Below are 57,671 nucleotides of genomic sequence, written 5' to 3'. Positions count from 1 at the left end.
CAAACTTTTGCAGTTGCTGTCCCTGAAATAAATTCGACCTGCAGCAGTGTGGATACGCTTACAATACGCAGATTGCTGAATCTGATCAGTTTGAAGCTTAAAACGGACAGTATTTATGTCAGCGTAGAATCAAAATATCTGGATCAGTTCATATATGACTGGATTTTTGGAGGAATACGTACCAACAGAGATTTTCAAATGAGAACAAGATTATACGGTTATACTCTGCCGGATAATCTTAAATATAGAGTTGCAATTGTAAAGAACAACAATGAACAGGAAAGCTTTTACAACGATAAGAGTTTACTGTCACGCTTCAGAATTTATGAAGCAGCTATTGGAACAAAAACCTGGCTGACTATTTATGAAGGTAAAATTGTTGTGATAATTTCTTATAATCCAAAAGGTGAGCTGAGGGAACCGGAAATATTAAAGAACATCACTGCTACTTTATGCAGAGTTTCAAACAATGAAAAATTTTCGCTATGCATCAGCGATGATGTCTGCAATCCCTTGAACATACCAAAAGCGTTTGAAGAAGCAAAAAATATCTATTCCTCAAGCTGTATAAGCGGATGTTCCGAAGAAATAATCACCTGGGACAAGCTGGGGATATACTCCATACTGACATTATTGAAGCCCGGCACCAATATAAAAAAATTTTTATGCAGGAATATCGGTCCACTGATCAGGCATGACAGGGAACACAACACTCAACTGCTTGAAACACTGGAAACCTATTTCCGGTCGGGTAATAGCATTAAAGACACAGCAGCCAACATGTTCCTGCATTACAATACGATTTTATACAGGATGGAGAAGATTAAAAAGCTTTTGAATATTAAACTGGAAAAAAATGAGGAGCTTTTGGAATTAAATCTTGCGGTAAAGCTTAATAGCATTCATATATGTAATTTTGAAGAAGAAATTTAACACCTGAAGAAAACATGCGGTTTGAGGAAAGGAGAAAATTTTATGAAAATGGTTAAGGCAATTGTCAGGCCTGAAAAGGCGACAGAAATACTTGATGAATTAAGCAATGCCGGAATTTCTTCGGCTACCAGAATCAGTATTCTTGGCAGAGGAAAGCAGAAGGGCCTCAAAGTAGGTGACGTATATTACGACGAAATCCCAAAAGAGATGATTATGCTGGTAATCTCCGAGGATGAAGTGGAGAAGGTAAAAAGTATTATCCTGGGAATAGCACGTACCGGTAAAAAAGGTTCCTTTGGAGATGGAAAGATATTTATCATTCCTGTAGAAAGCAGTATAACGATCAGCTCCGGTCTTGAAGAAAACTAATGGGGAGGTGATTCAGATGAAGCAAGTCATAACAATAATTCGTCCCAGAATGTACTATAAGACAAAGGATGCGCTTGTTGAGAACGGCTTCTATTCCATGATTGTAAAGGATGTTATCGGTAGAGGTAAAAAACCTGCGGATTTCAGTCTTGCAACAGGCGGAAAGGCAGACGGCAACACAGGTCATCCCTTTGTATCAAAGAAAATGATAGAAATTTTCTGTCAGGATGAGGATCTAAAGCTATTGGTAGAAATAATAAAAAAAGTAAACAAAACCGGAAAGGCCGGGGATGGAAAAATTTTTATAATCAATATCGATGACGGTGTCAGAATCAGAACGGGAGAAAAAGGAAACAATTCTCTGGTCTAACTAAATATCTAACTAATATAACAATGAGGAGTGACATTTATGAAAAAAACAAAAAAGGTGGTTTCATTACTATTGACTATTATTATGTTAACTAGTTTTGTTACCGGCTGCGGCAGCAGTGAAAGTAAATCAAATACATCCGACTCGGCAGTTTCAGCAATAACATACAAGCTTGGTATTTCAGCATATCCTGCTTTTTATACCTGGTATATACCTCAAGCAGAAAAATTCTTTGAAAAGAATGGCGTAAATGTTGAACTGGTATACTTCCCGGTTTACAGCGACAGCGTACAGGCTTTTAACAGCGGAAAAGTCGACATGATAAGCTTGGCCATACCGGATGCAATAGCACCTTACATCAGCGGTATAGAATACGAGACAGTATTGGTTCTGGACAATTCAAACGGTGCTGACGGTCTTGTGGGCAAAAAAGGCATAAACAGCATCAGTGACCTGAAGGGAAAGTCTGTTGCGACAGAATACGGTACGATAGAGCATTTCTTTTTGCTCCAGGCGTTACAGACGGCGGAAATGACAGAAAAGGATGTAAATTTTGTAAATCTGTCGATTTCTGATTCCGCCCCGGCTTTTATTGCAGGAACAGTTGATGCGGCCTGTTTGTGGGAACCGTCGCTAAGCAAGGCTCAGACCCTTGAAGGAAGTAAGCTTCTGTACAGCTCTGAAAATACTCCGGGTCTTATACCTGATGTATTACTGGTCAGCGGTGATATGGCAAGGAACAGTCCTGACGATATAGAGGCAGTTATCAATTCTTACTTTGATGGAATGGATTTTTACGTAGCAAATGAAAAACAGGCAATAGCAGATATGGCAAAGGGTGCGGAAATCACTGAAGATGAGATGAAGGTGGCAATGAGCGGTTCCAGGCTGTTTACGGTACAGGAATGTATAGATGCAATGGATCAAGAATCGGAATCCTATAGCTATCTGCCATATACAACTAATAGGATTGCAGAGTTTCTTCACAGTGTAAAAATGATAGATTCGGTGCCTGATGACACTAAGAAAATGTTCAACAGTACATATTTGAAAAAAGTACTTGAAAAAAGAGGGTCAAAACCTGTACCTGACACAAAAAAATAATCCGGCCCGGTGAAGGAAGTGAAAAACTATGAATAATTTGTTTAGAATCAGAAAGAGTATTGACCCGAAACTATATTTTAAAATAACCCTATCATCATTTATTATACTGATTATAATATGGCAGGCTTTATGCAGTTTCAAAATTGTAAATGGTATTTTCCTTTCTTCACCGTTTGAGGTATTAAAGTTCCTGGTAAATGATATCACTACCGGCAGCATATGGGAAAATCTTTATATCAGTTGCTACAGAATTTTTATGGGCTTCCTGTATGCTGCCGTAATAGGTGTACCGATAGGTATTCTGGTTGGCTCCTTCAATGTTTTTGAAGCATATATCCAGCCAGTGATGGAGTTTATGAGATACTTGCCGGTTCCGGCTTTTATTCCATTAATTATGATCTGGGTGGGTATTGGTGAAGGTGCCAAAATAGCGGTTATTTTTCTGGGGACCCTGTTCCAGCTTATTCCGATGGTGGCAGATGATGTGAGAAGTGTACCCGAAGATTATATAAACGCGGCATATACACTTGGAGCCAAAAGAATCGGCGTACTGTTCAAGGTTATGATACCAGCCATGCTTCCGCGAATGATGGATTCATTAAGAATGATGATGGGATGGGCATGGACTTATCTGGTGGTCGCTGAGCTTGTGGCAGCAAATTCGGGTCTTGGCTATACCATCTTGAAAGCGCAGAGATACCTGAAGACACCTGCTATATTTTCGGGAATCCTGGTAATCGGACTTCTGGGGCTTATCATTGACAGATCTTTTGGTTTGATCAGCAAACGCTTATTTCCATGGGCAGAAGGGGGGATAAAATGATGCTTTTCAAAAAGAAACAGGAAACCATTACGGATGATAAGGCCGGAAACAGGCTTGAAGCAAGAGTTTCCAGGAGCAAGATATATGGTAAGGGCGTAACCAGGATATATAAATCCAAAAAACACGATATTCTTGCCATAGACAATGTGGATTTCGAAATTCTTGATAACGAATTTGTGAGTATCGTTGGTCCTTCGGGCTGTGGAAAATCAACTCTTATAAGAATGATAGGAGGATTGGATGATATCACATCAGGTTCTATCATTCTAAACGACAGAATATTGGACGGGCCCGGAGCAGACAGGGGAATGGTTTTTCAGACCTATACCCTGTTTCCCTGGATGACGGTTGAAGAGAATATCCGGTTTGGCCTGAAAATAAAGAAGATGCCTGTAAAAGAGGCTGACAAAATTGTAGACAAATATCTTGAACTGATCGGGCTGACTCAATTCAGAAAATCCCTGCCAAACCAGCTGTCGGGTGGAATGAAGCAAAGGGTTGCAATTGCAAGGTCTTTGGCAAATAATCCTGAAGTACTTCTTATGGATGAGCCCTTCGGAGCGCTGGATCCTCAGACAAAAGCCAATATGCAGCTTTGTCTGAGACAAATATGGCAGGTGGAAAAGCCTACAATTATATTTATAACCCATGATATAGAAGAAGCCGTATTTTTATCGCAAAGAGTTTATGTAATGAGCTCCAGACCAGGCAGAATTATTGCGGATATACCGGTTTATCTTGATCATAAGCGGACCTTGGATATTAAGGATACGCCGGAATTCATACGCATAAGGAAAAATATCAACACTATACTACACAGCGGATTGGATGAAGACGAACTGTAATTCATTACAAATGAAGGAGGAACAAGCAGTATGTTCAGGAAAGTTTTAATTGCAAATCGCGGCGCTATTGCGGTACGAATAGAAAAAACCTTGAAGAGGATGAATATAAAGTCAGTTGCTGTTTATTCAAAAGCGGATCAGGACAGTCTGCATGCAGACAGAGCTGATGAGGCGATAAATATCGGTGATGGCTCGGTTAAGGAGAACTATTTAAATGCAGATTTATTGATAAAGATAGCAAAAGAGACAAAGGCCGAAGCAATTCACCCCGGTTACGGTTTTTTAAGCGAAAACAGTGATTTTGCCAGAAAATGTGCCGAGAATGGCATAGTATTTATCGGACCAACTCCAGAGCAAATGGAAATTTTCGGCCTCAAGCATTCGGCAAGGGAAATTGCGTTGAAAGCAGGTGTCCCGATGCTGGAGGGGACAGGTCTCCTGAAAGATGTTGAAGAGGCGGCTGCTGTTGGGAAGGAATTGGGTTACCCTGTAATACTCAAGAGTACGGCAGGAGGTGGAGGCATAGGAATGCGTGTCTGCGATGATGAGAAAGCTTTACGGGCTGCCTATGATTCCTGCAGGTATTTAGCAGAAAATAATTTTAAGAATGATGGCTTGTTTTTGGAAAAATATCTTAAAAAAGCCCGTCATATAGAAGTACAGATTTTCGGAAATGAGTACGGAGAAGTGGTTGCTCTTGCAGAAAGGGACTGTTCGGTGCAAAGGAGAAACCAAAAAGTCATAGAAGAATGTCCTGCCCCGGGAATATCGGAGGAAACGAGAAAACTGATGATGGAAGCCGCAAGAAATCTGGCTCTGGAAGTTGGCTACAGAAGTGCGGGCACTGTTGAATTCTTATATGATACCGAAAGCAGCAAATTTTATTTTCTTGAAGTAAATACCAGATTGCAGGTTGAACACGGAGTAACCGAAGAAGTACTGGGGATCGACCTGGTTGAATGGATGATAAAAGAAGCGGCAGGTAAACTTAAAAACCTGGCTTCACTTTTTGGTAAGCCCTCAGGCCATAGCATTCAGGCAAGGATTTACGCCGAAGATGCCCTGAGAAATTTTGCTCCCAGTGGAGGTAAAATCGACAAAGTATTTTTTTCGGAACTTTCAAGGGTTGAAACCTGGATACAGGATAATACGGTTGTTTCTCCATTCTATGATCCATTGCTGGCCAAGATCATAGTAGGAGCAGATAACAGAAAAGACGCCATAGAAAAGCTGAACAGCGTTATCAATGAGACAGGGATCTATGGTGTGACCACCGGTCTGGACTATATAAAAGAAGTTATTAACACTGAAACATACTCATCAGGTGATTTATATACACATATGCTTGATCAGTTCAATTATAGGGAACAAAAGCTTGAAGTTCTGGAAGGTGGAATTCAGACAACAGTTCAGGACTATCCTGCCAGATTGGGTTACTGGGATATAGGAGTCCCGCCAAGCGGGCCGATGGACAATTTTGCCTTCCGGATCGGTAACAGGATATTGGGCAATAAGGCTGATGCAAGCGGAATTGAATTTACACTTAAGGGAGGTAAATATAAATTCAGGGATTTTGCAGTCATATGCCTGACCGGTGCAAATATGAATCCAAGGCTGGACGGTAACCCCATTTCAATGTATGAACCGGTGAAGGTTGAAGCAGGTCAGATCCTTGAGCTTGGAGAGGCTGTAAACGGTATGAGGTCATATTTATTGGTAAAAGGAGGGTTCAATGTTCCAAAAATAATGGGAAGTGCAGCAACTTTTACCCTTGGCGGCTTTGGAGGCCACAGCGGAAGAACCTTGCGCACCGGAGATTTGATACATATTAATAAAGCCGGGAATGATAAATGCCATTCTTTTGATAAGGAAACCCTCCCTCAATACGGTGAGGTATGGGAGATCGGAGTAATACCGGGACCACACTGTACCGGGGAATTTTTAAAGCTGGAATATCTTGAACAGCTGACCTCTGCGGAGTGGAAGGTGCATTTCAACAGTGACAGGACGGGTGTAAGGCTGTTAGGCCCAACTCCTTTATGGAAGAGGGAGGATGGCGGAGAGGCAGGCCTTCACCCCTCCAATATCCATGACACAGCCTATGCAGTCGGAACAATCGACCTGACAGGTGATATGCCGATTATTCTCGGGCCGGACGGACCGAGTCTAGGAGGGTTTGTATGTCCTTGCACCATTCCCTCGGCAGAGCTTTGGAAGACCGGGCAGTTAAGACCGGGAAATACTGTAAGATTTAGATTGATTTCATTAGAAACTGCCGAGAGCCTTAGAAACAGTCAGGAGGTATTCCTTGAAGGAATTACTGCTGGAAAAAGAAGCAGTCTGCCGGTATTAAAACATGAAAGCGGGCTTGACAATACTTATCCGGTTTTGGTTAATCTGAGGGATAACAGGCAGGATGCCTTGGTTATCAGGTGCGCCGGTGACGAGTATATGCTTGTTGAATATGGTGAAATGGAAATTGAATTAAGACTCAGAATAAGGGTACATGCATTGATGGAGTTGATCAAGGCCGACAGCGGTATACCGCTGACTGACGTAACCCCCGGCATCCGTTCACTGCAGATTCATATAGACTCAAGAAAAATGTCGGTCAGAAAGCTGGCAGACAAAGTAGTGGAATTGGACAGCCGCATCAAAAATCTTGACAGCTTTAAAGTGAAATCAAGAATCATAAGGATGCCTCTGTCCTGGAACGATGCCAGCGCACAGCTTGCAGTCGAGAGATATTATCAGAATGTAAGACCAAATGCACCATGGTGTCCAAGTAATATTGAATTTATCAGAAGAATAAACGGATTGGAGAGTACCGAAAAGGTCAGGGAAATACTCTACTCTGCTACATATATAGTTATGGGCCTTGGTGATGTCTACCTGGGAGCGCCGGTATGCATACCTCTTGATCCCAGACAAAGGCTTGTAACTACAAAATACAATCCGGCCAGGACCTGGACTCCTGAAAATGCCGTGGGCATTGGCGGTGCGTATATGGGCATTTACGGCATGGAGGGGCCAGGAGGATACCAACTGGTGGGAAGAACCATTCAGACATGGAATCCGGTACGGTCAACCAAAAACTTTGAAAAGGGAAAACCATGGCTGCTGAACTTCTTTGACCAGATACGCTTCTATCCGGTAACCTCCGAAGAACTGCTGAAAATCAGAGAAGATTTCCTGAGAGGGCGTTATGAAGTCCAGGTTGAAGAAACGGAATTCGATTATGGAGAGTATTTGAAATATCTCAAATCAATTGAAACCGAGACAAGGGTATTCAAAAAGCAGCAGATATCAGCCTTTAATGCAGAAAAGATCATGTGGAAGGAAAATGGACTTGACGAATTTGTTTCCTCACATGGAGAGACTGAAGCAAAAGCAATAGATATTCCTGAAGGTGCAACGGCGGTAAATTCAAATATGCCGGCCAGTGTGTGGAAGATATTGGTCAAACCCGGTGATAAAGTAGAAAAGGGAGATGTGCTTATTGTTGAAGAGAGCATGAAAATGGAATTTGAACAGGTTACACCCTGCGATGGAGTTGTCTTGAATATTTATGTTAAAGAGACTGAGGAAGTAGTCGGCGGGCAATTACTGGTGACTATTGGATAGGAGGAATTGTATGCAAAAAAAAGATATAAGCAAAAAACTTACAATTTCTTATTTAAAAGATGGCTATAAGAGAGGTATTTTCAGCCCTGTGGATGTCTGCAGTGAGATTATAAAAAGAGTGGAAAACACGGTAGAAATGAATATTTGGATTAAAAAGCCCTCCATGGATGAAATAAAGCCATATTTAGATAAGCTGAAGAAAATGGATAAAAATCTTGTACCACTATGGGGAATACCCTTTGCCATTAAAGATAATATCGATCTCGAGGGAATTCCTACCACGGCCGGCTGTGAGGAGTATAAATATACGCCGGGGGAGAGTTCGGACGTAGTGAGGCTGCTGCTTGAGGCGGGCGCTATACCTCTGGGAAAAACAAATCTGGATCAGTTCGCAACAGGGCTTGTGGGGACCAGAAGCCTGTTCGGTGAGACCCACAATTCCCTGAAGGGTGAGCTTATAAGCGGAGGTTCAAGTTCAGGTTCTGCAGTAAGCGTTGCAATGGGACTGGCGGCTTTTTCACTTGGAACCGACACTGCAGGCTCGGGCAGAGTGCCTGCCGCTCTCAATAATCTTGTGGGGCTGAAGTCCAGTATGGGCGCATGGTCTACCAGGGGAGTGGTACCTGCCTGTGCTTCATTGGATTGTGTGACGGTATTCACACACAATCTTGAAGATGCCATAGCTGTGGACAGAGTAGTGCGGGTGTTTGACAGCGAAAACCCATGGTCAAGGCCTTCAAAACCCATATACAAAACTATTCCCGAAAAGATTTGTATACCCGCCGGAGACCTTGAGTTTTTCGGTCCATATGAAAAAGGCTACAGAAAAAAGTGGAGGACCGTAATTGATAAAATCAAACTGCTTAACATTCCTGTTGAATTCATTGATTACTCACTTTTTTCCGAAGCTGCCTCAATCCTGTATGATGGCCCATGGATAGCCGAAAGATGGGCATCCTTAGGAAGTTTCATTGAAAAGAACAAGGGTGAGGGTATGGTCAAGGTGACAGAAGCCATACTAAAGAGCGGAGCTAAAAATGACCTCAGGGCTGATTCGGTATTTAAGGCAATGCACAGGTTAGGCCAAATTAAGGTTATGGTAAAAAAATTACTGCATAATGCAGTGCTTGTTCTTCCCACAGTTGGAGGAACCTATACAAGGGAGCAGGTTAACAGGGATCCCATAAAAACAAACAGCAACCTGGGACTATATACAAATCATTGTAATCTTTTGGGTTTAACTGCTCTGGATTTTCAGGCAGGATGGGTTGAAGAAGGTGTTCCCTTTGGTGTGACAAGCTTTGCTCTTGATAATTGTGAGGGCTTTAATTTTGGTATTGCCAGCCTGTATCAGTTGAACGATTCCGAGGAGGAAATCACCAATATAGCTGTTTGTGGTCTACACATGAGAGGTTTCCAGCTTGAGCCCCAATTAACCACCCTAAATGCACATTTTGTAAAAGAAGCAAAAACCGCACCGGTATACAAACTGCTCAAGCTGCCGACAACTCCTTCAAAACCGGGCCTTGTAAAAGTTCCATCCAATGGCGGAAGCATTGATGTGGAATTATGGAGTATACCTACCAAAAATCTTGGTTACTTTCTGAACTGCATAAAAGCACCGTTGGGTCTGGGGCTGGTACAACTGGAGGATGGACAGGAGGTTATAGGCTTTATTTGTGAAGGCTATATGGAAAAATTAAGTGAGGACATAACAAAATACGCAGGCTGGAGAAATGCGGCAGCGATAAATTAATGGAGGTGGCAATATGAAACAGATTTGGAATAAGAAGCTGCTACCCGGGGAAAAATGGTCGGGCAATATAGGAAGAGGAAAGTATATTCACTTTAAAGCACTTGGGCCTGATGCCAATGTTTCAATGCTTTTGTATAATATGAGGGATACCTCGGAACGTTATAATATGCCCGATACACTGAAGGCACAATATACGGCTCATCTCAAAAGGGGAAATATTCTGATGAGCGATAACGGAAGAGTCCTGGCCAGCATAGTTGAAGACCGCCTTGGCTGGCATGATACCCTGTGCGGTTATACCTCCCGTAGACTCACCGATGAAAGATACGGATCGACAAATTACCAGAACTGCAGAAACGAATGGCTGAAAAGCGGTGAAGAAAACTTTTTGGTTGAGCTGGTTAGAAACGGAATGGGAGCCCGGGATCTGGTACCTTGTATCAATGTCTTTTCAAAGGTCTATTGTGAGGACGATGGCAGCATGCATTATGAAACAGGCCATTGCAAGGAAGGTTCAACCTTTACTCTCAGAACGGAAATGGAAATAATTATTATCCTGTCAAATACACCAAATCCGCTTGATAAGAGAAAAACCTACCCATCCGTACCTGTTATGCTGGAGGTTTATGATGCACCGGCCGCTGATCTGCAGGATGAGTGTGTCAATTTCAGGCCGGAAAACTACCGTGCTTTTCAAAATACCTGGGATTATTATAATCTTATGGGTTTATGAACACGGTACAAAAAGGAGGATGGAAAAATGAACGGATTTGTAAGAAAAGAAAGCATATTGGAACTTGAAGATGCCATATATGATTATATATTACCGGCCGGAGAGGGCTGGATGCATGAACTGAAGCCCGGACAAATCTTCCGAATAATCGATCTGGAGGGAAATCAGGCAGTTGACACCACCTTTTATGACATGACGAATCCTGAAGATCACTACGGAGCAATTGCAACAATCACCGCACAGGAGAACATTTATCTGACAACCGGAAGCATATTGAGAGCAGAATCCGGAAAACCTCTGCTTGAGATTGTTGCGGATCTTACCGGCAGACATGATACCATAGGAGGTGCCTGTTCATCCCAAAGCAATACTGTCAGATATGCAAGAGAAAAAATTTATATGCACAACTGCAGGGACAGCTTCATGCTGCAGCTGGCTAAAAAACCTGCAGGACTTGCTAAAAGAGATCTGGCACCCAACATAAACTTTTTTATGAATGTTCCTGTTACAAAAGATGGAGGTTTTAAATTTGACGACGGAATATCAGCACCGGGCAATTATGTGGAGGTGAAAGCCCTGGAAAATACCATGGTACTTATTAGTAATTGTCCTCAGCTGAATAATCCCTGTAATGCATATAATCCTACTCCGGTAAGATTAATAATCTGGGATTAATTAATTCTATGTGTTATATAATATATGATCAATAAAGCAGCTTTTCAACTTTTTGGCTGTAAGAAAACCCGGAGGAAGCAGCGGGCCAAAAAACGCAGCGGCATTCGTATGCCGCTGCGTTTTTTGTTATATAGCAATATAAAATAACTGAATTTTTTGTAGAATAAAAGATTTCCATTTTAATAATTATGTAATATAATATTAAAAGATTGTATTAATTTGGCATAGCTGCGTTCCTTCATTCTAACTAGCAATAGATCTGGACTATACGGCGAATGATAATTGGAGTATGGAGTAATTTGCTTTAAGGAAGTGCGTTTAACTTATTTATCTTGATGTGATTTTCTTAGTTAATGTTACAGTTGAAAAAATAAGTTAGAAAAATATTCTAAATCACGAACTAATAGAATACATATTACATTAGATAAATCAAAAGAGAGACACAACAGCAAAAGAGAGGAGTGGAGGGAAAATGGTCGGGAATGTAATAGAAAACAACGTAGTGACCATTTCAGGAAAAGTTGTATCAGAGGTTGAATATAGCCACGAGGTATATGGTGAGGGCTTTTATTCTTTTTATTTAGAGGTACCCAGGCTAAGCGACAGCAGTGATAAAATATCTGTTACATTTTCAGAACGTCTTGTGCCAAAGAACAAACTGCAAATTGGTGTTTCATTGGAAATAGAAGGTCAGTTCAGATCCTATAACAGTTACAAAAGTGATTCAAATAAGCTCGTTCTGACGGTATTTGCCAGAGAAGTGATTTTTACAGATGAGGAAAAACGGATAAAAAATCCAAACCAGATATATTTAAACGGATATATATGCAAAAATCCTATATACAGGATGACTCCGTTTGGAAGAGAAATTACCGATATCCTGGTAGCTGTAAACAGGCCCTACAATAAGTCGGATTATATCCCATGCATAGCATGGGGGAGAAATGCAAGGTATTCCCAGAATCTCGCCATCGGGGACAATATCAAGATTTGGGGAAGAATTCAGAGCAGAGAATACCAAAAGAAACTTGAAAACGGTGAAACTGTTTCCAAGACTGCCTATGAAGTATCCGTTTCAAAAATGGAAATATCCGAAGAGGCTCATAGTGAAGAAGTTCTTAGTGAAGAAGTTCACGATAAGGAAGAAGTGAAAGACATCCAGGAAGAAAATGAGCAGTAGGATTATAAAAATCGAAGATTTGTACATAAAATAACACCTCAGTTGGAACAGCAACTGAGGTGTTTGTTATGAGCTCCGTCTGACAAGATATCTCCAGCCTTTCATCAGAAAGGGCATCAGGTGGGCATCCAGGCCGAAAGCTCTGCCGGCTCCTGCCAGCATGGCTATTTCAGCAGGTATCAGCCACCAGCTGGTTTCATACAAGCCGGTGGAGAGCAGAAAGTTCACATTTAGGGCCAACGCCGCCAGCGCTGCCAGGAAAGTGAAGGTTCCTGAGAAAAAAGCAAGTCCCAGAGCTATTTCAGCCAATACGATCATTACTTGAAAAAGCAGCGCATTGGGGATTACCAGGTTGTTTGCTATCCAGGCATACCAGCCGGGAGTATGAGGGGAAATTATACTGAACACCTTTTCGCCAGTCTCGGTCACCGAAGCACTGGAGGCTGCGTCAACAGGCAGACCGGCCAGCATGGGCTTTGCCAGCCAGCCTTCATTTATCTTATTGTAGCCCTCCATGAACCAGGTATATCCCAGAAACAGCCGCAGGGGCACCAGCCAGAAGGCAAGTGTCCGGAAGGTGTAGTGATATTCCAGGAAATTGAGCCTGTGCCTTTTGTGCAGCAGTTCATGGCTGAGATATTTGAATACCAGCTCAAAGCCTCCGATTCCAAATAAATAATGAATGTTAACCATATATTTCATGACTATTGAAAGCCATATGGGGAATATTTTACCCATTATCTCGCTGACGGCAAAATTGCTTCCTATTGACACCATAACCCCGTGGAGCTTTGGCTCCAGCCTGGTTTTATCTTTGTTTCTGATGTCTGCCAGAATATTTTTTCCGGCATTTTTTCCGGTCTGCACTGCCGATTCTACAAGAGGGGGAAGTACTTTATCCTCATAGGTAAAAGCGCTGACATCGCCTATGGCATAAACATTCTGCAAGGTGGTTTTTGTGTATTCATCGACTACCAGCCTGGAGGTGCGGTTCTTTTCAAGGTCAATGCTGGCGGTCAGCGAAGAGGCTTTGATCCCGGCTGTCCAGATAAGAGTGCGTGTATTGATAACCCTTCCGTCCTTGAGTTCCACCCTGTCAGGCTCCAGCTTTGTTATGGCACTCTCCAGCAAAACGTTGACCTTCAGTTTGTCTGTAAGGTATCTCATGGAGGCGTCTATATTTTTATCCTTAAGTATATTCAGTATTTTAGACAATGCTTCAATTAAATACAACTGAACCTCATTGCGGTCAATGTGGAACTGGGTGCAGAGCTTTCTAACCCACATGCCCAGCTCTCCAATCATTTCCACTCCTGTAAAGCCTCCGCCGCCTACAACGAAAGTCAGGAGGGCACTTCTCCTGTCTTTATCCTCCTCCTGGGCGGCTCTTATAAAGCAGTCATATATCTGTTCCCTTACCGCGACAGCATCCTTATAGGACCAGAGGGGGAAACAGTTTTCCTTCATTCCAGGAATGCCGTAATAGTTTGGTTCACTGCCAAAGGCCAGCACCAGATAGTCATATTTATATTGCCTGTCTTCAGAGCTTACAGTGTTGTTTTTGAAATCAAAACCAACTATTTCATCCTTTATTATGTGAACATCGGTATAGTGAAAGATGTCCCTTAAGGGGACTGTGACGCCGTCTTCGGCAATCCTGTTTCCCGCCACCTCGTGAAGCTCGGTCAACAGGGTATGGTATGAGTTTTTATCTATTATGGTTATTCTGATATCATCATCTTTCTTTTTTTTCTTTTGTCAGGTACAGCGCGGTTTCAATGCCTGCATAGCCCGCACCGGCAATAATGATATTTCTCGACATAAGAGTATCAGCAGCCTTTCTGGAGTGATTTTATTTCAAATTGTCTTTTCCGGTAAAGTTATAAAAATAGCAATTCAAGGGAAAAATTATTCAATGTAATGAACTTATATATAGGATGTATTAATTAGTGGAATTGTATTCAAACAAAATCACAGGTATATGGATTGAACAGGATTATTTCAAAAAAGAAAGCGGTGGATATACCTATGTTGAAAAAGGGAGATGTTATATTAGTTCTGTTGATTGTATTTGGAATATGCCTGTCGGTCATAATCGGCGGCGGGAACAATTCCGACAGCCTGGCAAGCTGGAATAATGCAGGCAATCCCGGTAAGGAGGAGGTTTATGCAATCATAAAGCAGGATGATGAAGTCATAAAAAGCATAAACCTGACAAAGCTGAAAAAAAGAGAAGTCATAAAAGTTTCCGGACAATATGATGAATTTATCGTTGCAGATCAGAAAAAAATCTGTTTCATGTCGGCCGACTGTCCCGACAGGCTTTGCGTAAAAACGGGATGGATAGACAAGCCCGGACAGATAGCCGTTTGTCTTCCGAACAGAACTCTGATAAAAATAGTTGGAAATAATGATAAGTCTTTGGACGGTGCAGCAAGATGAAAATGTATCTAAAAGGAAACATCGATATAAAGAAAATAATTTATTTATCCTTGTTGGCGGCCCAGTCTGTTCTGTTGTCGGTTATAGAGACACAGCTGCCTGTTCCTGCCGGAGTTCCGGGGATCAAGCCGGGCCTTGCCGGTATTGTTACAATTGTCAGTCTGGTATTCTTCAGCTTTTCAGATGCAATATTGATTATTCTTATTAGAAGTGTCATATCCTCATTGTTTATGGGAGGCCCCGTAATGTTCATGTTCAGTATTTGCGGAGGGATACTCAGTGCGGCGGTTATGTGGATCATGTTGAAGTATGTCCGTAAATTCTTCAGCTTTACGGGAATCAGTATTGCGGGAGCAGTTGCCCATAATACCGGACAGATAGCAGTTGCATGCTTTGTAATGAGTGATCTGTCCGTTGCTGCATACCTGCCTGTGCTTCTGGTTTCAGGAATTCTGACGGGAAGTTTTATGGGCATTTGCGGTACTTTTATGATCAAAGCACTAAAAAAACTTAACCTGATCGAATATATATAAAGGATTTACACTGAGGCTTGTTTAATTTAATATATAAAATGATATAATAAATCACGATTTGACTTGAAAATATTTTCGGAGTGAAAAAAATGACGGTATTGACTGCCTCAGTGGTTTTACTAAACACTACAAGAGCATACGACAAGAAATATACATATATAATACCCGACGGCCTGGCCGGAAGAATATGCACAGGCTGCAGGGTCCTGGTACCCTTCGGAGGCGGCAGCACGGTCAAGGAGGGCTTTGTCCTGGAGATAAAGCCTGTCGATGCCGGTTCTCTCAGAAATGATGCTAAAAATATTGAATATAAACCCATCAAGCAGGTCCTTGAACCCTATTCACTTATAAAGGGAGATAACATTGAACTGCTGGAATGGATGAAACGGGAGTATATCTGTACATATTCGGATGTTATCAAATGCATGCTTCCCCCGGGAATCAACGTCAAAACCGTCAAAACCGTCAAATTGACCGACAAAGAGTTCAAAGCCTTTAAAAAACAGGACTTGAACAGGATAGTGGAAAACTTGAACTGTGTCGGTGGTGAGTGTGAGTATGACGAACTGCGGGGGATGTGTGAAATAAAAGGCTTTAAAGGCTGCATCCAAAAATTGTTCGAGTGCGGTGCGGTTACAGTGGAGGAATGCTATCAGCAAAAGGTCAATGCCAAATCAGTCAAAGGCGTCAGCCTTGCCAGGACCCGTGAAGAAATAATTGAAGCGCTGGAGAATAATGCTGTCAAGAGGATCCAGCATATTAGAGTACTGGAGATATTGCTGGATAATGAACTGGTTTCGGTAGCCGACATACAAAGGTTCGCAGGGGTTACCTCCTCAGTTCTCGACACCCTCAGCAAATACGGGTACATATGTTATAAAACCATAGAGCTTCAAAGAAATCCCATAAAGGACAGGGAATATGAAAAGACAGAACACCTGACTCCCACAGCCGAACAGGCCGCGGCGCTGGAAAAACTCATGGGACAGCTGGATACCGGCACTTTTAAGGAAAGCCTTATCCATGGAATAACAGGAAGCGGGAAAACGGAGGTCTATCTCCAGCTGATTTCCCACTGCTTTGATATGGGTAAAAGAGCAATTCTTCTGGTGCCTGAAATCTCTCTGACGCCGCAGATGGTTGAGAGGTTTGTTTCAAGGTTCGGAAAACGGGTTGCAGTGATGCACAGCAGGCTTTCCCTGGGAGAGAGGTTTGATCAGTGGAGACTGATAAATGAGGGAAAGGTAGATGTTGTTGTAGGTGCACGTTCGGCGGTTTTTGCACCTGTAACCCATTTGGGGCTTGTTATTATTGATGAGGAGCATGAGGGCTCCTACAAGTCGGAAGCAATGCCCAGATACAATGCCAAGGAAGTAGCCCGGAAGCGGTGCTTTATAAATAATGCCCTGCTGGTATACGGCTCGGCCACACCGTCGGTGGATACATATTACAGGGCAAAAAATGGTGATATTGACCTTGTTGAAATGAAAAACAGGCCCAACACCTCCGAGCTTCCAAAGGTCATAATGGTTGACATGCGTCTGGAGCTGGAAAACGGCAATAAGACACCTTTCAGCTATCTGCTCCAGGAGGAATTGAAAAATAATGCCGCAAACGGTCAGCAAAGCATATTGTTCCTTAACAGAAGAGGCTTCTCGACTTTTGTAATATGCCGTAATTGTGGATATACTATGAAATGTCCCGAGTGTAATATTGCGCTGACCTTTCATGCAAAAAGCGACCGCCTGATCTGCCATTACTGCGGCTTCACCGTGAAAAACCCGGCCCAGTGCCCCTCCTGCGGGAGCAAGCATATAAGGCACTTCGGCGTCGGAACCCAGAAGATCGAGGAGGAGATAAGGAACAGACTTCCCGAAAGCTCGGTTATAAGAATGGACATTGATACGGTGGGCTATAAGAATGCCCATGAAGAAATATTGAGCCGGTTTAAAAATGAAAATATAAACATTATGGTGGGGACCCAGATGATAGCCAAAGGGCATGATTTTCTCAATGTGACACTGGTTGGGGTTCTGGCCGCCGACAGTATGCTGAATACAGGGGATTTCAGAGCCAATGAGAGAACCTTTCAGCTGCTGACCCAGGTTGCGGGCAGGGCCGGAAGGGGAGAAAAAGCCGGAAGGGTTATAGTACAGACCTACAATACTGATGAATACAGTATACTGGCCGCCTGCCGTCAGGACTTCACAGGTTTTTACAATCAGGAGATTCTGATCAGAGAGAGACTGGGGTATCCGCCCTTTAACAATATTGCCGTGATTACCTTCAGCGGCAGGAAAGACAGAAGGGTTTTTGAAACAGCCAAAGATATCGGGCCTGAACTGTCCGAAGACGCATTGCCAGACTTTACGGTACTCGGGCCGTCAAGATGCCCCATACCAAAGCTGGCGGGAAAATACCGCTGGAGAATTGTAATAAAGGCCGGAGACCGGGAGAAGCTTATTGAACGGTTAACGCTGGTGTCTGACAAGGTATGGAAAAAAATCAAGGATGAGGACATGTCCATGAGCATGGATATAAATCCTTACAATATGCTATAATTATGTAAAACGTTAATTATGTAAAACCCTGGGTATAAAACATAGTATATAGTAAGATGACCAAAACTTCGGCAATAATTGGAGTATACGCAGCCTTGAATTTAAATAATAAATAATAAAATTGGTGGAGGTTATTATGGCATACAGAGAAATCAGAAAAGACGGTGACGAGGTCCTCAGAAAAAAGAGCAGACCGGTTGAAGTAATAGATAAGAAAATAGAAACCTTGCTGGACGATATGGCAGACACCATGTATAAGGCCGACGGAGTCGGACTTGCAGCTCCCCAGGTCGGCATACTCAAACGCATCGTAGTTATAGACATAGGCAACGGCCTATTTGAAATGATAAATCCGGAAATCCTTGAACAGAACGGAGAACAGGATGGAATAGAGGGCTGCCTGAGCGTACCGGGTACTTCCGGTGAAGTAGTGCGTCCCATGCATGTAAAAGTAAGGTATACCGACAGAAACGGTGAACCTGTGATCCTTGAAACCGAAGAACTCTTTGCAAGGGCTATATGCCATGAGCTGGATCATCTGGACGGAATTTTGTACAAAGATAAGGCTCATAAAATGTTCACCGCTGAAGAAATTGAAAAAATGCAGAAATAAGGGGAGGTTTTCATTTGAGGATAGTTTTTATGGGTACTCCTGATTTTGCGGTACCAAGTCTTGAAATGCTGGTTAACGAAGGTTACGACGTTGCTGCTGCAGTCACGCAGCCTGATAAGCCAAAGGGCAGGGGCAACAGGATGGCGGCTCCTCCGGTAAAGGAATTTGCATTAAAACACGGCATAGAGGTTTTGCAGCCCGAAAAGATAAAAACCCCGGAATTCATTGAACAGATCAGAGCTCTGAAACCTGACTTGCTCATAACTGCCGCCTACGGAAAGATTCTTTCAAAAGATCTGCTTGACGTACCTGTGCACGGCTGTATAAATGTGCATGGTTCACTTTTACCGGCATACAGGGGGGCTGCTCCCATCAATTGGGCAGTTATAAACGGAGAGAGTAAAACGGGTATTACAACCATGTTCACCGACGTGGGGCTTGATACCGGAGATATGCTTTTGAAAAAGGAGCTTGCCATCGGGCCTGATACCACCGTAGGAGAATTGCATGATAAAATGGCTGTGCTTGGAGCGGAGGTTTTAAAGGAAACCCTGCTTGAGCTCAGGAAAGGTACGCTTGAAAGAATACCCCAGGAAGACAATGCTTCCACATATGCTCCTATGATGAACAAGGAGCTGGGCTTGATAGACTGGAACAAAACGGCCCGGAAAATACACGACCTGGTCAGGGGAACCGATCCGTGGCCCGGAGCATATACCTTTATTGGGGGCGGCAGAATGAGAGTATGGAAAACCTCTCTTGTGCCGGAAGCCGCAGATAGCAGCCGCAGCAACGGAGAAATCCTTAAAGTGGATGATGAAGGTATTTTGGTAAAATGCTCTGATGAAAATCTATTGATCAGGGAGGTTCAGTTTGACTCTTCAAAAAGGATGAGTGTCCGTGATTACATTAGAGGCCATCAGATTAATACAGGTGAAACACTTGGAAAATAATATAAAAGTATTTGTAAGAACATCAACAATAATATTTACTGTTTTTATTTCACTGCTGGCAGTTTTCAGTGTCGCTTATGCCCATGCCACCTTAAAGGCCTATAATATTATTTTAATGTCTATTATAGCAGCTATGGGCCTGAGCTTGCTTTTGTTATTACTTGTGAGTCTTGCAATTGTCTCCACCTACAGAAACAAAAAAGCCCGTTTGGTCATGTTAATGCTGACAAAAGCCGGTATGCAGATAATGCTGCCGCTGGCACTTTTATTTGCCAGGGCAAACCAAACGTTAAAAAAGAGTATAAGACTATTTTATATAGAGTTGAATAATATCGTTGTAGAATCTGATAATAAGAAATACAGGCCTCAGGATGTTATGCTGCTTTTGCCCCACTGCCTTCAAAACAGTGAATGCGGCTTAAAGGTGACCAATAATCCCCAGGTCTGCCGGAGATGCGGAAAATGTAAAATCGGCCAGCTGTTGGACTACGCTTCGGAAAAGAATATAGGTATATTTATAGCAACAGGTGGAACTGTTGCGCGGAAAATAATCAGGCAAAACAATCCAAAACTCATTATATCGGTTGCCTGCGAAAGGGATCTGATGAGCGGGATATCGGATGTTAAAGTGATCCCTGTCATAGGGATTACCAATAAACAGCCAAATGGTCCATGTTTCAATACCGATGTGGATTTTGCCGCAATTAAGGAGCGGGTGGAGCAGTTGACTTAAAAATGGATTATGCAAAATTTTCATTACATTTTGTGGCCGCTATTGCGGCTCAAAGCCATTACATGGCTAGGAGGTTAGCTTGAAAGACTTCACTTGCGTTCGTCTTCCAAGCTAACCTATGAATTTATGGCCGTGCGAAATATTCAAAGTATTTATCAAATACTTTGAAAGCGCACATGGCCAATTAACCTCCTTTATTCGCCTTATAGCGGATGAGGGAGAGAGATTTCATTACAGTTTTGTGGCCGCTAAGCGGCTCATGGAGGTTAATATGGGATTTTTTTATATGGATCAATATTATCTGGTTTTGGTTGTTCCGGCACTGATAATATCAATGATAGCTTCGTTCCGTGTAAGGACAACCTTTAACAAATATCGTGAAATAGGCAACTCGAAAAATATGACGGGGGCCGATGTGGCAAGATATCTGCTGCAGTCAAACGGCATATATGATGTACAGGTTACCAGAATAAAAGGGGAACTCACAGATCATTATGACCCGCGCAAAAAGGAACTCCGCCTGTCCGATTCGACATATTCCAGCATATCTGTGGCGGCTGTGGGAGTGGCGGCTCATGAAACGGGTCATGCCATACAGCACAGTGTAAAATACGGTCCTCTGGCTTTGAGAAGTTCATTGGTGCCTGTTGCAAATATAGGCTCACAGGCAGGCCCCACTCTGGCTATCCTCGGATTGATACTGAGCTGGTCTGTGCTGATCAATATAGGCTTGCTGCTGTTTGCGGCTGCAATACTTTTCTACCTGATAACCCTGCCGGTGGAGTTCAATGCCAGCAGCAGAGCCATAGAAAGCCTGGACAGACATAATATTTTAATGAAGGATGAACTGCAGTCGGCAAAAAAAGTCTTAAATGCCGCAGCTTTGACATATGTGGCATCAGCCCTTGTGGCAATAGCAAACTTTTTGAGACTGCTGCTGCTGGCTGGAAACCGCAGAAACAGGGATTAGATAAAAGAAGACAGGAGAAAGTATGGCAATAGATACGGCAAGAGAGACTGCTCTGAAAATTTTGTATGATATCAGTGAGAATTCGGCATATTCAAACATCTCGGTCAATAAATATCTTGAGGCCGGGGAGATGAGGGAGATCGACAGGGCTTTTGCAACAGAGCTGGCCTATGGGACGGTCAAGTGGCTCATAGAGATCGATTATATAATCGATAAATTTTCCAGTGTCAGGCTGAAGAAGCTGTCACCCTGGATCAGAAATATATTAAGGCTGGGAATATACCAGCTGCTCCACACCGACAGGATACCGGTATCGGCGGCCTGCAATACCAGTGTCGAGCTGGCCAAGCGATACGGGCATCAGGCCTCAAGCCGCTTTGTCAATGGGGTCCTGAGAAATGTGGCGAGAAGCAGTGACAACATGCCATACCCTGAAAAGAAGGATATGATCCGCTACTTGAGTATTGTATATTCACACCCGGAGGAATTGGTTTCCAGATGGCTGCAGCTGTTTGGAGCCGGATTTACCGAAAGCCTGCTGAAGAGCAATAATGAAGTGCCCGGCTTCAGTGTGAGGGTCAATACGCTTAAAACAAACCGCAGGGCTTTGATGGAAGCACTTAAGGCCGAGGGATGTGAAGCGCGGGAGGGGAATTACCTGGAGGACGCGGTGATCCTGGAAAATCCGTCCTCCATTGCCAGGCTTGAAGCCTTCCGGAATGGATATTTTACCGTTCAGGATGAAAGCTCGATGCTGTCGTCGGTGGTACTGGGGCCGGCAGAAGGCCAGCTGGCCGTCGATGTGTGCAGTGCTCCAGGCGGCAAGGCAACACACCTTGCTCAGCTTATGAATGACAAAGGCACCGTGCTTGCACGGGATATCCATCCCCATAAGCTGAAGCTTGTGGAGAGCAATGCCGCCAGGTTGGGCATACATACAATAGAGACCGAACTGTTTGACGCTGCAAAGTGTGATGAAAATCTTGCGGGCAGGGCGGACAGAGTTTTGGTGGATGCCCCCTGTACAGGTCTGGGAATAATCAGAAAGAAACCTGATATCAAGTATTCAAGAAATCTTGCCGGTCAAAAGGAAATAATAGAGCTTCAGAGGCAGGTGCTCAAGAATGCCTCAAATTATGTAAAGCCGGGAGGATATCTGGTCTACAGCACCTGCACCATACAGCCCGAGGAAAATCTTGACAATGTCATGGCTTTTCTTTCGGAAAACAAGGACTTCAAGCTTGCGGGCTTTGAGGATTTGCTGCCCGAAAAGCTAAAGGCCGGGACGGCAAAGGAGGGGTATATACAGTTGTACCCAAATGTAAATCAGACAGATGGTTTTTTTATAAGCAAGATAATGAAAATCAGTGATTAGCAGGCGGTAAATCGGAGTAATTTATTATAAGCGCCCGGAGTTGGAGTTGTTTTGCCTTGGTAAAAGAAAAGAAAGTAAAAAAAAGATGCATTTTATTGAATAAATGGTATAAAATAGTAGATGTCATTGTTCTTAAAAGAGAAGCTTTAAAAATCAATATTATAGAGAGTATTAGGGAAACATATGAGAAATTTAATGGACATGACTCTGGAGGAACTGGAACAGCTTCTTTCAGAAATGGGTCAGCAGAAATTCAGAGCCAAACAGATATTTAAATGGGTTAACAGCGGGATAAAATCCGTGGATGATATGACAAACCTTTCAAAGCAGCTGAGGCAGGAATTAGGCCAGGTTGCTGAAATAAGCAGGCTCAGGCAGGTAAACAAGCTCCAATCAAAAATAGATTCTACTGCAAAATACTTGTTTGAACTGGAGGACGGGAATATAATTGAAAGTGTGCTTATGGAATACAAGCATGGTTTTACGGCCTGCATATCCTCACAGGCGGGCTGCAGAATGGGCTGTACCTTCTGTGCCTCAACAGGGGCGAATTTTTCAAGAAATCTGACCCCGGGGGAAATGCTGGATCAGGTTATGACAATGCAGGAGGACTCGGGAAAAAGAATAGGGCATATAGTATTAATGGGTATTGGAGAGCCGCTGGACAATTATGATAATGTGGTCAGATTTTTAAGAATTGTAAATCATCCCGACGGTTTGATGGTCGGCCTGAGAAATATTTCTCTGTCCACCTGCGGGATAGTGCCGCGGATACTTCAGCTGGCCGCGGAAAATTTGCCGGTTACCCTGTCTGTTTCACTTCACAGTGCAAGGGATGACAAGCGGTCGGCTATGATGCCTGTGAACAAGGCCTATTCTATTGACAAATTGCTCTCAGCATGTAAGATATATACTGAGAGCACTAAAAGAAGGATAACATTTGAATATGCAATGATTTCGGGAGAAAACGACTCGGAGCAGGATGCAAGAGAACTTGCAGGTTTACTAAAGGGAATGCTGTGTCATGTAAATTTGATTCCTGTAAATACCGTTCAGGGAAACGGTTATAAAAAAAGCTCACGGGTTCAGATAGATAAATTTAAAAACATTATGGAATCAAGAGGAATTGAAACTACTGTTAGGAGAGAGCTGGGCAGCGATATCAATGCTGCCTGCGGTCAGCTGAGAAAGAACAGACTAGACAGTAATGCAGATTAGGCTTTTGGTATTTTGGTGTTTGGTTCAGGAGTGATTTTTTTGAAGTATGGCATTAGAACAGACAGAGGGCTAAAGAGACAACTGAATGAGGACAATTGCAATGTTCTGGTTGGATATCCGGGAATACCGGCCTGTTTCGTTATTGCAGACGGAATGGGAGGGCATAAATGCGGGGAGGTAGCCAGCAAACAGGCTGTGGATTCAGTATGCAATTTATTGCTTAAGGCAGACTGGGAGAAAAAAAATATTTCCGAAATGCTAAGGGATATTATTGTAAAAGTAAATGATGAGATCTATAATTTTTCACTTTTGGATGAAGCTACCCAGGGTATGGGCACGACGCTTATAATTACCGTGCTGAAAAACAGAAAGCTTTATATCGGTCATGTTGGTGACAGCCGTGTATATATTATCAGAGAAGACTCCATTGAAAAGGTGACCTGGGATCATTCCTTTATTGAAGAGCTTGTCAAAAATGGTTCCATCACCAGGGATGAAGCGGTGAATCATCCAAAGAGAAACCTTATAACACGTGCTGTAGGCTATGAACTTGGTTTGCAGGTTGATACATACGAAATAGATTTAAAAGATAATGATATAATTCTCCTTTGCACCGATGGTCTGACAAATATGCTTACAGAGGAAGAAATACTGGATATAATAAAAAATAATGAAGAACCACAGGATGCTTGTGATACTTTAATTCAAAAAGCAAATAATAACGGTGGGGAAGACAATACAACCGTAATAGTTGGTAAAATATAAGTAGAGGTGAAATATGGAAGGTCAAGTATTAGGAAATAGATACCTGTTACTGGAAAAAATCGGCGGCGGCGGAATGGCAGTCGTATATAAGGCAAAGTGTAATCTGCTGAACAGATTTGTCGCTATTAAAATATTACGTTCTGAATTCACTAATGATGAAGAATTTGTCAAGCGCTTCAAGGTGGAGGCCCAGGCGGTAGCGAGCCTGTCACATCCGAATGTTGTTTCCATTTACGACGTAGGACACCAGGATGATATTCACTATATAGTTATGGAATATGTCGACGGGATGACTTTGAAGGAATTCATCAACAAGCATGGGGCTATTAATTGGCAGGATGCGGTGAAAATAACCATTCAGATCTGCTCTGCCATTGAACATGCGCATAAAAATAATATTGTACATAGGGATATCAAGCCCCATAATATTTTGCTGACAAAAGACGGCATAGCAAAAGTTACCGATTTCGGTATAGCCAGGGCTGTTACTTCTTCAACAATAACCATGGTTGGAAGCACAATAGGTTCGGTGCATTATTTTTCTCCCGAACAGGCCAGGGGCGGCTTTATTGATGAAAAGTCCGACCTGTATTCACTTGGAATAGCGTTGTATGAAATGGTAACAGGGAAGGTTCCCTTTGACGGTGATACTCCGGTTTCAGTGGCACTGAAGCATATCCAGGAAGTGCCTGTGGAGCCGCACAAACATGTACCCAGCCTGCCCTACGGTGTGAATGAAATAATCATGAAAGCAATTCAAAAGGAACAAAATCTCAGATACCAATCGGCAACTTCAATGATCAACGACCTGAATAGAGTCCTGGTACAGCCCCAGGGCGGCTTTGTGGGCGTGGAGAATTTTAACGGCCAGTCCACCATCCGTATGAAACCTGTTAATTCACCCAGAAATGCAAACGAATCCAGAAATAATGAATATAATAAAAATAACGACGCTAAAAAAGAAAAAAAGAAAAATTATGTTGCATACTGGATTGCTGGTATTACAAGCATACTTGTGATTGCTCTGGCTATTTTCATGGTAATCAGTTTATTCAGTAAAACAATTCAACCCACATACAAGATGGATAACTATGTAGGAAGAGAATACGAAGCAGTTAAAATCGAACTTGAGGAAAAGGGCTTTAAGATAACCCCGACTATGAAAGTAAGTGAGACTGTTGCAAAAGGTATTATCATAGATCAAAGCATTCCCCCCGGAACGGATTATAAAAGCGGAAATTATACTTCCCTGGAGCTGACTGTAAGCAGCGGTCCCAAAATGTCCAAGGTCCCCGAGGTAAAAGACCGGGAATATAGAGAAGCACAGAGCGAAATAGAGGCAAATAACCTCAAATACAAGATTGAAAGGGAATTCAACGAGGATGTTGCAGCCGATTATGTAATAAGAACAGAGCCTGCAGCTGGTGAAGAAGTCGAGGAAGGTACCGAAGTCACCATATATGTGAGCAAGGGTGCAAAAACCCAGAGGATAAAGGTGCCGAATCTTGTTGGAAAAACTGAACTTGAAGCACAAAAGGCACTGGCCGATAATAAACTGCAGCTTGGAAATATAATTCCAGCCGGCGGAAAGGGTATAGTTAACAAACAATTACCTGAAGCCTATACCGAGGTTGAAGAGGGCGAATCGGTCACTATCTGGCTGACCGTGGAACAGGCTCCGGCTACAGATACATCCCAGGAGCCGACTCTTCCGACAGACACGTCGGGGGATGGAACCGAGACAAAAGATCCGGCCGATTCCACACAGTCTGATGTTCAGACAAACAATCAAAATAACAATGGAACCAATGTAACTAACTAACAGGGATACGGGAAAACAGGAGGTAACTTATTGCCAGCAGGAGTGATTCTAAAAGGAATTGGTGGTTTTTACTACGTAAAGGACGACATTAACGGGGACGTTTATGAATGCAAGCCAAGAGGGGTATTCAGGAAGGATTCCATAATACCGCTCCCCGGTGACCGGGTGGGCTTCAGTGTGCTTGATAACCAGGAGAAATTAGGCAATATTGATGAAATTCAAAAACGTTCGTCGGAATTAGTGCGTCCTGCTGTAGCCAATGTTGACCAATTGGTTATAGTTGTGGCGGTTAAGGCACCAAGCCCTGATTTTATGCTGTTGGACAAGTTGCTTATAACAGCTGAAATGAAAGACTTAAATATCCTTATTTGTATAAACAAGATCGATATTGATGATGGAAATGCAAAGCTTATCAAGGATGCATATTCCCTGGCAGGCTATAATTGTATTGAAATAAGCTCGGTAAGGAATATAGGCTACAGGCAGCTAAAAGAAGAATTGAAGGACCATATGAGTGTATTTGCCGGTCAGTCGGGTGTTGGAAAGTCAACAATTCTCAATCATATTATGGAATCCTGGGTAATGGAAACAGGCAGTGTGAGCCAAAAGATCGAGCGGGGAAAACACACTACAAGGCATGCCGAAATCATGGAGCTTAAATACGGAGGTTATGTTGCAGATACTCCGGGCTTCAGTTCCTATGAGATAACCGACGTGCAGTATAATGAACTTCAGAATTATTATCCTGAATTCAGAAAATATTTAAATACCTGCAGATTTACTTCCTGCAGCCATATTACAGAACCTGACTGTCCCGTACGCGAAGCACTTGAACGCGGTGAAATAGATAACAACCGGTTTCAGAGATATACACAATTATACAAAACCCTAAAAGACATACCACAATACAAATCAAAAAAGACAGAAGCCAGGAGAGTGATAAAGTGATAAAGATTGCCCCTTCGATTTTAGCAGCGGATTTTTCCCGCCTTGGTGAGGAAATACAAAAAGCTGATATTAACGGTGCTGATTTAATTCATATTGATGTAATGGATGGACATTTTGTTCCAAATATAACTATAGGACCTGATGTAGTCAAGCACTTGAGGAAAACTACAGACAAGCCCTTTGATGTGCATTTAATGATATCAGATCCCGACAAATACATAGAGAAATTTGCAGAAGCAGGAGCTGACATCATTACGGTACATGCCGAAGCCAGCCTGCACCTCAATAGAACCATCCAGCTGATCAAAAGCTTCGGAAAAAAGGCCGGGGTTGCATTAAATCCTGCAACTTCCCTGTCGGCGCTGGATTATATATTGCCGGAACTGGACATGGTCCTTTTAATGACGGTTAATCCCGGCTTTGGAGGACAGTCCTATATAAAGACAGCAACAAGAAAAATTGAAGAATTGAAAAATTTGGTGCTTAGAAGCACTGTAAATATTGATATTGAAGTAGATGGCGGTATAGACACAAGTACTATCGGGCTGGTAACAAGGGCAGGGGCCAATGTTATAGTGGCAGGTTCGGCCGTGTACGGAAAGCCGGATGTGGGAGAGGCCATCAAACAGTTAAGGCTGAATGCCTTTAACAGAAATCTTGTTTAGTGCTACTGCTGTATTCAGGATATATATTATGTAAAATAAAAATTAATTGGTGAATGATGAAAGCTGTTATTGTATGCAATGGTTCTGTCAAGGACTATAATGTTATAAGACCTTTTTTTGAAAATGCCGGCTATATCATTTCTGTAGACGGAGGTGCGGGGCACCTGCGGAAGCTGGGCATAATACCGGATGTTCTTCTGGGAGACTTTGATTCTGCAAATAAAGAAGATATTGAATACTTTCAGACCCGGGGCATAAAAGCCGAGCAGTTTCCTGTTGAAAAGGATATGACCGATTCGGAGCTGGCAATTGAAAGGGCAGTGGAAAAAGGGGCCGACGAGATAATATTCATTGGAGCTATGGGGAGCAGGGTTGATCACTCCATGGCAAATATTTTTCTGTTAAAAAAACTGCTGGACCAAAAGGTTAAGGCCTGTATAGCAGATGAACACAACCGGGTATATATGTTTGACAAAACCTTTTCGATGCCGAGGGTGGAGGGATACAAGCTGTCACTCATTCCTGTTACCGAAGAGGTGACAGGGGTAACAACAAAAGGCCTGAAATACCCCTTGAACAATGCCACCATGCATCTGGGAACCTCCTGGGGGGTCAGCAATGAGTTTTATGAGGATATTGCCGGTGTGACCATTGGCAGCGGTACGCTGCTGGTCTGCTTATCCCGGGACTGAAAAAGATGTAAATGTGATTAAGGAAAGCAATTGAAATGTCAAATATAGTAACAGATACAACCATATATACGGGTAAACCCGATTGCACCGGCAGGCTTCAAAAGGAGACAGGCACATATGATCTCCTTGAAAAGCTGGGAATCGAATACTTCCGGCTGGATCACAAGGAGACCAATTCCATAGATGACTGCCACGAGGTTGAGAGGCTGCTGGAAATAGAAATCTGCAAAAACCTGTTTCTATGCAATTCTGCCCAGACCCGATTTTATCTGCTGGTAATGCCGGGGGATAAGAAGTTTGATACTAAAGCTGTTTCAAGGCAGATAGGCTCGACAAGGCTTTCTTTTGCCCATGCGGAGCATATGGAAAGGTATTTGAACATAACACCCGGGTCTGTCAGCATATTAGGCCTTATGAACGACGGGGAAAAGAAGGTAGGTTTGCTGATAGACAGGGATATTCTGAAATCGGAATATTTTGGCTGCCATCCATGTGTCAATACCAGCAGCCTTAAAATCAAAACAAACGATCTGCTTACGAAGTTTCTGGCGTATACCGGACATTCACCTTCATATGTGGAACTGTAAGCCGGCAAAAGCGAAATTTGATTAAAATTATTTTATTTATTGAATAAACATATTGCATGAGAGTCTGAATCATGGTACTATATTAAAAGTAAAAACGCTTGGGGCATTAGCGCAGTTGGGAGCGAAAGCTATCCCATGTGCAATTCCGCAGAAAAAAGAAATTTGGAAATTGTAAAAACCGGAAACCGCATGAATAAGGGGTTTTCTAATATATGGGGGTGTAGCTCACCTGGGAGAGCGCTTGACTGGCAGTCAAGAGGTAAGGGGTTCGATCCCCCTCATCTCCACCACAATTTGTCTGAAAAGCCTGAATTATCAGGCTTTTCAGCGTTTTATACATAAAATTTTAGTGCGTTTGCGGGCTTTTTTCATTATAATTTTTCAATAAAAAAGAGTTTCCTCTTTTTTATCCCTGCATTGCTTCTATTAATTTCTTTGTTCCTATGATATTTATTGCCCTTTTAATATTGTAGGCAAGAAAACTAAGGCCAATCTCGGCTGTGGCTTTTTCTTTTCCCTTACATAGAAGATAGTGTGCTCCATGATACCACTTGACTGTCCCGAAGGGATGCTCCGACAGGCACATTCGCTCTTTCATCTTGCTGGTATCTTTCTTTATCCTGAGGACTACTTTTGCTGCCGCCGCATAATCTTTTCTGTCCAGAGTATGATTGAAAGGATTGATGGGGATTTCAGCAGGAATTGAATTGAGTTTATGCTTTATATGTCCGTACATTCTAACAGGGACGTATTTAGTTTCAGGCCCAAAGCTTACCTCTTTCGGCTTTCTTGAGTCTGTGCACCGGTTAGGACATTGCCGGCAGGCTTCCTTGCTGCCATAGATGGTACTTTTCCCTCTAACCTTTTTCTTTGTCAATATATTCCCCATAGGACAGGTGACTGTACCGTTATCATTCAGTGAAAAGCAGCTTAAAGCCGTCTGTCCCTGAATTTCCACTTCGATTACCGAGTTTTCATAACAAGCGGGCAGAACTCCCGCTTTGATGCATGCAGATTCCAACGGAATAGGCAAAATAGCCGCGCTTAAATACAACTATATCTAAGCTTGAATTTAGACTCCTGTAAGATAAAAACAGCCCCGAATAACGAAGCTGTTTTACTAAGTAATATTATTTTACTGCGCATTGATCGTATCAACAATGGACATATTATGAATCCGTCTTGCCGGACCGCTCACAGCAAAGATGGATGTGATCATAACAATCGCCACAATCACTCCGAGCGCCCCCAGCGGAAGCTGCCACAGATCGCCCCAGTGGGCGGTTATCATCTCCTCGAACAAGAACTTATGCAACGGCAATCCCAGAATGCATCCTGCGGCACTGCCCGCAGCAGAATACGTGACAGCCTCCGCCGCCACCATTTTTAACAGCTGACGGTCGCTCATACCGATTGCGCGCATAGCGCCGTACTGTTTAATGCGCGCTGAAACACTCATAGAAACGCTATTCACAATATTGAATATGGTGATCAATGCAATAATCACCAGAAAACCGTACATGAACAGCGCCATCGAATAAAAGGCGCCTCTTGCTTCATGATTGCCTGCACGCTGATCAGAAAACTGTATGTGGGGGCCTGCCAGGGAACGGATAGCACTTACGTCATCATCCGTCGCCTGATTGGAAAGCTGGATATCAATGATGGTATAGCCTGTTTCGCCGGTCAGCTGCCGGAATGTCGTTTCAGAGCAGATAACCGTCTCAACCCCTTTTACGCGATCAAACGGGCTGGAAGAAAGTAGCCCTGCCACAGCGACTTCCTTTTGTCCGTTCCCCAAATCAAGGGCAAGCGTATCCCCGGCATGCAGGGTGCTTTCCGGGTCATAAACGATCAGGACCCTATCATCCTTCTGCATTACATCTTCGAGAGAACCTTCCAGCAGGCTTTCACTGGCCCATGAAACCTGATGCTCCTCATAGGAGATCAGGTTGATCATCCTTTCCTGCCCGGCTGTTTTTACAGGAACATCATAGGCAAACATTCGCCCATATGCCCGTTTTACTTTCGGATTATCCTGCAATGCTTCCACCAGCCGGCTGTCGATGGAGAGGGTATTATCCGCGCTGATGATGGAAAGATCCGGCGTCCACGGTCTTAGCGGCTTGAGGGCATGGTGCATAAAGTCGACCGCTGTTGAGAAGCAGAGAAACAGTACGATGCTAAGGGCAAAGGAGCCAACCATCAAAAGGAAATTCTTTTTGCTTGCTTTGGCGTGGTGGATGCCAAGAGAGACATCAACCTTGAAAATGGCTGTATTGGCCGCTGTGCGAGGAGACTGAAGGGAATTGGCATTTCCGGAAGCCGCTGTCAGAGGAGAGACCCGAGCCGCCTTTTTGGCCGGAGATCTCGCGGCTAAAAGCACCGTAAAAATGCCTACCGCAATACCGGACAGAAGGCCGATCCAGCTGATGCCAAAGGACGGCATTTCGGCAAAATAGCCGGGGCTTAAAAACTTCAACAGCGCGCATAAAACCCACACGATCACCATTCCCATCCCAAGCCCCAATGGGATCGCTGTTTTACACCATTGCAGCCCCTCCAGGCGAACGAACCGCATAATTTGCTTTTTGGTAGAACCCAGGCAGCGCATCATGCCAAAGAATTCTGTTCTTTGCATCACATTGCTATTCAGGCTGCTTGCAATCATCAGAATACCGGCCAGCAGCACCACCACAAACAAAACGGCGGCGGTGCCGTAAAGCGCGAGCATATAGCTGTCGCCGCTCTGGCCGATCATTCCGAGCAGTACGGCATTCTGCGATACTTGTTTGTCAGTCAGCCGGTATTGCTGTGTGATATCAGCAATGACCTTTTGCATATTGCAGTATTTGGAAAGCTGAACCATGAATTGACCGGTGTACAGCTCCTGGGGTATTGCCGAATGAAACCCTTCCGTCGTAAGCAGCAGAGCATAAGTATCCTGTTTTAGCAGTTTTGAGGTTGCTTCAGCAAAGCCTACGACAAAAAGCCGCACCGGTTCGGAACCCAGATGTTCCAGTGTGATGGTGTCGCCCACGTTGATGCCAAGACCGTTTTTCGCGTTTTCGGTTAAGACAACCTCGTTCTTTTTTGCTGGATATACTCCCTCGGTAAGCTTTGTGGGGAAGATGGCTTCAAACACATTCTTATCCACCCCCGCAGCACCGACGGATTTTCCCAAGACCGTATAGTCGCTTTCCTCTCCAAGGTAACCATACCACCCAGAGACTTTAGCCTCCGGCCGGGCGGCGATCATTGCCGCGGCCTGTTCATCAATACCGGTGAATGCCGCATGCCAGTTCCCATATCCTTTGATTGCCCGCAACTCTTGGCTGCGCATTTCCATATCCGCCATGCCAAAAATAGCGGTAACAAGGAAAACCGCAAGTACAATGCAGATCCGGGTCATCCGGTTTTGCATTTTATGGGCTTTGGCGGAAATAGGGATAAGGTCCAGATAGCTTTTCATCCCCGCACCCCTCCCAGATCGGCAAGCACGCCGTCCGTTACCCGCAGGACACGGTCTGTCGAGGAGGTCAGGTTGATATTATGGGTAATCATCAAAATCGTCTGCTGGTAATGCCGGGAGGCCTTCACAAGCAGATCGATCACATCCCGGCTGTTTTTGCTGTCCAAATTACCGGTCGGTTCGTCGGCCAGAATCAGCATGGGCCTGGTAACCAGTGCGCGGCCGATTGCCGCACGCTGCTGCTGTCCTCCGGAAAGCTGGCTGGGAAGATGTCCCCTTCGTTCTGTCAGCCCCAATACCTGTAAAATCTCATTGACCGAAGCCGGATCAGGTTTTTGATAATCCAGGAGAAGCGGAAAAACAATATTTTGTTCCACCGTTAATTCCGGTACCAATTGATAGGACTGAAATACAAATCCGATATTTCTGCGCCGGAAAACAGTCCGATCTTGCTCCTTCATCGAGAACAGATCCTTGCCCTCCAGAAATACTTTGCCTGAGGTTGGATGATCCAAACCTCCGGTACAGTTTAGCAAGGTGCTTTTGCCTGAGCCGGATTCGCCTATGACCGCCGCGAATTCACCCTTTTCCACCGTAAAGGATATATCTTTTAGGGCGTCGACCCGCGTTTCTCCCTTGCCGTATGTTTTACAGAGCTTTTCAACTTTTAATATCTGCATTGTTATCATCCTCCTTCCTTTAAGAATAACAGGCACAGCTTACACCCAGGTGACGATCAGCTTACAATTCTGTAAGGAAGGATAAGATGAAGGTCGTACCGACATTGGGGGTGCTCTGTACGGACAGAATCCCTCCCTGGCCCTCGACAATGGCTTTTGCTAAGGAAAGGCCAAGGCCGACGCCTTGTATATCCTTGGAATTTTTACTGCGGTAAAAGCGTTTGAAAATATGATGGATATCTTCCGGGGCAATGCCGACTCCATCATCCGTAATTGTAATACGCACCATAGCCGGAGACCGTTCCCACGAAATATGGATATGACCGTCGAGGCCTGTGTGGTCCAAAGCATTCTTGACGATATTCCCCACGGCCTCGCTTGTCCACCCAAAATCACAGACAAGCTGTTCCTCCGGCTGTCCGCTTACGATGATCTGTTTTTCTTCATGGCTGGCCCTTGTCGTCAATTCCGAAATTGCCTGCGCCGCAATTTCGGATATCCGATGCGGTGCTTTTTCAAACGGGATGCTTCCGGCATCAAGGCGTGTGATTTTGAGAAGCGACTGTATCAGCTGCTCCATGCGGCCGAGAGCCGTCGTTGTTTTTTGCGAAAACTCGGCGACGGCCGCGGGGTTATCCGGCTCTTCCGAAATAATCTCGTTGTACATATTAAGCGCTGCGAGGGGTGTTTTTAATTGATGGGAAATATCCGAAACCGTGTTTTTCAAAAATTCCTTTATCTGATATTCCGTTTCTCCCTTGGCCTGCAGTGCAGACGCGAGGCTGTCGACGGAAGCGAACAGCCGATACAGGGTGCCTTCGTCCGAGCGCGGCAAATGCGCCGTGAAATTGCCTTCCGAAAACGCAAGAATGACGTTCATGGCCTGGCGGTACAGCCTATCTCTTCTGATAAAAAAAAGCGCAGCATAAAGCGAGGAGAATGACTAGAAAGCTCAGCGTACCGAATAGAACCGCCCGAAAGGTAACTGCCTCAAAACCGGAGACGGCAGGCAGAAAACGGGCGGAGGTTTCTTCCGTATAGCCGAGCTGTGTGAGAAAAATTTTCCCTTGCCCATCGTCCTGTGTGTTCGCGACAGCGGAAGCAATTATATCCGGCGATACCCCCTGATCCAAAAGGGAACCGGCAACGGCGCTGTCGTGTGACAGCAGCATTTCTTTTGCGGCCTGCGTTTGTCCTATACACAGTAACGAGCCAAAGCCAAGCAAAAGGATCGAAAGGGCGATCAGGCCAAGGAAAAAATGTCGGGACTGTTTTTCTCTCCAAAAGCTCATTCTGACACCTCTTTCCACTGGTAGCCGAACCCCCGCACCGTGATCAGGCGTTCGGGATGCGACGGATCGTCCTCCACCTTTTCCCGCAGGCGGCGGATATAAACGGAAAGCGTATTGTCATCGACAAAGTCCCCGGTGCCGTCCCACAGTTCATTCAATATTACGTTTCGTGTCGTCACGTGCCCGGCGTTTCGAACCAACAGGCAGAGAAGCCGATATTCAGCGCCTGTCAATTCCAAAGGCTTTCCTTTAAGCAAAACGCGGCTTCCAAGCAAATAGATCGAAATGTCCCCGAGATCGAGCGTGTTTGACTGCGATGGTTTGGAAACGCCGGCTCGTCGCAGAAGCGCGCTGATGCGCGAGCATAATTCGCCAAGCTTAAAAGGCTTTGTAATGTAATCATCCCCGCCGCTGTCAAGTCCCCGGATTACATTGACTTCTTCGTCGGAAGCGGTCAAAAAAATAATAGGGATCTGATTTCCACTCTTTCTCACCTGTTCGCATACGGAAAAGCCCGTTCCGTCGGGCAAGGCGACATCGAGCAGCAGCAGGTCAAATCGGTTCTCTGAAATGAATCCGATAGCCTCCTTGACTGTTCGGGCTATTTCAAGTTCAAACCCATTTTTCTTCAGTGAATACTGCAAACCGTCAATCAGGCTGATATCATCTTCTAAAAGTAAAATTCTATTTCTCATCACGGGTCCTCCTTGTCTTCCGTTTATCTGCCGGCTTTTCCACAGCTTTCGGTATCGCCCAGGCATGTCCAAATCGGACTGCTCCGTCAATCCGGCTTTCTTCGCAGAGCTTCTGAATCCTGCGCTCTGAAATTCCCCATTTATCAGCCGCCTGTTGCACGGAAATATAGTCAAGCATATTTGTCCTCCGCATCGAATGTTTCTTTTAGTATATACGGAGAAACGAATAAAAGCAAACAAACCGTTCTTAAGGAATCTCCTCCATTCCCTATGAGGTAGCCCTATTCATTTTTGGCCTATTAAGTTTGCTTCATATGAATGATTTATCGCTTAATAGTTACAGATTCTTCAGGCTTATTGACATGAGATCTTCATAGTGGTATATTTCTAACATAATGTTATAAATATACCACTATTGGAGACCCGCTATGAAAGTTAATAAATTAGGATTTTTATCCATACTTGCGCTTATAGGGATTTTGGGCATAGTTACGGAACATAAGCCATTCCTAGGTTTTTTGGGTTTTACTTATTATGTCCGCTATTTCTTTGTGACACCGGATGAAATGTTTCAACAGAATGTCAGAAGAGCAGCAAGTATCGGCTTCTTTTCGGGGGTGGGCGCCACCGGGCTTGCACTCATTATACGTACTCTATTCCCGGAATTTATAACAAGCAATATGGCGTTGGCATCCTGCTATGTCGTTTCTGTGTTCTGCTTTACTATTGCCCTCATGGTTCTTGAGATAAAAGAACAGCGGGGGTGCTGAACATGGCTTTGATTACGAAAATGCGTGAGTACAGGGCACTGCAGAATTTGACACAGGACGAACTGGCTGGGCTGGTCGGTGTGCGGCGGGAAACTATTATCAATCTGGAAAAAGGCCGATATAACCCATCGTTGAAGCTCGCTATGGATATTGCCAAGGTGTTTTCCTGTACGGTGGAGGAACTGTTTTCGTTTAGTGAGGAGGGAAAAGGTTGAAACGTTTGGTGCGGCTTTGCGATAAAATCCAATACTTAGGGCTTTTAGGTCTGCTGAGCCTGATTTTTGATAATAAGCTGTTGAATTTCTTATGGCTGTTCTGGCTCTTTGGCTTTGTCGGTATCTTTTATAATCTGCCTGTTTTTCTACAGTCTCTAAAACAGTTATGGGGTATGCTGACCGTTCTTTTCCGGTACGGCTCTCACATACCAAATGCAGAGAATTACCAATGTAAAGTGCAATATTCTCTGCCCTTTCAGGGCGTATGGACAGCGGTAAACGGAGGTGTTGACAAGGCATCTTCCCATTCATGGGGAATCCAGACACAACGGTATGCTTATGATTTCGTGATTCTCGATGAGGAAGGACACAGCTTTTCCGGCGACCAAACAAACGCAACAGACTATTATTGTTACAGCAAAGAAGTTTTAGTTCCCGCGGATGGTGAAGTGGTTGAGGTGCGAGCCGGATACCCCGACAGCCTCCTGTTAGGCAAGGGCAAGGTTGATTGCTCTGCGCGGGATATACGGGGCAACTACATACTCATTCGTCACTCCGATAAGGAATACGGGCTTTTGGCCCATTTGAAGCCCGCAAGCATCCGTGTGAAGGTTGGCGATAAAGTAAAACGCGGACAGTGTATTGCTTCTTGCGGTAATTCGGGTAACACTTCTGAACCGCATCTTCATTTCCACCTGCAGGATGGAATGAGCTTTTATACTTCGGCAGGGTTGCCCATCGAATTTACCAATATTTCGGCACAACCTGCCACCAACTATTCTGCGTTTGATCCCCGTCCCGTTTCACCTGCCTCCGCAGCAGTGAAAAAATATATCATGCGTGGTCAGAGTGTTTCAAACATGTAATACAGTGGTTTTCTGAGGATTAACCCTTGTATCCGCGATTCTCGCAATAGCAACGAACCGTACCGAATTAGAGTTGTATGTGTTAATGTTGCCGGTTATTGTGCTGATTGAGCCGATGTCACCCGGAGCTATTGACAAAAAAAGGTTTATTGCGATAGACTTATATCCGAGGTCTATTGCAATAAACTTAAGGAGATGCCCGCATGGAAAGATATAAGCTGTTTGACGCTGAATATAAATTCATCAACATTATTTGGGACGAAGAGCCGATCAACTCTACGGAGCTTGTGCGGCTGTGCAGTGACAGGCTCGGCTGGAAGAAATCAACCACTTATACGGTACTGAAAAAGCTTTGTGACCGCGGCATTCTGCAAAACAGAGACGCGATTGTTACCGCGCTTATCAAGTGTGAGGAAGTGCAAAAATATGAGAGCGGCGCCGTGGTTGGAAAAGCCTTTGCCGGATCGCTGCCGAAATTCCTGACCGCTTTTCTTGATGAAAGGAAGCTTTCCGAACAGGAGGCCGAGGAGCTGAAGCGGATCATTGAGGAGGCGGTAAAATGAACGCCCTGCAGGATGTATTCACGGCCGTCCTGAACATGAGCATAACCGCCTCCTATGTTTCTGTCGGCGTGATCCTTATCCGCCTGTTGTTAAGGAAGGCGCCGAAGATTTTTTCATATATCCTGTGGGCTCCAGTGCTTTTGCGGCTTGTTTTCCCGTTTTCTTTCGTTTCGGTTTTCAGCTTTCTAAGTTTGGTCAAACCGGTTCACCTAAATATGGCACAAGGCAGAAGTGCGGTTGAATTTGTGCCGAGGGATATCGGACAGTTACCAGCGCCTGCAATACAATATGGCGCCCACGGTATTGGCAACGCGGTAAACGCAGTCCTGCCCCAGGCTGTCCCGGCTGCAGGCACAAATCCCATGCAGATATGGATAGCCGTCTTAAGCCTTATCTGGATCACCGGAGTGATTGCGATGCTGATTTACAGCGTCGTCTCCTATGTGAAAATCAGAGGAAAGCTCCAAACCGCAACTTTCGTGGAGGGCAATGTCTTTGAGACCGACGCTATCGGTACGGCGTTGGTATGCGGCTTTATCCACCCGAAAATCTATGTGCCCGTGAACGTCGGGGAGGTTGGCCTGCCCTATTTGTTGGAACACGAGCGCACGCATATCCGCAGGCGGGATTACCTCATAAAGCCCCTCGCTTTTTTTTCGCTCAGCCTTCATTGGGTCAATCCGCTGATGTGGCTGTCCTTTTTGCTCATGAGCCGGGACATGGAGATGTCCTGCGACGAAAGTGTGCTGCGCAGACTGGGCGCTGGTGTGAAAGGCGGCTACGCCGGCTCTCTGCTGTCGCTGTCGGTGAAAGGAAAGGGGCTTCCCGCGGCGAGTCCTCTGGCTTTCGGCGAGAGCCATGTGGCGGCGCGGATAAAAAATGCGCTCCGTTATAAAAAGCCTGCGTTTTGGGTAATCATTGCTTCGGTCGTCATACTGTCGGCCGCTGTTTTCCTTCTGCTCGCCAATCCCCAAGCAGGCCGCTCCGATCTGACGGCGGAGAATGTGAAGAATATGAGTTGGACTGCGGAGCAGGACGACAATAAGCAGGCATATGCCGTAGATCAGGATGAATGGGGCCCTGTCATAGAGCTGATCAACACGGCAAGTAGAAGCCGCATTCCCGAACGATACCGGCCTACTTACGATGAATTGTATCCTGTCTACTATACCCTTTCCGTTGAGGCGGATGACCGGGAGAATCCGGAAAGCACAACCTATATGTTGCTGCTCTATCATCATAAGGACTGGGATATCTTCCACGGCGAGTATGAATATAAGCTGGCGCTGACCCGTCTGACGCAAAGCGGAGAGTCGGATATTTGGGGACTGCCGTATTCCGAGTGCCGCCGTATGCTGGAATGGTTCAGAAAAAAATCGGAGCAGCTCCCTCCGTCTGCCGGGAATGGCCTCAAAGAGGCAGAAAGGTCCATCGGGCAAAACATCGATATTATCATGTCCTCGCCGCTGACCTCCTCCAATCCGCAGGATTATATCGACGCCAATCGGGCCGAATACAACGCAATCCTTGCCATGGATGCGAAAGCCCTGCCCTATATGTTCTCCGAGCTTGAAAAGGGCGGACAGACGGGACTTAAGGGCCAGATCATGGAGGGTAAAGCTATGGCTACCGCTTATGTTGCTCCGAATTTATTAAACCGAGAATTTGAAACACAGGTACTTACGGATGTATACCCATTGACTATTCCAAAAGCAATGTTAATACATTATCAATATTATCTTATTGAAAATAAAAACCAAATTGTCCTTGACAAAGGGTACACTTTACTCTGATATGCACATTAACGCCCATAAGGATTGGGGTTGTTTGTTAAACCGACCAAATAATCTATACTTGTTTTATAGTGCAGTGCCAGGGCTATTAGATACCTAACCGGAATTTCCCTTTTTCCTGTTTCATAATTGCTATAAACACGTTGGTCAATGCCTAATAATTCAGCCACTTGTGTTTGTGTTAAATCGTTATCATTCCGACAGTCTTTTAATCTCCGGTATACAGTCACTTTTACCACCTCAAAAGGAATTATATTTTACTACCAAAAGATAGTGTTTGTTTTACTATCAAATTATAGTAGAATGTTATTGAGGTGATTATATGAGTAAAGAAAAACAATATTGGAGCGAAATTCAAGTCATGCGTGAAAACTTCAAATTTATGAGAGAAATAGGGGGTTGGTCGATAAAGAATTGTCGGTATTATCGGGGATACGTAAAAATGTACTGGAAGACATTGAAAATGGGAGGAATTTTGAAGTTGAGTATATATTCAAATTATCTGATTTTTTATGGTATAGTACCTCATAAAATATTCGCCAATAAAAAAAGCAAGGGGCGAACATAATTTCCGTTAATAATGAAAGTGTATTCGAAGAAACTAAATTTAAAAGATGAGGTGGATTATGAATAGACTGATAATAATGCTTTGTCTGATAACATATCCAGTAAAATACTTCTATCTTGTGATTCAACTGTTACAATATCAGGCCGACAGCCTGCTTGTCTGAACGTCAAACGCTGTCAATTAGCTCAAAAAATTATCTGTTTCAATTTAATGCGTAAAAGGTTATATTATTATATATAAGCGGAAACATTGATGACAAGGAGAATGTCCATGAGCAAATACAATATTCACAGTGACTTTAAAAAATATGAAAATACGAAACTTCCTTTATCTCCTTTGCTTTTACCTCTTATAAATATTTTCCTGTCAAAAAGCGTTAATAAAATAAAACCTGCCGAGGGTGTGAGCTTGACAAAGGAAAAAATTACAGGCTATCAAAACGGATTGATTGAGCTGACAATTTACGCACCAAAGGATATTGATAAAAGCGCACCTTGCCTTATTTATTTTCACGGAGGAGCCTTTGCCCTCAAAGCGGCGCCTTATCACAAGAATTTAGTCTGCCAATATGCATTAAGGACACCCTGCAAAGTGATTTTCGTGGATTATAGATTGGCACCTAAATATGCTTTCCCTGTGGGCGTTGAAGATTGCTATGCCGCCTTTGAATGGGTTTGCAAAAACGCGGAAGTTCTTGGTATTGATAAAAATAAAATAGCTGTCGGAGGGGACAGTGCGGGTGGCGCGCTTGCTGCTGCCGTCAGTATTATGGCCCGCGATAGAAAAGCACCTGAAATATGTTTTCAAATGCTAATTTATCCTGTAACAGATGCAAGACAGATTACCAAATCCATTAAAAATTACATAGATACTCCTATGTGGAATTCAAAGCTTAATAAAAAAATGTGGGAATTGTATCTCAGAAATGGAGTGTATGGTAAAAGAGAATATGCATCTCCTATGGAGGCAGCTTCTTTTGAAAATTTACCGGATTCTTATGTTGAAGTATCAGAATTTGACTGTTTAAGCGACGAAGGAGTAAATTTCGCAGAAGCCTTGCAGTCAAGCGGAATTCATGTTGAATTGTATAAAACCGCAGGAACGGTTCACGGATTCGAGATTGCAGAAAAAAGTGAAATTGTAACTCAGAGTGTGGCGAAAAGGATTCTGGCTTTGAGAAAAGCCTTTAAGCTTTGATTGTCAAGTCCCACTATCTTCACTTTTTCTGAAGGCTTGCCGGAAAACCGGCGAGTTTTTATTTTGTTTAAATTGCGATATAAGTTAAATGAAAAAGTAAATTCATTTTCTAAAATAAATTGTATGCATTTCATATCTTATAATTCTCAGATAGACACAATAAATTACAAATATCTACTCAATATTTTACATTTCTTTTTACACTTCAGGATATACAATAAAAATATGTTCAGGCGTTGTCCGTGAGACTTTATCTGCATTCTATTATAAATAATACCGGTGGCTGTACTTTAAGCTGCTGGTGAAGCCATGCAAAATATTCCCGAAACTTTCAAAAATAAGGAGGAGGATGTCTGATAGGTGGATTTCATATGGTAAACTCTGCAGCCATTTACGGCCGGATACGTGGTATAATGTAAAAGTTTATCAGTAATCAAAATTATCAAGTGATAAAAGGGGAGGCTTTGTCCCACTTTTATTTTTTGTATCATCCTTTTCGAAAGTGTGAAGTTACATGTGAAGGCTATCTTTGAGAAAAATTATTATGGGGACTAAAATATGGAAAAGATTTGGAAGGCCAGCTGGATTATAGATGGGCTTTTTGAAGGTTTAACGCCGCTGAATGTGTTTCATAAGCAGTTGGATACAAGGGAAGCACCGAAACATATGGAGCATTTAAAAAACCATCATATGCTTGTCCGCAAGGAATTTGTGCTAACCAGGAGCATTGGCCATAGTTATTTGGATATTTCGGCAGATGATTACTATAAGCTTTATATAAATGGCAGATTCATCGGACAGGGTCCTGCACCCGCATACCATTTCCAGTACAACTATAACCGGTACGAAGTTTCCAAATATTTGAGAAAAGGAAATAATGTAATTGCAGTGCACGTATACTACCAGGGTCTGGTGAACAGGGTCTGGAACAGTGGGGATTACAGGCAGGGTCTTATTGCGGAGCTGTTTGTTTCGGATAAGCTGTATCTGAAAACCGACGCTACCTGGAAATACACAAGGGCCAATGAGTTTGTCGGAACTGAAGTCTTTGGCTACGAAACCCAGTATAACGAAAATATTGATCAGAGACTAAAAGAGTCTGGCTGGAGAGAATGCGGATATCCGGATGAAATCTGGCAGAAGGCTTGTGTCAAGCTAAAGGATGATCACAGGCTGATCATACAGCAGACACCGCCTCTCGAGATTTATGAAATAAAGCCCATGAAGGTGGTAAGCCTGGCAGAGGGACACTATTTGATAGATTTTGGACAGGAAATTACGGGCCAGTTCAAAATGCGGGCCCGCGGGGAGCCAGGGCAGACTATTGAGGTTTTATGCGGAGAAGAATTGGAAGAGAATGATTTCAGGCATGTTCGTTTTAAGCTGCGCTGCAATTGTATCTATCGGGAGCTGTGGACCCTGTCGGGCGGGGATGATGTGCTGGAATATTATGATTACAAGGCCTTTCGCTATGCGGAAGTGGTGGGACCGGCCCAGTGCTTTGAGCCAGACAGCTTTTCAGCCATAGTCCGGCATTACCCTTTTGCAGAGGACCGGTGTATATTCCATTCTTCAAGTCCTCTGCTGAATGCTGTATGGGGAATATGTAAAAACGGTGTAAAATATGGGGCACAGGAAGTTTTTGTAGATTGCCCCAGCAGAGAAAAGGGTCAGTATTTGGGAGACGCTACCGTTACAACCCATGCCCATTTATATCTTTCGGGAGATTTAAGATTATTTAAAAAAACCCTCCAGGATTTTGCAGCCTCTTCCTTTATCTGTCCCGGGCTTATGGCGGTGGCGCCCGGAAGCTTTATGCAGGAGATTGCAGATTTTTCCCTCCAATGGCCGCTGCAGCTTTTGAATTATTATCATCAGAGTGGGGAGCTTGCGTTTTTAGAAGAGATGTACCCGGTTGCAGAAGGGATCCTGCAATATTTTAAAAAGTTTCAGAGAACTGACGGACTTTTAGAGAATGTTAAAGAAAAGTGGAACCTTGTAGATTGGCCTCAAAATTTGCGGGATGAATATGATTTTGATCTTTCGGAGGTCGTGGGTGAGGGCTGCCATAATGTTATCAATTCTTTTTACATAGGTGCGGTTAAAACTGTAAATGAAATCAAAAGAATTCTTGGAGATAGGAACCTCTATGACTTGCCAAGGCTTGAGAAAGCTTATCAAAAAGCTTTTTACCGTGAAGAGCTTAAATTATTTGCAGACTCCACGGTTTCAGGCCACACTTCGCTTCATTCAAATATGCTGGCCTTGTTTTTCGGGCTTGCACCGGAAGAAGCAAAAAACAGCATTGTTGAGCTGATTAAGGACAAAAAATTAAATTGTGGAGTATACAATACTTATTTTCTTTTGAAGGGTCTTGCAAATGCCGGAGAATATGAGCTGATCTACCAGCTGATAACCTTGGAGGATATCCATTCCTGGGGGAATATGCTGAAGGAAGGTGCCACTACCTGCTTTGAGGCATGGGGAAAGGATCAGAAGTGGAATACCAGCTTATGTCATCCGTGGGCAAGCAGCCCGATTCCGGTGATCATAGAAGATATACTCGGACTTAAGCCTTTAAAACCCGGTTGGGAAGAGATTTCCTTTACGCCCCATATTCCTGCAGTGTTAGAACATATAAGCCTTGAGATTCAGACCGTAAAGGGACGCATCAGGGTCTCCTGTGTGTCCGGAAAAGCTGAAATATTCGCGCCAGAGGGTATCAAAATCTCATATGCAAACGGATAAATGCTCAGAAACAAATTCAGGCCTTGTATACTGTTTTTAAAACCCAATTTTGTACAAAAATAAACTAAATCGTGTACATTTTAAATCCATGAAATCATTGTATGATAGTTTCAGAAGAGGAATTACAAAGTTTAGTCTTAATTAATTTCAGAGAGGATATTTTTTATGGGGTCGCAAAAATTAATGAACTACGGGTCTGAAACAGCCGCACCGCATGGGGTCATGCGTTTAAAAAGAATCTATGCACAGCATATAAAAAGAAGTTTGCCGCTTTATATCATGTTTTTTCCTATCATTATTTATTATACGATTTTCCGGTATATTCCCATCAGTGGGCTGATCATTGCTTTTAAAGATTACAGAATCCTGGATGGGATCCTGGGAAGCCAGTGGGTTGGATTTGAAAATTTTAAATTACTTTTTTCAAATCCTTACTGTCTGAAAGTAATATACAATACGGTATTCCTGAGGCTGGTCGGTATCATTGTAGGTTTTCCAGTGCCAATCATTCTGGCGATACTGATCAATGAAATTAAAAAGAAGTGGTTTAAATCATCGGTACAGACCTTGATATATCTTCCATACTTTCTATCCTGGGTAATCGTGGCAGGAATGATTGTTACAATCTTCGGGCAGGGGAATGGAAGCATTCTCAATCACTACATAAAGATGCTTACAGGGAATACAGTACCTTTTTTGAATACACCGCATTCCTGGATTATGATATTTGTTGGGTCAGGTATATGGAAGGAGGCAGGGTTTAATGCAATTCTATTTTTATCAGCGCTGACGGCCATAGATCCTGCACTATACGAATCGGCTGCATTGGACGGCGCAGGAAAATTGAAACAGATATGGCATGTCACACTGCCTGGAATCACATCAACAATTATCGTGGTATTGATACTGGCATTGGGAAGAGTGATGCAGATGGGCTTCGATCAGATTTATATGTTACAGAATGCAGCTGTGAACGATGTAGCCGATGTTATTGTTACCTATATATTCCGTGTGGGAATACAGCAAGGCAATTACAGCCTTACATCGGCCATGTCGCTTTTGGAGTCATTGATTGGATTTTTATTTATATTTACATCAAATAAGATCGCCGGTAAGTTTGGCGAGAGCTTATGGTAAGGGGAGGAGCAATCATGAAAGCATCCAGGGAAGAAAAAATATTTTATGCATTTTGCTATATACTTTTGACACTGGCAGCCTTATCCTGCCTGATTCCGTTGCTGAATCTGTTTTCAATATCTGTCAGCAGCGCGGATGCCGTAGTATCGGGGAAAGTCAGCATTTTACCTGTGGAATGGAGTCTGGAGTCCTATAAAACATTATTTAAAATATCCCCTATTCTAGGAGCGTTTAAAAACAGTCTGCTCCTCACTGTGGCAGGTGTGATTCTAAATCTTGTTTTTTCCATCCTGACCGCCTATCCGTTGTCACGTCCATATTTTAAAGGCCGTGCCTTTTTCAGCAAGTTCATTGTTTTTACCATGCTGATATCGGGAGGCATTTTACCAAATTTTATCCTGATGAAATCCTTAGGGCTGATAAACAGTTATGGTTCAGTTTGGCTGATTACTCTGATCAGTACGTATAATGTACTCATTATGAAGACGTTCTTTCAGAATATTCCCATAGAATTAAGCGAGGCGGCATATGTTGACGGCTGTGGGGAATTCAGGCTTATGCTCCAGATCATATTGCCGCTTTCAAAAGCATTATTGGCTACTATGACGTTATTTTACATGGTAGCAAACTGGAATGAATTTTTAAATACGCTTATGTTTATTGCCGACCCCAAGAAATATACTATGACAGTGGTTGTACAGGAGATGATCAGAAACAGCACAATGCTTACGGACGCCGCTTTTCTGGATCCGGAAACCGCGAAAAATATGACCGGTGATGGTATCCAGGCAGCAGGTATATTTGTTATGATGCTTCCGATGCTTTGTGTCTATCCTTTCCTGCAAAGGTTTTTTATCAAGGGGGTGATGCTTGGTTCAATAAAAGGGTAGTATTTTAAAATTTATTTAAAAAAAGGTAGCATTTTTAGTTTATTCAAACCAAAATTTTAAGGAGGAAAATGAAATGAAAATGAGTGGAAAAGCAAAGAAATTCGTGTCCATGTCACTTGCGGCTGTTTTATCGTTTGCTTTGGTTCTGACAGGCTGTGGCGGAAAAAACAGCGAAAATAGCAGTACTGACAGTTCTGCGGCTGCACAATCTTCACAGTCGGGTGCACAGTCTGAAAATCGGGGAAGTATAACCGTTTCCGTTTATGATCGCGGGAATATTCCATCCAGTGAAGGAACTGTTATCGATAACAGGTGGACGAAGTGGATTAATGAAAATGGTCCTGTGGATGTAACCTATGTAGCAATCCCAAGATCAGATCCGGGACAGAAGTTCGGAATACTTTTCGCTTCGGGAACTGCACCGGATTTATGTCTGGAATATGATCCAACCTTAAAACAGCCGTATTATCAGCAGGGTTTGATGATGCCCATCGGTGATTTGATTGAAAAATACAGTACGACATATAAGGAATGGATGAAAGAGAACCCCGCACTTGAAAAGGTTGGAACCATGGATGACGGAAAATTGTATCAGATCGGAAGAGTGATGGAAAACGCTCCTTTGGATGGTTTATACATAAGAAAGGATTGGCTGGATAAGCTGAATCTAAAAGTACCTGCAACCATAGACGAACTGATAAACGTGGCTAAAGCATTCACGGGAAAGGACCTGAATGGCAGCGGTAAAGCAGATTCAATAGGCTTTGCGGAAGTTCTGGGAGGTGAAACAAGCAGGATGATTTTCGGCTTCAACACTCCGACTACAAAAATTGCAGGTTTCCCTTATACGGTCAAGGGAGAGGATTTGGTATATGACACAAAACCTTTGCTTGAGTGGACGAAATTCAGAAAAGCGATTTACGATACCGGAGCCTGCGACAAGGAATTCCTCATGGATAAAAACGGAGCCAAGGCCACACAGGATATTACTGCAGGCAGAGTAGGTATTATTTGTGCTCAAGAAAATCAAATGATTCCCGGTTTGGCAACATTGAAAAAGAATGTACCTTCTGCAGAGATCATCCCAATAGAACTTCCTGAAACACCGGTGGGTAAATTTAACGCCATTATTGCGAACACGGTTCAGGCTGTTGGATTTATCAACTCAAAATGCAAAGATCCCGAATCGGTTATAAAATATATTGATTTTATGGCACTGGAAAGCACAAAAAAAACCTTGAAGTTTGGAATAGAAGGCACACACTATAAAATGGCAGATGACTATCCTCAAATTATAGATGCGGACAAATATAAAACGGAAGTAAGTTATACAGGAGATTTATATATGGCTTGTTCCCGTGAAGTATTCAACAACCCGCACGGACCCTATGATTTGAATGATCCGATTCAGAAAGAGCAGTCCGCACTCTGGGATGCTGACAGAAAAACATATTTCAATACAAAAATTGCATACCCCGGTGTTACCTATAGCGAAGATATTCCGGCACTTTCAAATGATATGGCTAAAAATTACAACAGTATCATGCAGCAGCTTACCGATATCTGGAATAAAGCCATTATCAGCGGCAGCGCATATACGCCGGAACAGGCAGAAAAGGATATGAATGATCTGTGGGATAAAACAGGCGGCAAGGATATTAACTCCTTCTATAGTGACTGGTACAAAAATAAGAAATCGACTTCAATACTTAGCAATGACTTGTACCAGCTTCTGGATAAGGAAATTTCAGACAGAAAATTGAGCTGGTAAAAACAAGTATAGTATAATTCACTATTATAAAATTCATAAAAAGGTCCTGATTTGATCGACATCGTTCACAATTCAGGACTTTTTATGAATTTTGAACGGGGTGAGTTCTCCATGCTATAATGGGAGAAATAGGACAGGAGTAGATGCTATGTACCGTGTATTGATTGTAGATGATGAACCTTGGGCGTTGGTTGTGATCAGAAAAATATTTAACTGGGAGGAAAATGGTTTCGAGGTTATTGGAGAGACCACCAGTTCTAAAAAGGCAATAGATATCATCAGTTCAGAACATCCTGACGTGGTTTTCACCGACATCCGGATGCCAAATTTTGATGGAATAGAGCTCATAAAGATCATCCGGCAAAAGAAGATTGATACCGAATTTATCATTATCAGCGGTTTCGCTGAATTTTCCTATGCGCTGGAGGCAATTCACAACGGTGCACTGGATTATTGTCTGAAGCCTATGGACCCATCCAAAACAGATGAATTACTGAAAAAAATTTATGTTTACCTTGAAAATAAAAGAAGCCTCCAAAATAATGAATTAATGGAGGTGATAAAGGGTACTTCAGGACGAAAAAGTGCAGTGATAGATGACTTCTTACATAAGTACACTCAAGGTGTATGGTTTTCCATGGTAGTATATTCTGAAAATGAGAATGATAATGTAAAAAATTCAAAGGGACTGGAAGGTTATCATCTTCTGGGAATCAAGGTAGGAGTAAATAAATACCAGTACATTGTGAACATGGAGGATAATGCAGCATCAGATAAAATGGAGGAAGAGTTATTTAAAAAGCCGGATATTATAAGTGCCGGCATCAGCACCAGGGTGGAAAAAGCGGAAGATTTTCAGAAATTGGTTAAAGAAGCTGATATTGCGGCGCTAAAGACATTTGTCAGCGGCGAAAAAGGAGTGTTTTTCTATACAAACAATATCCAGATACTAAAACCTGTATTGAATAAGATATCCAATGCTGTAACAAATAGAAAGTTTGAATTGCTTCAGGGCATACTTGAGGAGCTGCAGGAATTATTCGTGGTGCAGGGACTTGGCATGTCTGAAGTCATCTATTTTTGGAATCAGATTGTCAGCATTATGGATAACAAATTTGAGGATAAAAGTACATACTTTAATCTGGAATTTTTAAATTATTCTGAGTTGTGTACCCGGTTTAAGGATTTTAAATCCTTATGCGGGTATTTGCAGGAAGTATTTAATGAATTGGGTCCGGATAAGGTCATGTCTCTTTGTGATCAGGAAATCAATGCATCTTTTATTAAAATGGTGGAGTATATCAAAGCTAATTTCAGTCAGGAATTGTATCTTAAGGAACTGGCGGTCAAATTTTATATTAACCAGTTTTATTGCTGTGAACTTTTTAAAAAATTTATCGGGAAGACATTTTCCGAATTTATTGCCAGTCTCAGAACGGAAAAAGCTTGTGAGCTGATGGTGACTACCGATCTTTCAATAGAAAGAGTGGCAGAAATAGTGGGCTATAACGACTATTACTACTTCAACAAGGTATTTAAGAAATATTGCGGCATGCCTCCTGCAAAATACCGGAAAAACCACACAAAATAACTGAGAGAGAGGGTGTAGCTTTGGGTATGAACAAGTTCAAACTTAAATACCAGATTGCTTTCCTTGTTGGAGTTTCTGTTGTCCTTATGATACTGGTCCAGCTTTTTTACTATTACAGATTTTATACACTTACCCGGGAAAGGGCTATAAATTATGAAAGTACGATTATTAATCAGACAACTATAAAAATAAATTCTATTTTTAAGGATGTGGAATCTGCAGCCAATGTCATTGCCTACAATAAGCATATACAGGATTTTATATATTCCGATAATCATGTTGAGCGCTCATTAATCCTTGAACCCTTTGCATCGGATGTATTAGGAGATGTAAAATCCTTAAATCCCAACATATACAGTGTCTGGATTACAGATAACAAGGGAAGGATTACAGCTACCTTTTTAGATTATAACTCGGATATCCACACCAGGCTTCAAAATAAATACAATTATAATGAGGACAGCTTCAAATCGCCAACGTTTACAAATGTTTTCAAAGATAACAGCACAGGAAGGTTTTTCTTTTTTTATATAAGTCCCATCGTAGATACAAACGGCAGGATAGATTTATTCAAAAAAATCGGCGTATGTACCGTCATGATTGATACCTCCACAATACAGGAACTTATTGCAACGATGGACCTCACGCCCAATGCATTGTTCATTGTACTGGATGGCGAAAACAGGGTCGTTGCATCCAATAATAAAATGGAGCAGGGTGAATTGTTTTACGATATCACACTTGGAAGTCAAATGGGCTCTGAGGACAGCAAGACTGTTATGTATAAAAACAACAAAGTCATTCTGCAGCAAAAAGACCTGGGAATGGCAGGGTGGAAGATTGTAAGCGTGCTTCCTATGAGCGAATTGACCAGTGACATGCAGTCCATGAAGAGTTTTGGCATTATGACGGGCATAATTTTATTGGTTATTCTGGTGTCCATAGGATATTTATTTATGAGAAATATAACGGATCCGGTGATTGGACTCGTAAAGGATATGAAGAAAATCGGCGTAAGCAATATTGGATTCAGACTGCGTGTTCAGTCAACCAATGAAGTTGGCATATTAGCCATGGATATTAATAAAATGCTGGATCAAATTGAGGATATGACGAGGAGGATTTTCAATTCTCAGACCAGATTGTATGAAATGGAATTGTCCAAAAAGCAAGCAGAATTTTCTGCGCTTCAAAGTCAGATCAACCCCCATTTCCTTTATAATACCCTGAACTGTATCAGCGGTATGGGCCTGGCCAACGGAATTACGGAAATTGCCTGTATTTCTTCAAGTATGTCCAATATTTTCAGATACAGCATACGGAAGGATGAACTCGTTTTTATCCGGGAGGAAGTGGCGTGTATCAGTGAATACCTTTACATCGTCGGCCTGAGGTATGGAAACAGGTACTCTTTAAAAGTAGATGTGCCCGACTCTATTATGGACTTTAAGACCTTGAAAATGATTTTTCAGCCTGTTGTGGAAAATGCATTATATCACGGACTTGAGAAAATGGAAGAAGGCGGGCGGTTAAGCATTAAAGGCTTTCGTAATGAAGCAGGAGATATATGCTTTGAGGTGAAGGATAATGGTGCCGGAATAGAGGAAGCCAGGCTTGAAGAAATCCGAAACAGGCTGGATAGCTTTTCCCATTGTACGGAAAATGGCGATTCAAGGGGTGTAGGGATAGTGAATATTCAGAGAAGAATTAGACTCACCTTCGGTGAAAAATATGGTTTGTTCATATATAGCAAATTGAATGAGGGGACAAAAGTGGTAATATTAATGCCTGCTTTTTGAGTGACGGATTGGCAGCAATGGTTCAGGGATACTCTAAGGTTATGATATTGCTTACATTCGAGCAAAAATAATGCAGGTGTTTGGGTTAAGACCAAATAAATAAGATAAGTGAAAGGGAGTAATATATAAATATGAGTACCAATAAAAAATTTGTTGATATTGCACAACAGCTTAAACCTGAAATAAATAAAACGACTGTTTTCCCGAAGCGTTTAATTGAAGTTGTTGGTGATAAGGACGTATTTCAAGGATGGAGAATTAATAATTTAGAAGAAATCGAAAATTTAGAACTAAAATCTTTTGGTAAAAATGAGAGCTTTGTTATTGATTTTGGAGATCATCAGGTGGGTTATATTAACTTATCAATAAAGGCTGTAGGCAGCCCTCCAGATGCTCCTCTCAGGTTGAAGCTGATTTTTGGAGAGATGCCTTGTGAAATTGCAGAATCTTTTGACAATTATGACGGAAGGCTGAGCCGCTCCTGGCTTCAGGATGAACTCGTCAATATTGATGTCCTTCCCTGTGAGATACAATTACCCAGACGGTACAGTTTCCGGTATTTGAAGATTATTGTCATTGACACCTCAAAAAAATATAAAGTGGCATTTTCAAATATTTATATTACTTCGGTTACATCAGCAGATGTATCAAAAATTGAACAATTAGAAGATACCATTCAAGAAGATTTGAGAGTCATGGATAATATCAGCATAAAGACACTTCGGGATTGCATGCAATCAGTATTTGAAGACGGGCCGAAGAGAGACAGGAGATTATGGATAGGTGATTTAAGACTGCAAGCTCTGGCAAATTATCATACTTTTAAAAATTATAACCTTGTAAAGCGCTGTCTTTATCTTTTTGGGGGGATGACTCTTAAAAGCGGCCATATTGGAGCATGCGTCTTTATAGAACCACAACCTTTAGTGGATGATATTTATCTTTACGATTACTCCCTCTTCTTTGTAGCAAGTTTGTATGATTATTACACAGCAACAAATGATATGGATACTTTAGATAAACTTTGGCCTGTTGCCTTAAAACAATTAGAGCTTGCTTTGGAAAGATTGAATGAAAAAGGGATAGTTAAAGATGATCCGTCATGGTGGTGTTTTATCGATTGGCATAATGAGCTCAATAAGCAGGCATCTGCACAGGCTGTTCTTATATACTGCCTGAAAAGGGGACTTTATCTGGCAAAAGAGTTAAAACAGAACAAGGTCATAGATTTTATCAAATATAAAATTGATTTTGTATCAAAAGCAGCAATTGAGCACCTATGGATTAGCGAAAAAGGATTTTTTATCAGTGGTGAAAACGCGCAAATATCCTGGGCATCACAAATCTGGATGGTACTTGCAGAAGTTTTCAGTAAAAATGAAAATGCAAATTTATTAGAAAGATTGTTTATAGATCCACCAGCAATTAAAATGAATACTCCCTATATGTATCATCATTTTGTTGATGCACTGTTCCTATGCGGTATGAAGGAAAAGGCATTGGAACAAATGAGGGGATATTGGGGTGAAATGGTAAAGGATGGAGCTGATTGTTTCTGGGAATCGTACAACCCTGAAGACAAATTCTTTTCGCCATATGGAAGTAATGTCATAAACAGCTACTGCCATGCATGGAGCTGTACTCCCGCATATTTTATAAGAAAGTTCCTGCGTTAAAACAAGGAACAGCTTTTCAACTCTACAAACCCAAAATAGTACAAAAGAATCTGAGATTTATACATTAAATCCTATGGAAATGGATGGTATCATGAGTTCAAATTCATTGTTTTTACCATCATCATTTCCTGTATAGGAACCATGTTTAATAAAAGATGGGAGGATCTGCTTGATTTTGGGTTAAGACCAATTAAATAAGAAAAGTGAAGGGGAGTGACATATAATATGTGTATGTTTTTAAAAACAGGGATCAGAAAGTATGTGGCACAATTCTTGGCAGTTTCAATGGTACTTTGCATGTTTACAGTAGTCCAACCTGCATACGCGGCTGCAACTACAGCAAATGTTACAGTAAATGCCAATGTTACCGGCAATAAAATCTCGCAGCTCCTGATAGGTGGATTCTCTGAAGACCTGCATTTGGAAGTTGACGGAGGCTTTTATGCAGAAAAGGTTTTTAATCGCTCGTTTGAATTTAATTCCGGTGATGGGGCAGGCTATAATACTCCCCTCGCAGGGTGGACACAGGTTAACCGTAATGGCGGCACAGGAACAATTACAGTGGAAAACAGCAGCCCGCTTAACTCCGTCAATACCCATTATGTGCATATAAATGTTTCGAATGCAGGAAGTGGGGTGGGATTGTCCAATTCCGGGTGGTATGGACTGAGTACGGTAGCCGGAACTACATATAATTATTCCATCTATGCTAAAAGAGGAGCAAATTTCAGCTCATCCTTAACTCTGGAAATTGACAGCCAGGGAGGTACAAACTATGGCACTGCTGCTGTAAGCTCTCTTACTGCAGATTGGGTTAAGTATACAGGCAGCATTACTGCCAATACCACTGACCAAAATGCACAATTGGTAGTAGTGGCTAATGGAACAGGGGATGTATATTTGGACTTTATTTCGTTATTTCCAAGTACAACCTTTAAAAATCGTCCAAATGGTATAAGAAATGACATTGGAACTGCGCTTGAGGATCTGCATTATAAGTTCATCCGTTTTCCAGGCGGTTGTATAATACATCAATATACTTACCAATATAATTGGAAGGATCAGATAGGGCCTGTTGAAGGCCGCAAGGAGTATTCCAATACGGCCTGGAATACAGCTGAGCCAAAAGAGCATATATCAAATGGATTCGGAATGTATGAGTGGCTGCAGTTATGTGAAGATATAGGCGCGGTTGCCGTACCATGTCTTCCTGTTGGTGCAAAATGCGGAGGCGGTGCTCTTGACCCTGCCAGTGCAGAAATGGCTCAGCTCACACAGGATACTCTGGACTTTGTAGAGTTCTGCAACGGCGATGCTGCGACAACCTGGGGGGCAAAACGTGCTGCTATGGGACATCCGGCACCGTTTAACATCCAGTACCTTGGTTTGGGAAACGAGGAGAATGATACTCCTAATTTAAGAGCGGATCTCGCAAAAATATATAATGCGGTTCATGAAGCTTATCCCTCACTCAATCTGATAAATACCGCATTTTGGGTTGGTCAGGAAAACAATGGATATGACTTTAACGCAAGCTTAAATGCGTATGGAAGTGATGCTCACTATTATTTTAACAGAGGTTCTCTTAGCTGGATAGATTTCATTAATAGCTATAACCGCTCCTATCCGCAGGTGATATTGGGAGAATATGGCTCCAATACAAGGAATGGAGAACTCGAAGATGCTATTGATACTGCCAGGGATAAAGCGGTATTCGAGAAAAATGGTGATATTCTAAGTATGTCCTCCTGGACACTTCTAAGAAAAGTAATAGACTTTGATAATGCCAACGTGTTTAAAACTGCTAATTACCACGTAGATAAGATGTGGTCGGAAAATTTGGCAGATTATAATGTGCAGTTCAAACAATCCGGAGATTCAAACCTTGTAGTTGTGGCAGGTAAAGATGCGGAAACCGGTGACCTGATTCTAAAGCTTATCAATAACAGCGCCAATGATATCAGCTCCACTGTCGCAATCAACGGTATGTCGGATATTTCCCCTGCTGCGGATGTTACTTATGTAAAACCTATAACTCCAGGGAACAGAGCAGCCCTTGACAGCTATTTATATAATGGTATTGACAAAGGTTACAGTGTAGATAGGAATGAAATCAGCACGGGTAAAACCACTGCCACTGTAAGCAGTAATCAACTCACTTATTCAAGTCCGGCTTACTCTATGGCTGTTGTCAGAGTTCACGGTAATATTTCTTCTACCCATGATACTATATATGAGGCAGAAAATTTTAACGGTGGAGCTGCCATAACCAGCGGCCGTGTAAAGACAGCTGTCAAAGAGCTTAATACTTCCAGTAGTGATTTCTGGAGCAGGGCTGATTTACAGGGAGTTAACGAATTTATTCAATATAATGATGTTAACGTTGTTGCCGCGGGTACCTATAATGTTAAGGTTGGTATTAAAAAGGATACTAACCGGGCCATTACCCAATTGTCAATTGACGGTGTCGATCAGGGTTCACCCATTGACCAGTATGACTCTACAGCAGTTAATCAAGAGGTTGATTTGGGTACGGTGACTTTAAGTGGCGGCAAGCATACCTTTAAATTTAAAGTAACTGATAAGAACCCGGCTTCTTCAAGCTATACGTCAGCTGTAGACTATATCCTGCTCAATGATGCTGATAACTTTAACACCATGTCCACCGGCAGTGCACCTTTGGGCTGGACACTGGACACAAGCGGGGGCACAGTTACGGTACAGGAGGTTCCGAGTTCTGCCGATAAGAGTGTATTGATGAGCAAGTCTGACGCTGCGGCAGGTAGGAAGACGTCCATGTTAAAGACGTTTAACCCATTAAGTGGCATAGTGACAATAGAGGCAAAAGTCAAAAGAGATACTACTGCAAATGTGTGGTATTTGCCTAATATCTACAGCAGTGATGGAACTATGGCAGAATCTGTTATATTTGATAATGGCGATATTAAGGCATATAACGGAGGAATATGGCAAACTGTACAACCATTTACTGCAGATACGTGGTATACTCTGAAATTAATAATAAATACTGATACCGATTTATTTGATTTGTATATAGATGGTGTTAAGAAGGTTGATCAGCTTACACTTGGAAATGCGGTTACAGATATAAGCAAAATAGAATTCTATGCAGCAGATGGTAACACAGGTGATACATATGTGGACATTGAAAATGATCCATATTCATTCAGTGAAGCCACATTAAGCGGTTTGGCAATAAGCAAGGGGACTTTGTCACCAACATTTACACCTGGTATTATGAGCTATAATGCCGGCACTGTTGCAAACAATGTATCAAGCATAGATATTACGCCAACAGTGACATCTTCAGTATACCGGAGTCTGACAGTAAACGGTGCAGCCTCAGTGTCGGGAGCTGTAAGCTATGTTAGTCTTGCGGAGGGAGAAAACATTATCCCCGTGGTGGTAACAGCACAGGATGGTACAATTGCCACATACACAATAGTCATCACAAGAGCAGTATTTCAAAGCAGTGATGCTGCATTAAGCGGTTTGGTAATCAGTCAGGGGACTTTGTCACCGGCATTTGGTTCAGGTACTCGTAACTATAAAGTCCTGGTCGGTAACAATGTATCAACCATAGATATTACACCAACAGCGAACTCGGCAGTTTACCGGACACTGACAGTAAACGGTGCAGCCTCAGCGTCAGGAACTGTAAGCAGTGTGAATCTTACGGTTGGATTAAACAGTATACCGGTGGTGGTTACGGCACAGGATGGTACAACTGCCGCATATACAATAGACATCACAAGAGAAGTAACTCCCAGTACCGCAAACTTTAACACCATGACCACCGGCAGCGCACCTTTGGGATGGAACCTGGACACAAGTGCAGGTACAGTAACTGTGCAGGAGGTTCCGAGTGCTGCTGATAAGAGTGTACTGATTAGTAAAACCGGTAATGCGACAGGCTCGAAAACGACCATGTACAAGGTGCTTGATCCACTAAGCGGTATAGTTACAATAGAAGCAAAAGTCAGAAGAGAAGCTGCCGGAAGTTTATGGTGTTTGCCTTATGCATATGGCAGTGATGGAGCCATAGCAGTATCCATACAATTTGATAATGGCAATATTAAGGTATACAACGGAGGCTGGCAAACTATACAGCCATATACGGCAGGTACGTGGTATACGCTGAAAGAAGTAATAGATACTGATACCGATAAATTTGATTTGTATATAGATGGTGTTAAGAAGGTTACTCAGGGTGTACTTAGAAGCGCTGTTACAGATATAAGCAAAATAGAATTTTATGCTGCAGATTTTAACACGGGTAATACATATGTGGACATTGACAATCAGCCATTTTTAGAAACAAGTGATGCTACACTAAGCAATCTGACAATAAGTCAAGGGACCCTGTCACCAATATTTACACCAGATACCAAGAACTATACAGCCACTGTTGCAAACAATGTATCAAGCATAGATATTACGCCGACAGCAAACTCTTCAGGATACCGGAGCCTGACTGTAAACGGTGTGCCCTCTTCATCGGGAGCTATAAGCAGTGTGAGTCTTGTACCCGGAGAAAACAGTATCCCGGTGGCAGTTACAGCACAGGATGGTACAATTGCCACATACACAATAGACGTCACAAGATTAACAGGTCTGAGCAGCGATGCGACATTAAGC

Annotated in this window: 50 protein-coding genes and 1 tRNA gene (1 of these 51 running past the window's edge); 42 read left to right on the top strand and 9 right to left on the bottom strand. The window is 42.9% G+C overall.

Annotation, left to right across the window (positions count from 1 at the left end; genetic code table 11):
- The 11 genes from CTER_RS27240 to CTER_RS24500 form a co-directional block, all read left to right on the top strand.
- A protein-coding gene (locus CTER_RS27240; protein WP_004630334.1) for a PucR family transcriptional regulator crosses the window boundary here: on the top strand, positions 1-933 show its 3' portion. It extends 708 nt beyond the left edge of the window; 933 of the gene's 1,641 nt are visible here — the last part of the coding sequence; the start codon falls outside the window, past its left edge; it ends in the stop codon at positions 931-933.
- A gap of 42 nt (positions 934-975) precedes the next feature.
- A complete protein-coding gene (locus CTER_RS24545; protein WP_004630347.1) occupies positions 976-1,302 on the top strand; it encodes a P-II family nitrogen regulator in 327 nt (108 codons plus the stop codon).
- Between the two features lie 16 nt (positions 1,303-1,318).
- A complete protein-coding gene (locus CTER_RS24540) occupies positions 1,319-1,672 on the top strand; it encodes a P-II family nitrogen regulator (protein WP_004630478.1) in 354 nt (117 codons plus the stop codon).
- A 39-nt stretch (positions 1,673-1,711) separates the two neighbouring features.
- The gene (locus CTER_RS24535; protein WP_004630498.1) at positions 1,712-2,776 is read left to right on the top strand and encodes an ABC transporter substrate-binding protein; all 1,065 of its coding nucleotides are present in this window, start codon (positions 1,712-1,714) and stop codon (positions 2,774-2,776) included.
- A 28-nt stretch (positions 2,777-2,804) separates the two neighbouring features.
- Positions 2,805-3,599, top strand: a complete 795-nt coding sequence (locus CTER_RS24530) for an ABC transporter permease (RefSeq protein WP_004630335.1) — start codon at positions 2,805-2,807, stop codon at positions 3,597-3,599.
- Positions 3,596-4,444 (top strand): ABC transporter ATP-binding protein, encoded by an 849-nt coding sequence (locus tag CTER_RS24525; RefSeq protein WP_004630508.1) that lies wholly within the window; start codon positions 3,596-3,598, stop codon positions 4,442-4,444. Before CTER_RS24530 ends, CTER_RS24525 begins: the two co-directional genes overlap by 4 nt.
- Positions 4,445-4,474: 30 nt before the next feature.
- Positions 4,475-8,068, top strand: coding sequence for an urea carboxylase (gene uca, locus CTER_RS24520; protein ID WP_004630393.1), 3,594 nt, complete (start codon positions 4,475-4,477; stop codon positions 8,066-8,068).
- 10 nt (positions 8,069-8,078) lie between these two features.
- Positions 8,079-9,824, top strand: a complete 1,746-nt coding sequence (gene atzF / locus CTER_RS24515) for an allophanate hydrolase (protein WP_004630388.1) — start codon at positions 8,079-8,081, stop codon at positions 9,822-9,824.
- A 13-nt stretch (positions 9,825-9,837) separates the two neighbouring features.
- On the top strand, positions 9,838-10,557 hold the full coding sequence (locus tag CTER_RS24510; RefSeq protein ID WP_004630448.1) for an urea amidolyase associated protein UAAP1: 720 nt from the start codon (positions 9,838-9,840) through the stop codon (positions 10,555-10,557).
- Between the two features lie 27 nt (positions 10,558-10,584).
- Complete coding sequence (locus CTER_RS24505; RefSeq protein ID WP_004630458.1) at positions 10,585-11,232, top strand: urea amidolyase associated protein UAAP2; 648 nt, start codon at positions 10,585-10,587, stop codon at positions 11,230-11,232.
- Between the two features lie 472 nt (positions 11,233-11,704).
- The gene (locus CTER_RS24500; RefSeq protein WP_004630471.1) at positions 11,705-12,412 is read left to right on the top strand and encodes a single-stranded DNA-binding protein; all 708 of its coding nucleotides are present in this window, start codon (positions 11,705-11,707) and stop codon (positions 12,410-12,412) included.
- Positions 12,413-12,478: 66 nt separating this feature from the next.
- Here the strand turns inward: CTER_RS24500 and CTER_RS24495 are convergent, their stop codons facing one another.
- Positions 12,479-14,083, bottom strand: a complete 1,605-nt coding sequence (locus tag CTER_RS24495) for an NAD(P)/FAD-dependent oxidoreductase (protein ID WP_242835078.1) — start codon at positions 14,081-14,083, stop codon at positions 12,479-12,481.
- Positions 14,084-14,440: 357 nt separating this feature from the next.
- Here CTER_RS24495 and CTER_RS24490 point away from each other — a divergent pair, with 357 nt between their 5' ends.
- The 17 genes from CTER_RS24490 to CTER_RS24415 all read left to right on the top strand — a co-directional run bounded on the left by CTER_RS24490 (position 14,441) and on the right by CTER_RS24415 (position 29,579).
- Positions 14,441-14,854, top strand: coding sequence for a NusG domain II-containing protein (locus CTER_RS24490; protein ID WP_004630379.1), 414 nt, complete (start codon positions 14,441-14,443; stop codon positions 14,852-14,854).
- Positions 14,855-14,856: 2 nt separating this feature from the next.
- Positions 14,857-15,387: a Gx transporter family protein gene (locus CTER_RS24485; protein ID WP_242835076.1), complete on the top strand. Its 531-nt coding sequence runs from the start codon at positions 14,857-14,859 to the stop codon at positions 15,385-15,387.
- An 89-nt stretch (positions 15,388-15,476) separates the two neighbouring features.
- Positions 15,477-17,948, top strand: a complete 2,472-nt coding sequence (priA, locus tag CTER_RS24480) for a primosomal protein N' (protein ID WP_004630416.1) — start codon at positions 15,477-15,479, stop codon at positions 17,946-17,948.
- Between the two features lie 136 nt (positions 17,949-18,084).
- Positions 18,085-18,561, top strand: a complete 477-nt coding sequence (gene def, locus CTER_RS24475) for a peptide deformylase (protein ID WP_004630330.1) — start codon at positions 18,085-18,087, stop codon at positions 18,559-18,561.
- A gap of 14 nt (positions 18,562-18,575) precedes the next feature.
- Positions 18,576-19,514: a methionyl-tRNA formyltransferase gene (fmt, locus tag CTER_RS24470; RefSeq protein WP_040762056.1), complete on the top strand. Its 939-nt coding sequence runs from the start codon at positions 18,576-18,578 to the stop codon at positions 19,512-19,514.
- Positions 19,495-20,247 (top strand): DUF116 domain-containing protein, encoded by a 753-nt coding sequence (locus CTER_RS24465; RefSeq protein ID WP_242835082.1) that lies wholly within the window; start codon positions 19,495-19,497, stop codon positions 20,245-20,247. The genes fmt and CTER_RS24465 overlap by 20 nt, the downstream gene beginning before the upstream one ends.
- A 271-nt stretch (positions 20,248-20,518) precedes the next feature.
- Positions 20,519-21,217 (top strand): zinc metallopeptidase, encoded by a 699-nt coding sequence (locus CTER_RS24460; protein WP_004630328.1) that lies wholly within the window; start codon positions 20,519-20,521, stop codon positions 21,215-21,217.
- 22 nt (positions 21,218-21,239) lie between these two features.
- The gene (gene rsmB / locus CTER_RS24455) at positions 21,240-22,592 is read left to right on the top strand and encodes a 16S rRNA (cytosine(967)-C(5))-methyltransferase RsmB (RefSeq protein ID WP_004630363.1); all 1,353 of its coding nucleotides are present in this window, start codon (positions 21,240-21,242) and stop codon (positions 22,590-22,592) included.
- 56 nt (positions 22,593-22,648) lie between these two features.
- A complete protein-coding gene (locus tag CTER_RS28470; protein WP_165585981.1) occupies positions 22,649-22,867 on the top strand; it encodes a hypothetical protein in 219 nt (72 codons plus the stop codon).
- Positions 22,776-23,810 carry a dual-specificity RNA methyltransferase RlmN gene (gene rlmN / locus CTER_RS24450; protein WP_004630358.1) on the top strand — a complete coding sequence of 345 codons (1,035 nt, stop codon included), beginning with the start codon at positions 22,776-22,778 and terminating at the stop codon, positions 23,808-23,810. Before CTER_RS28470 ends, rlmN begins: the two co-directional genes overlap by 92 nt.
- A gap of 39 nt (positions 23,811-23,849) precedes the next feature.
- Complete coding sequence (locus tag CTER_RS24445) at positions 23,850-24,575, top strand: Stp1/IreP family PP2C-type Ser/Thr phosphatase (protein ID WP_004630441.1); 726 nt, start codon at positions 23,850-23,852, stop codon at positions 24,573-24,575.
- Positions 24,576-24,588: 13 nt separating this feature from the next.
- Positions 24,589-26,397 (top strand): Stk1 family PASTA domain-containing Ser/Thr kinase, encoded by a 1,809-nt coding sequence (pknB, locus tag CTER_RS24440; RefSeq protein WP_004630436.1) that lies wholly within the window; start codon positions 24,589-24,591, stop codon positions 26,395-26,397.
- Between the two features lie 30 nt (positions 26,398-26,427).
- Entirely contained in the window at positions 26,428-27,345 is a 918-nt protein-coding gene (gene rsgA, locus CTER_RS24435) for a ribosome small subunit-dependent GTPase A (protein WP_004630374.1), read from the top strand.
- On the top strand, positions 27,342-28,010 hold the full coding sequence (gene rpe / locus CTER_RS24430) for a ribulose-phosphate 3-epimerase (protein ID WP_004630360.1): 669 nt from the start codon (positions 27,342-27,344) through the stop codon (positions 28,008-28,010). The genes rsgA and rpe overlap by 4 nt, the downstream gene beginning before the upstream one ends.
- Positions 28,011-28,063: 53 nt before the next feature.
- Positions 28,064-28,702, top strand: a complete 639-nt coding sequence (locus CTER_RS24425) for a thiamine diphosphokinase (RefSeq protein WP_242835075.1) — start codon at positions 28,064-28,066, stop codon at positions 28,700-28,702.
- A 35-nt stretch (positions 28,703-28,737) separates the two neighbouring features.
- Positions 28,738-29,289, top strand: coding sequence for a prolyl-tRNA synthetase associated domain-containing protein (locus CTER_RS24420; RefSeq protein WP_004630455.1), 552 nt, complete (start codon positions 28,738-28,740; stop codon positions 29,287-29,289).
- A 214-nt stretch (positions 29,290-29,503) separates the two neighbouring features.
- Positions 29,504-29,579: transfer RNA gene (locus CTER_RS24415), tRNA-Ala, on the top strand.
- Between the two features lie 116 nt (positions 29,580-29,695).
- Here CTER_RS24415 and CTER_RS24410 read toward each other — a convergent pair.
- The 7 genes from CTER_RS24410 to CTER_RS24385 all read right to left on the bottom strand — a co-directional run bounded on the left by CTER_RS24410 (position 29,696) and on the right by CTER_RS24385 (position 35,606).
- The gene (locus CTER_RS24410) at positions 29,696-30,322 is read right to left on the bottom strand and encodes a hypothetical protein (RefSeq protein WP_004630344.1); all 627 of its coding nucleotides are present in this window, start codon (positions 30,320-30,322) and stop codon (positions 29,696-29,698) included.
- Positions 30,323-30,424: 102 nt separating this feature from the next.
- Entirely contained in the window at positions 30,425-32,761 is a 2,337-nt protein-coding gene (locus tag CTER_RS24405) for an ABC transporter permease (RefSeq protein ID WP_004630351.1), read from the bottom strand.
- A complete protein-coding gene (locus CTER_RS24400; RefSeq protein ID WP_004630348.1) occupies positions 32,758-33,441 on the bottom strand; it encodes an ABC transporter ATP-binding protein in 684 nt (227 codons plus the stop codon). Before CTER_RS24400 ends, CTER_RS24405 begins: the two co-directional genes overlap by 4 nt.
- 61 nt (positions 33,442-33,502) lie before the next feature.
- Positions 33,503-34,321 carry a sensor histidine kinase gene (locus CTER_RS24395; RefSeq protein ID WP_341349555.1) on the bottom strand — a complete coding sequence of 273 codons (819 nt, stop codon included), beginning with the start codon at positions 34,319-34,321 and terminating at the stop codon, positions 33,503-33,505.
- Between the two features lie 16 nt (positions 34,322-34,337).
- On the bottom strand, positions 34,338-34,733 hold the full coding sequence (locus tag CTER_RS29210) for a hypothetical protein (protein ID WP_341349554.1): 396 nt from the start codon (positions 34,731-34,733) through the stop codon (positions 34,338-34,340).
- Positions 34,730-35,428 (bottom strand): response regulator transcription factor, encoded by a 699-nt coding sequence (locus CTER_RS24390; protein WP_004630479.1) that lies wholly within the window; start codon positions 35,426-35,428, stop codon positions 34,730-34,732. The genes CTER_RS29210 and CTER_RS24390 overlap by 4 nt, the downstream gene beginning before the upstream one ends.
- On the bottom strand, positions 35,418-35,606 hold the full coding sequence (locus CTER_RS24385) for a MerR family transcriptional regulator (protein ID WP_004630444.1): 189 nt from the start codon (positions 35,604-35,606) through the stop codon (positions 35,418-35,420). The genes CTER_RS24390 and CTER_RS24385 overlap by 11 nt, the downstream gene beginning before the upstream one ends.
- 250 nt (positions 35,607-35,856) lie before the next feature.
- On the opposite strand from CTER_RS24385, the gene CTER_RS24380 reads away from it, so the two are divergent.
- The 5 genes from CTER_RS24380 to CTER_RS28980 all read left to right on the top strand — a co-directional run bounded on the left by CTER_RS24380 (position 35,857) and on the right by CTER_RS28980 (position 39,635).
- Positions 35,857-36,198 (top strand): DUF3796 domain-containing protein, encoded by a 342-nt coding sequence (locus CTER_RS24380; RefSeq protein ID WP_004630395.1) that lies wholly within the window; start codon positions 35,857-35,859, stop codon positions 36,196-36,198.
- A 2-nt stretch (positions 36,199-36,200) separates the two neighbouring features.
- Positions 36,201-36,413, top strand: coding sequence for a helix-turn-helix transcriptional regulator (locus CTER_RS24375; protein WP_004630434.1), 213 nt, complete (start codon positions 36,201-36,203; stop codon positions 36,411-36,413).
- Complete coding sequence (locus tag CTER_RS24370) at positions 36,410-37,279, top strand: M23 family metallopeptidase (protein WP_004630485.1); 870 nt, start codon at positions 36,410-36,412, stop codon at positions 37,277-37,279. The genes CTER_RS24375 and CTER_RS24370 overlap by 4 nt, the downstream gene beginning before the upstream one ends.
- Before the next feature lie 203 nt (positions 37,280-37,482).
- Positions 37,483-37,842, top strand: coding sequence for a BlaI/MecI/CopY family transcriptional regulator (locus CTER_RS24365; RefSeq protein ID WP_004630310.1), 360 nt, complete (start codon positions 37,483-37,485; stop codon positions 37,840-37,842).
- Complete coding sequence (locus CTER_RS28980) at positions 37,839-39,635, top strand: M56 family metallopeptidase (RefSeq protein WP_004630390.1); 1,797 nt, start codon at positions 37,839-37,841, stop codon at positions 39,633-39,635. The genes CTER_RS24365 and CTER_RS28980 overlap by 4 nt, the downstream gene beginning before the upstream one ends.
- A gap of 8 nt (positions 39,636-39,643) precedes the next feature.
- On the opposite strand, the gene CTER_RS27825 is transcribed toward CTER_RS28980, so the two are convergent.
- Entirely contained in the window at positions 39,644-39,865 is a 222-nt protein-coding gene (locus CTER_RS27825; protein ID WP_004630317.1) for a helix-turn-helix domain-containing protein, read from the bottom strand.
- 608 nt (positions 39,866-40,473) lie between these two features.
- Here CTER_RS27825 and CTER_RS24345 point away from each other — a divergent pair.
- From CTER_RS24345 to CTER_RS24305, 9 genes are all read left to right on the top strand, one after another.
- On the top strand, positions 40,474-41,400 hold the full coding sequence (locus CTER_RS24345; protein ID WP_004630371.1) for an alpha/beta hydrolase: 927 nt from the start codon (positions 40,474-40,476) through the stop codon (positions 41,398-41,400).
- Positions 41,401-41,958: 558 nt separating this feature from the next.
- Positions 41,959-44,148, top strand: coding sequence for a family 78 glycoside hydrolase catalytic domain (locus CTER_RS24340; protein ID WP_004630320.1), 2,190 nt, complete (start codon positions 41,959-41,961; stop codon positions 44,146-44,148).
- 165 nt (positions 44,149-44,313) lie between these two features.
- Positions 44,314-45,285 carry an ABC transporter permease gene (locus CTER_RS24335; RefSeq protein WP_004630324.1) on the top strand — a complete coding sequence of 324 codons (972 nt, stop codon included), beginning with the start codon at positions 44,314-44,316 and terminating at the stop codon, positions 45,283-45,285.
- A gap of 14 nt (positions 45,286-45,299) precedes the next feature.
- Entirely contained in the window at positions 45,300-46,175 is an 876-nt protein-coding gene (locus tag CTER_RS24330) for a carbohydrate ABC transporter permease (RefSeq protein ID WP_004630506.1), read from the top strand.
- 73 nt (positions 46,176-46,248) lie between these two features.
- Entirely contained in the window at positions 46,249-47,946 is a 1,698-nt protein-coding gene (locus CTER_RS24325; RefSeq protein WP_004630382.1) for an extracellular solute-binding protein, read from the top strand.
- 148 nt (positions 47,947-48,094) lie between these two features.
- Positions 48,095-49,537, top strand: coding sequence for a response regulator transcription factor (locus CTER_RS24320; protein ID WP_004630423.1), 1,443 nt, complete (start codon positions 48,095-48,097; stop codon positions 49,535-49,537).
- Between the two features lie 26 nt (positions 49,538-49,563).
- On the top strand, positions 49,564-51,336 hold the full coding sequence (locus tag CTER_RS24315; RefSeq protein ID WP_131469479.1) for a sensor histidine kinase: 1,773 nt from the start codon (positions 49,564-49,566) through the stop codon (positions 51,334-51,336).
- Positions 51,337-51,467: 131 nt separating this feature from the next.
- A complete protein-coding gene (locus CTER_RS24310; protein ID WP_004630473.1) occupies positions 51,468-53,012 on the top strand; it encodes an alpha-L-rhamnosidase-related protein in 1,545 nt (514 codons plus the stop codon).
- Between the two features lie 225 nt (positions 53,013-53,237).
- A partial coding sequence (locus tag CTER_RS24305; protein WP_004630446.1) for a cadherin-like beta sandwich domain-containing protein occupies positions 53,238-57,671 on the top strand: 4,434 nt, incomplete at its 3' end.

The organism is Ruminiclostridium cellobioparum subsp. termitidis CT1112 (assembly GCF_000350485.1).
Taxonomy (GTDB): Bacteria; Bacillota; Clostridia; order Acetivibrionales; family DSM-1351; genus Ruminiclostridium; species Ruminiclostridium termitidis.
Note: the sequence above shows the minus strand (reverse complement) of the source record. Positions and strands in the feature narration are given on the sequence as shown.

Excerpts from the sequence above, each read along its gene's own strand:
- CTER_RS24505 (WP_004630458.1), top strand. The coding sequence starts at position 10,585 with ATGAACGGATTTGTAAGAAAAGAAAGCATATTGGAACTTGAAGATGCC.
- CTER_RS24485 (WP_242835076.1), top strand. The coding sequence starts at position 14,857 with ATGTATCTAAAAGGAAACATCGATATAAAGAAAATAATTTATTTATCC.
- CTER_RS24325 (WP_004630382.1), top strand. The coding sequence starts at position 46,249 with ATGAAAATGAGTGGAAAAGCAAAGAAATTCGTGTCCATGTCACTTGCG.
- CTER_RS24500 (WP_004630471.1), top strand. The coding sequence starts at position 11,705 with ATGGTCGGGAATGTAATAGAAAACAACGTAGTGACCATTTCAGGAAAA.
- CTER_RS24335 (WP_004630324.1), top strand. The coding sequence starts at position 44,314 with ATGGGGTCGCAAAAATTAATGAACTACGGGTCTGAAACAGCCGCACCG.
- CTER_RS24535 (WP_004630498.1), top strand. The coding sequence starts at position 1,712 with ATGAAAAAAACAAAAAAGGTGGTTTCATTACTATTGACTATTATTATG.
- rsmB (WP_004630363.1), top strand. The coding sequence starts at position 21,240 with ATGGCAATAGATACGGCAAGAGAGACTGCTCTGAAAATTTTGTATGAT.
- CTER_RS24405 (WP_004630351.1), bottom strand. The coding sequence starts at position 32,761 with ATGAAAAGCTATCTGGACCTTATCCCTATTTCCGCCAAAGCCCATAAA.
- CTER_RS24375 (WP_004630434.1), top strand. The coding sequence starts at position 36,201 with ATGGCTTTGATTACGAAAATGCGTGAGTACAGGGCACTGCAGAATTTG.
- CTER_RS24320 (WP_004630423.1), top strand. The coding sequence starts at position 48,095 with ATGTACCGTGTATTGATTGTAGATGATGAACCTTGGGCGTTGGTTGTG.
- CTER_RS24545 (WP_004630347.1), top strand. The coding sequence starts at position 976 with ATGAAAATGGTTAAGGCAATTGTCAGGCCTGAAAAGGCGACAGAAATA.
- atzF (WP_004630388.1), top strand. The coding sequence starts at position 8,079 with ATGCAAAAAAAAGATATAAGCAAAAAACTTACAATTTCTTATTTAAAA.
- CTER_RS24385 (WP_004630444.1), bottom strand. The coding sequence starts at position 35,606 with ATGCTTGACTATATTTCCGTGCAACAGGCGGCTGATAAATGGGGAATT.
- pknB (WP_004630436.1), top strand. The coding sequence starts at position 24,589 with ATGGAAGGTCAAGTATTAGGAAATAGATACCTGTTACTGGAAAAAATC.
- CTER_RS24345 (WP_004630371.1), top strand. The coding sequence starts at position 40,474 with ATGAGCAAATACAATATTCACAGTGACTTTAAAAAATATGAAAATACG.
- rlmN (WP_004630358.1), top strand. The coding sequence starts at position 22,776 with ATGAGAAATTTAATGGACATGACTCTGGAGGAACTGGAACAGCTTCTT.
- CTER_RS24510 (WP_004630448.1), top strand. The coding sequence starts at position 9,838 with ATGAAACAGATTTGGAATAAGAAGCTGCTACCCGGGGAAAAATGGTCG.
- CTER_RS24390 (WP_004630479.1), bottom strand. The coding sequence starts at position 35,428 with ATGAGAAATAGAATTTTACTTTTAGAAGATGATATCAGCCTGATTGAC.
- CTER_RS24315 (WP_131469479.1), top strand. The coding sequence starts at position 49,564 with ATGAACAAGTTCAAACTTAAATACCAGATTGCTTTCCTTGTTGGAGTT.
- CTER_RS24400 (WP_004630348.1), bottom strand. The coding sequence starts at position 33,441 with ATGCAGATATTAAAAGTTGAAAAGCTCTGTAAAACATACGGCAAGGGA.
- CTER_RS24330 (WP_004630506.1), top strand. The coding sequence starts at position 45,300 with ATGAAAGCATCCAGGGAAGAAAAAATATTTTATGCATTTTGCTATATA.
- def (WP_004630330.1), top strand. The coding sequence starts at position 18,085 with ATGGCATACAGAGAAATCAGAAAAGACGGTGACGAGGTCCTCAGAAAA.
- CTER_RS28980 (WP_004630390.1), top strand. The coding sequence starts at position 37,839 with ATGAACGCCCTGCAGGATGTATTCACGGCCGTCCTGAACATGAGCATA.
- CTER_RS24420 (WP_004630455.1), top strand. The coding sequence starts at position 28,738 with ATGTCAAATATAGTAACAGATACAACCATATATACGGGTAAACCCGAT.
- CTER_RS24425 (WP_242835075.1), top strand. The coding sequence starts at position 28,064 with ATGATGAAAGCTGTTATTGTATGCAATGGTTCTGTCAAGGACTATAAT.
- CTER_RS24525 (WP_004630508.1), top strand. The coding sequence starts at position 3,596 with ATGATGCTTTTCAAAAAGAAACAGGAAACCATTACGGATGATAAGGCC.
- CTER_RS24530 (WP_004630335.1), top strand. The coding sequence starts at position 2,805 with ATGAATAATTTGTTTAGAATCAGAAAGAGTATTGACCCGAAACTATAT.
- CTER_RS24310 (WP_004630473.1), top strand. The coding sequence starts at position 51,468 with ATGAGTACCAATAAAAAATTTGTTGATATTGCACAACAGCTTAAACCT.
- CTER_RS24380 (WP_004630395.1), top strand. The coding sequence starts at position 35,857 with ATGAAAGTTAATAAATTAGGATTTTTATCCATACTTGCGCTTATAGGG.
- CTER_RS24460 (WP_004630328.1), top strand. The coding sequence starts at position 20,519 with ATGGGATTTTTTTATATGGATCAATATTATCTGGTTTTGGTTGTTCCG.
- uca (WP_004630393.1), top strand. The coding sequence starts at position 4,475 with ATGTTCAGGAAAGTTTTAATTGCAAATCGCGGCGCTATTGCGGTACGA.
- CTER_RS29210 (WP_341349554.1), bottom strand. The coding sequence starts at position 34,733 with ATGAGCTTTTGGAGAGAAAAACAGTCCCGACATTTTTTCCTTGGCCTG.
- CTER_RS24395 (WP_341349555.1), bottom strand. The coding sequence starts at position 34,321 with ATGAACGTCATTCTTGCGTTTTCGGAAGGCAATTTCACGGCGCATTTG.
- CTER_RS24540 (WP_004630478.1), top strand. The coding sequence starts at position 1,319 with ATGAAGCAAGTCATAACAATAATTCGTCCCAGAATGTACTATAAGACA.
- CTER_RS24340 (WP_004630320.1), top strand. The coding sequence starts at position 41,959 with ATGGAAAAGATTTGGAAGGCCAGCTGGATTATAGATGGGCTTTTTGAA.
- CTER_RS24490 (WP_004630379.1), top strand. The coding sequence starts at position 14,441 with ATGTTGAAAAAGGGAGATGTTATATTAGTTCTGTTGATTGTATTTGGA.
- priA (WP_004630416.1), top strand. The coding sequence starts at position 15,477 with ATGACGGTATTGACTGCCTCAGTGGTTTTACTAAACACTACAAGAGCA.
- CTER_RS24365 (WP_004630310.1), top strand. The coding sequence starts at position 37,483 with ATGGAAAGATATAAGCTGTTTGACGCTGAATATAAATTCATCAACATT.